Source organism: Streptomyces sp. V1I1 (assembly GCF_030817355.1).
GTDB lineage: Bacteria > Actinomycetota > Actinomycetes > Streptomycetales > Streptomycetaceae > Streptomyces.
The window spans coordinates 5645957-5703627 of sequence record NZ_JAUSZH010000001.1 but is presented as its reverse complement, the minus strand read 5'-3'; the positions used below and the strand labels follow the sequence as shown (position 1 = coordinate 5703627).

Genomic DNA, 57671 nt, shown 5'->3' with positions numbered 1-57671 from the left:
CGACCTTGCGCAGGCCGAGCACGGCAGCCGCCTCGTACACCTCGCGGAATTTCGACGGCGGGTGCCCGACTTCCGCCGAGTCCAGGCCGACCCCGGCAATCCGGTGCAGATACGGCTTCGCGGCCTGGAGCGTCTCCATCGCCGACTCGGCGGACTCGTCCCGCAGGAAGCACATGATCAGCCGGGTCGAGATGCCGTGGCGCTCCTCGCTGCGGTCGAGCGCGCGGGCCAGGCCCTCGATCACCGTGGCGAGCGGGACGCCGCGGGAGGTGTGCGCCTGCGGGTCGAAGAAGATCTCCGCGTGGCGTACGCCCTGAGCCGCGGCGCGCGCCAGATAGGCGTCGGTGAGCTCGGCGAAGTCGTCCTCGGAGCGCAGGACGGCCATCAGGCTGTAGTAGACGTCGAGGAAGGACTGCAGATCCTCGAAGAGGTAGGCGCGGCGCAGCTCTTCGGTGTCCTTGTACGGCAGATCGACGCTGTTGCGCGCGGCCAGCGCGAAGGCGAGCTCGGGTTCGAGGGTGCCTTCGATGTGGAGGTGCAGTTCGGCCTTGGGGAGGGGCACGGCGGTCTCGTCTCGGTTACGGGTGACGTTTGGGGAAGGGGACACGCAACAGGTCGTGAGCGACGGTCAGTTCCCCCTCGAAACCGGCCGCCCGCGCCTGCCGCTCGAATTCCCCGGGTTCGTTGTACCGCTGCGAGAAGTGCGTCAGGACCAGATGCCGTACGCCCGCGTCACGAGCCGCCCGGGCCGCCTGCCCGGCGGTCAAGTGGCCGTGGTCCTCGGCGAGATGCTCGTCCCCGTCAAGGAAGGTCGACTCGATGACGAGCATGTCGCAGCCGTCCGCGAGCGCGTGCACGCCGTCGCAGAGCCGGGTGTCCATGACGAATGCGAAGCGCTGCCCTCGCCGGAACTCGCTGACCGCGTTCAACGGGACGCCGCCCACCTCGCCCTCGCGCTGGAGCCGGCCGACGTCCGGGCCCTTGATGCCGTACGCGGCGAGCTTCTCGGGCAGCATCCGGCGGCCGACCGGCTCGACGATGCGGTAGCCGTACGACTCGACGGGGTGCGAGAGTCTGCGGGCCTCGACGGTGTACGACGCGGACTCGGCCAGGACGCCGTCGGCGGCGACCGGGGACGCGATCAGCTCGACCGTCTCGCGGTAGGCAGTCGCGTACCGCAGCCGGTCGAAGAAGCGCTGGCCGCTGGCCGGATAGTGCGCGGACACCTCGTGCGGGACCCGGTCGAGGTTGATCCGCTGGATCACCCCGGCGAGGCCGAGTGAGTGGTCGCCGTGGAAGTGCGTGACGCAGATCCGGTTGATGTCGTGCGCGGCGACCCCGGCACGCAGCATCTGGCGCTGGGTGCCCTCACCGGGGTCGAAGAGGATGCCCTCGCCGTCCCAGCGCAGGAGGTAGCCGTTGTGGTTGCGGTGCCGCGTCGGGACCTGGCTGGCGGTCCCGAGCACGACGAGTTCACGTACGGACAAGGTGAGTCGGCTCCGTTATCCGGGGGGCCACTCGAGGCCTCGGCCGCCCAGCAGGTGGGCGTGGGCGTGGAAGACGGTCTGCCCCGCGCCGGTACCGGTGTTGAAGACGATCCGGTACCCGGCGCCGTCGACCTTCTCCTCCGCCGCGACCTCACCGGCCTCCCGCAGCAGGTCGGCGACGAGCTGCGGCTCGGCGGCGGCGAGGGTGGCGGCGTCCCGGTAGTGCGCCCTGGGGATGACCAGGACGTGGGTGGGGGCCTGGGGGTTGATGTCGCGGAAGGCGACGACGGTCTCGGTCTCCCGGACGACTGTGGCCGGCACCTCCCCCGCGACGATCTTGCAGAACAGGCAGTCAGCCTGCGGTTCTCCCGCCATGCCGGGGTCCTCCTCGAGTGAGTCCACTACGACCCGCATCGTATCGAGTGATCGGGTTCGTGATGCTGTGGGACGGCGACCCGCACTCCCCTACGGCAGCTCCGGAGGCGACTTCGCCGGGTTCTCCGTCAGCACCGCCAGCGCCATCCGGACCGCCTCGTCCAGTTGCGGATCACGGCCCGACGCGTGGTCCTGGGGAGACATCACCACCTCCACGTCCGGGTCCACGCCATGGTTCTCCACGCCCCAGCCGTACCCCTCGAGCCAGAACGCGTACTTGGGCTGCGTCACCAGCGTCCCGTCCACCAGCGAGTACCGGCTGTCGATGCCCACCACGCCGCCCCAGGTCCGCGTGCCCACCACCGGGCCGATGCCCAGCGCCTTGATCGCCGCGTTGACGATGTCACCGTCCGAGCCGGAGAACTCGTTCGCCACCGCGACGACCGGGCCCCGCGGCGCGTCCTGGGGGTAGCTGAAGGGCTGCATCCCGCGCGGCAGGTCCCAGCCCACGATCCGGCGCGCCAGCTTCTCCACGACGAGCTGGGACGTATGCCCGCCGCGGTTCTCCCGTACGTCCACGACCAGCCCCTCGCGCGCCACCTCGACCCGCAGGTCCCGGTGGATCTGTGCCCAGCCCGGCGCCTGCATGTCGGGGACGTGCAGATAGCCCAGCCGGCCGCCGGACTTCTCATGGACGTACGCACGCCGGCCTGACACCCACGCGTGGTAGCGCAGCGGCTCCTCGTCGGCGAGGGGGACGACGACCGCGTGCCGCGGATCGCCGCCGCCCGCCGGGGAGATGGTCAGTTCGACGGGCTTGCCCGCCGCGCCGACCAACAGCGGCCCCGGCCCGGCGACGGGGTCCACCGGGCGGCCGTCCACCGCGAGGATCGCGTCGCCCGCGCGCACCGCGACGCCCGGTGCGGCGAGGGGCGAGTGGGCCTTCGGGTCGGACGTCTCGGACGGCAGGATGCGGTCGATGCGCCACGCGCCGTCCGCCGCCCGGGAGATGTCCGCGCCCAGCAGCCCCTGCCGCGTCGAGCTGTTCCCGTACCCGCCGCGCGGCGTGACGTACGCGTGCGAAGTGCCGAGCTCGCCCTGTACCTCCCACAGAAGGTCCATCAGATCGTCGTGGGTGGCCACGCGCTTCAGCACCGGGCGGTAGCGGTCGAGTACGCCGTCCCAGTCGACGCCGCCGAGGTCCGCGCGCCAGAAGTTGTCGCGCATCAGCCGGCCGGCCTCGTCGTACATCTGCCGCCATTCGGCGGCCGGGTCGACACTGCCGCGTACGCGCGAGAGGTCGACGGTGATGTTGGTGTCGCTGTCCTCGTCGCGCGAGGCCCTGCGGTCGCTCGGCACCACCTTGAGCTTGCCGTCGGTGTACAGCAGCACCCGCTTTCCGTCGCCGCTGACCTGGAAGCCCGCAGCGTCCGAGGAGAGTTCCTCGATCTGCTGCTGGACCAGGTCGTACCGCTCCAGCGCGGTCTTGGGCCCCGGGTCGTCGGGCGTGGCGCGGGTCGTGCCGAGGACGCCGCGCAGCGGGTGGTGCAGCCACAGCAGCCCGTCCTTGGCGGCGCGCAGCGTGGAGTAGCGGGCGGCCTCGACGGGGAACGGCACTATCCGGTCGGCGAGTCCCTCGAGGTCGATACGGGTCACCGGGACGCCGCTCTCCTCGCCGTCCTGCTGCCGCTGGTCCTTGTCCGCCTCGAAGGCCCGCCCGTGGCGCTGCGGTCCGAACGGCGACGGCGTCGTGGCCGCGAGCGTGATCAGGTGCGGGCGGCAGCCGCCGACGAACGCGAGGTCGAAGACATGCGTGTCGTAGACCGGGTCGAAGGCGCGCTCGGAGAGGAACGCGAGGTGCTTGCCGTCGAGCGTGAATGCGGGCTGGAAGTCGCAGAAGCGCAGCGGGGTCGCCTCGGACACCGACAGATCGGCGGTGTTGGCGAGCTTGAGCTGGCGCAGCGGATCGTGCCCCGGGTGCGACCAGGCGAGCCAGCCGGAGTCCGGCGAGAAGGCCAGGCCGGTGGCCTCGCCGTGCTCGCTGCGGTCGACCTCGCGGACCTCGCCCGACTCGCGTTCGACGAGCAGTACGCGGCCGTCGTGCGAGGCGACGGCGGCGCGGCTGCCGTCGGGGGCGACGGCCAGGCTCAGGACCCGGCCGAGCCGTCCCGCGCCGAGCCTGCGCGGCGTCGCGCCGGGCGCCTTGCCGGTGGCCGGCGCGAATTCGAGGGCGTCGTCACCCTCGGCGTCGGTGACCCAGACGACGTGCTCCTCACCGTCGACCCGGAAGGTGCGAGGCAGCCTCGCCCGCACGCCGGGCTCCACGGCGAGCGCCCGCGCGGGTCCTTCCCGGTGGGTGACCCAGTGGACGCCGCCGCGGATCTCCACCGCGCTGCCGCGGCCCGTGTGGTCGGGCGTGGCGGTGCCCAGGTTGTAGTCGGCCTTGACGGGGCGGGGCCGCAGATCGGTGCGCTGGCCGCCGAGCCGGATGTCGAGCCGGCGGGGCTCGGCGCCGTCGAGGTCGTCGAGGAGCCACAGCTGACCGGCCGAGGCGTAGGCGACCCGGGTGCCGTCGGTGGCGGCGTGGCGGGCGTAAAAGCCGTCAACTCCGGTGTGCCGCCGCAGATCGGACCCGTCGGCCAGGGACGAGTACACCGCCCCCACGCCTTCGTGGTCGGAGAGGAAGGCGATCCGGTCCCCCGCCCACAGCGGGTACTCGATGTTCCCGTCGAGCTCCTCATGCAGGCGTACGAACTCCCCGTCGCCCGCCCGGTCGATCCACAACTTGCCCGCCGTACCGCCCCGGTAGCGCTTCCAGGCGGCGGCCTCGCGCCCCATGGTGGCGGAGAGCAGCACTGTGTGCGGACCGTACGCCACATCGCCCACGGGCCCGTACGGCAGGACGGTCGCGGGCCCGCCGTCGAGCGGCACCGCCCGCGCCCAGCTGCGGCGCAGCGAGGCCTGGCCGTACGTACTGATCGCGAGGACCTCGCCGTCCGGGGTCCAGCCGCGGACGGACGTCCTTCCGCTGCCCCAGTACGTAAGCCGGTCCGCGGGCCCGCCGTCGATGGGCGCAAGGTGCACCTCGGGCGCGCCGGCCAGCTGCGACGACCATGCGATGTGCGTGCCGTCGGGCGAGATCCTGGGGTGGTTCACCGGAACGTTGTCGGCGCTGACGCGCCAGGCCCGGCCGCCGTCGAGCGGGGCGACCCAGACGTCGTCCTCTGCGGTGAAGGCGATCAACTCGCCGTGGACATGCGGATACCGGAGGTAGGCAGGGTGCGTCACACCGTCACCCTAGGCAGGCAGTCGCCGCCTGGTCACGGCTTTCGGATCACTTGCGCGGCGGATCGGGCGTCGCGGTGACGGTCACGGTCACGGTCACGGTGGCACCCGGGGCCCCGCTCGGCGAGTGGCTGGGCGGACGGTTGGGGGAACGGGTGGGCGAACGGGTCGGCGCGCCGGAGCAGTTGCCGAGCACGGTGGCCTGGAAGACGACCTTGCGGTCGACCTTCGCGATCAGATCGCCGCGTACACACCTCCCCGAACGCTCCTCCGTCACCTTGCCCTTGAGCGTGATGTCCTGTTCCGAGTTGGTCTCGCCCTGGCAGTCGACGGTGGCGCCGCGCGACGGGGAGGGCGACTTGGTCGCTCCGGTACCGGCTTTGCCGCCATTGATCGTCGCCGTACAGCTGAGCCAGCGCACATCGAAGCCGAGGCGTTCGAGTGTGCTGGTCCCCGTCTTGTCGGTGGTGATCGCGACGGCGACGGAACTCAGTCCGCCGGTCGTCGGCTCACAGGCCGCGACACCCACAACTGCCGCGCCGGCAGTGCCGATTGCGGCGAGGGTTCGCGGGTAGCGTATTCGTCTCATGGCCCTCATGAGGGGCAGGCTCCCACTGCGGCCCCGGCTGCGGTAGACCGCTTGCCGCCATGCACCGACACGGTTCGGGCGGGCCCGAACCCGGGGCTCCGCCCCAGATCCCGCGCCTCAAGCGCCGGCGAGGCTGATTTCCGGGGCTCCGCCACGGACCCCGCTCCTCAATCGCCGGAGAGGCTTGATTTCGCGTCCGGGACCGCGCCTCAAATCCCCCAGACTTCGTCCGGGGGGACCCCCACGAGGCTTGAATTTCGCCCGGCGGACTTGAAGTTCCGCCGGTCGACCATCGTCAGGCCGACCGGCGGAAATCAAGCCCGTCCGGCGATTGAGGACAACGCCCGAAGGGCGTACCGGGGGTCTGGGGGCTTGCCCCCAGTTCGGGAAGGGGAGGGTAGGGGCTGTATCCGATTTTGCGGCTCCGCCGCGTGGCCCCGCCGCAGACGCAGCGTCAGGACCAGCGGCCCGTACGGCCCAGCAGCAGCGCCGTCGCCGCCGTACCCGCCGTCGACGTGCGCAGCACACTGCGGCCCAGCCGGTACGGCTTCGCACCCGCGTCCGCGAACGCCGTCAACTCCTCCGGCGACACGCCCCCTTCGGGCCCCACCACCAGCACGATCGACCCCTCCGTCGGCAGCGCCGCGGTGGCCAGCGGTTCGGCCCCCTCCTCGTGCAACACCGCCGCGAAATCGGCTTTGGCGAGAAGTGCCGCAACCTGCTTGGTCGTTGCGGCGTCCGCGACCTCCGGGAAGCGGAGCCTGCGTGACTGCTTGCCCGCCTCGCGAGCCGTCGCCCGCCACTTGGCGAGCGCCTTGGCGCCCCGCTCGCCCTTCCACTGTGTGATGCAGCGCGCGGCCGCCCACGGCACGACCCCGTCGACGCCGGTCTCCGTCATGGTCTCGACGGCGAGTTCGCCGCGGTCGCCCTTGGGGAGGGCCTGGACGACGGTGATACGGGGCGTCGGCTCGGGCTCCGTAGGGAATTCGAACGGCTCGACGATCAGCCGGTCCTTGCCCTCGGTCCGCAGGACGACGCCCGCCGCACCGCGTCCGCGGCCGTCCGTGAGCACGATGTCCTCGCCGGACTGCAGTCTGCGTACGGAGACGGCGTGCCGCCCCTCGGGCCCGTCCAGGGTCAGGACCGCACCCGGCCCCACGCCCTCCAGGGAGTCGACGACGAATACGGGCGCGGTCATCAGGAACGGCCCAGGGCCAGCGCCGCGCGCGCGGAGTCCAGTTCGGCGACGAGGACGTCGACAAGCCGGCCTGCGGGCAGGTCGCGCGCCATCTTGTGGCCCTGCCCGGCCCAGAGCGCCATGCCCTGGGGGTCGCCCGCCTTGGCGGCGGCCTTGCGCAGAGGGCTCGTCAGATGGTGCACCTGGGGGTAGGCGGCGGGGGCGTACGGGCCGTGCTCGCGCATGAAGCGGTTGACGAGACCGCGGGCGGGCCGCCCGGAGAAGGCGCGGGTGAGTTCGGTGCGTACGAACAGCGGGTTGGTCATGGCCTGCTTGTGCAGCGCGTTCGCGCCGGACTCGGGGCAGACCAGGAACGCCGTCCCGAGCTGCGCCGCGCCCGCGCCGGCCGCGAGCACGCCGGCGATCTGACCGCCGCGCATCAGGCCGCCCGCGGCGATGACAGGCAGCTGCACGGACTCGCGGACCAGCGCGACGAGCGAGAGCAGCCCGATGCCGGAGCCGTCGGTCGCCGGGTCGTCCCGGTGGGTGCCCTGGTGTCCGCCGGCCTCGACGCCCTGCACACACACGGCATCCGCCCCGGCCCACTGCGCGGCCTGCGCCTCTTCGGGCGTGGTGACGGTGACGACGGTGAAGGTCCCGGCCTTGGCGAAGGAGTCGAGCACATCGCGGGTCGGACAGCCGAAGGTGAAGGAGACAACGGGAACCGGATCGTCGAGGAGGATGGCGAGCTTGGCCTCGTACCCGTCGTCCCGCCCCGAGTCGGGGTCGCCGAGCGGTGTCTCGTACCAGGCGGCCTCACCGGCGAGCTGATGCCGGTAGACCTCGACGGCGGCGGGGTCGGCGGTGTTGGGCTGCGGCATGAAGAGATTGACGCCGAAGGGCTGCCCGGTGAGCCCGCGGACCTGTTTGACCTCCTGGTACATGCCGTCCGCGGTCTTGTACCCGGCAGCCAGGAACCCGAGCCCACCGGCTTCGGACACGGCGGCGGCGAGCTGCGGACAGGATGCGCCGCCCGCCATGGGGGCCTGCACGATCGGATAACGGCAAAGATCGGCCAGTGCGGAGGACATGCAGGCATGGTGCCATGTCACTCCCGCACCACCGAATCCGGCGTTCTGTTCGTTAACCGGGGGCTGGCCCCCAGGCACCCGTACGCCCTTCGAGGACAGCTTGGGGCCCGCCCGCGAAACCCACCACCGACAGCAACCACCAACGCCCCCTGGCCCACGGCGACCGCGAACCCGGTTGACTCCCACCAACCCCCCTGGCCAACGGCAACCGCGAACCCGGTGACTCCGCTTACCGGCCGTTGAACGCGTCCTTCAGGCGGGAGAACAGGCCCTGCTGGCCCGGCTGGAACTGGCCCGTCGGCCGCTCCTCCCCGCGCAGCTTCGCCAGGTCCCGCAGCAGCCGCTCCTGATCCGCGTCCAGCTTCGACGGGGTCATCACCTCGACGTGCACGATCAGGTCGCCGCGGCCCCCGCCCCGCAGGTGTGTGATGCCGCGCCCGTGCAACGGGATCGACTGCCCCGACTGCGTACCCGGGCGGATGTCGACGTCCTCCACGCCGTCCAGCGTCTCCAGCGGGCACTTCGTGCCCAGCGCCGCCGCCGTCATCGGGATGGTCACCGTGCAGTGCAGATCGTCGCCGCGCCGCTGGAAGACCGCGTGCGGCAGCTCGTGGATCTCGACGTACAGATCACCCGCGGGGCCGCCGCCGGGGCCGACCTCGCCCTCACCGGCGAGCTGGATGCGCGTGCCGTTGTCGACGCCGGCCGGGATCTTCACGGTCAGCGTGCGACGGGACCGGATACGGCCGTCGCCGGCGCACTCCGGGCACGGCGTCGGCACGACCGTGCCGAAGCCCTGGCACTGCGGGCACGGCCGCGACGTCATGACCTGGCCCAGGAAGGACCGCGTCACCTGCGAGACCTCACCGCGGCCGCGGCACATGTCGCAGGTCTGCGCCGAGGTGCCCGGCGCCGCGCCCTCACCCGAGCACGTCGTGCAGACGACCGCCGTGTCGACCTGGATGTCCTTGGTCGTACCGAAGGCCGCCTCGTTGAGGTCGATCTCCAGCCGGATCATCGCGTCCTGGCCGCGCCGCGTACGCGACCTCGGCCCGCGCTGCGACGCCGTACCGAAGAACGCGTCCATGATGTCCGAGAAGTTCCCGAAGCCACCGGCTCCGAAGCCGCCCGCGCCTCCGCCGCCCGCCTGCGAAAGCGGGTCTCCGCCGAGGTCGTAGACCTGCTTCTTCTGCGGGTCCGACAGCACCTCGTAGGCGGCGTTGATCTCCTTGAAGCGCTCCTGCGTCTTCGGGTCCGGATTCACATCCGGGTGGAGTTCGCGCGCAAGGCGGCGGAAGGCCTTCTTGATCTCGTCCTGTGATGCGTCGCGGCGCACGCCGAGTACGGCGTAGTAGTCCGTGGCCACTTACGACTCCGCCAGGATCTGTCCGACGTAACGTGCCACTGCGCGTACCGCTCCCATCGTTCCGGGGTAGTCCATGCGGGTCGGTCCGACCACGCCGAGTTTGGCAACTGCCTCGTCGCCCGAACCGTAGCCGACCGCGACCACGGACGTGGAGTTGAGGCCCTCATGGGCGTTCTCATGACCGATCCGTACGGTCATGCCCATACCGCCCGATTCCTTGGCCTCGCCGAGCAGCTTGAGGAGCACCACATGCTCCTCGAGCGCCTCCAGCACCGGCCTGATCGTCAGCGGGAAATCGTGCCCGAAGCGCGTCAGATTGGCGGTGCCGCCGATCACCAGACGCTCCTCGGTCTCCTCGACCAGGGTTTCGAGCAGGGTCGAGAGCACCGTGGAGACGGTCCCGCGGTCCTCCGCCTCGAAGGAATCGGGAAGATCCTGCACCAGCTGCGGCACATCCGCGAAGCGGCGCCCGACGACCCGGCTGTTGAGCCGGGCCCGCAGGTCCGCGAGCGAGGTGTCACCGAACGGCGCGGGGCAGTCGATCATGCGCTGCTCGACCCGTCCGGTGTCCGTGATCAGCACCAGCATCAGCCGGGCGGGCGCGAGGGAGAGGAGCTCCACGTGCCGGACGGTGGACCGGGTCAGCGAGGGGTACTGGACGACGGCGACCTGCCGGGTCAGCTGCGCCAGCAGCCGTACCGTACGGCCCACTACGTCGTCGAGGTCGACGGCTCCGTCCAGGAAGTTCTGGATGGCGCGGCGCTCGGGCGACGACAGCGGCTTGACGCCCGCCAGCTTGTCGACGAAGAGCCGGTAGCCCTTGTCCGTCGGGATGCGTCCGGCGCTGGTGTGCGGCTGGGCGATGAACCCTTCCTCCTCCAGCACCGCCATGTCGTTGCGGACAGTGGCCGGCGAGACGCCGAGCTTATGACGCTCGGTGAGCGCCTTGGAGCCGACGGGCTCCTCGGTGCCGACATAGTCCTGGACGATGGCGCGCAGCACCTCGAGTCTGCGTTCACTGAGCACCGCGCACACCTCCAGCTGTGGTCCCTGGCGACTGCTTGGCACTCGATGCATACGAGTGCCAGCCTTTCACCGTGCCAGTGTACGGCCGTGGGGTACGCCCCTAGCAAGGGCGGCCGACCACGCTACCGTGCGACATCCCTGGTCGTTGCCGATAGCGTCCCGGTATGGACGTCAGTTGGGAAGAGTTCGGCTGGGAGCGGCTGGCCGACGGGGTGGGCCGCCGACGGATGCCGGTCTGGGACGCGACTGTGGGTCTGATCGCCGGTGACAGCGGTGTCCTCATGTACGACACGGGCTCCACGCTCCGCGAGGGCGCCGAGCTCCGCACCCAGGCGCAGGCGCTGCTGGGCGGCCGCCGGGTGACGCATATCGCACTGAGCCACCCCCACTTCGACCATGTGCTGGGGACGGCGGCGTTCGCGGGGGCGCAGGTGTACGGCGCGGTCGGTGTGGCCGATCTGATGAAGCGGGAGCGCGACGAGATCCTGGGCTCGGCGGTACGCCACGGGGTAGCCGTCGACGACGCGGCCCAGGCGGTCGACGTGCTGGTGGTGCCGCACCACATGGTGAGCGGGGAGTGGACGCTGGAGCTGGGCGGCCGCCAGGTGCTGCTGGCGAATGTGGGCCCAGGACATTCGGGCCACGATCTGGCCGTCCTGGTGCCGGGCAGCCCGGAGGTGGTGTTCTGCGGCGACCTGGTGGAGGAGTCGGGCGAACCCCAGGCGGGCCCGGACGCGATCCCGTCCCGCTGGCCGGCTGCACTGGACCGGCTGCTGTCCCTGGGCGGCGAGGACGCGGTGTACGTGCCGGGGCACGGGGCAGTGGTCGACGCGGCGTTCGTACGCGTCCAACGCGACGTGCTGGCGGCGCGGTTCGGGGTGTCGTAGCGTCTGGCGAATGCGCAGCTACAGCCCCGATCTGACGCCACCTTGGAAGAAGCAGCAGCCGGCTCCCGAGGTCCCCGCCGACCCGGACCTGGTCGTGGAGGAGGTCGGCACGGGCTTCTGCGGCGCGGTGATCCGCTGCGAGGCGGGGACTGTGACCCTGGAGGACCGCTTCGGCAAACACCGGGTGTTCCCGCTGGCCCCGCGGGGCTTCCTGCTGGAAGGCCGCGTCGTCACCCTGGTCCGCCCGACGTCGCCGTCCGCGGCCCGCCCGGTCCGTACGGCCTCGGGCTCCCTCGCGGTCCCCGGCGCCCGCGCGCGGGTCGCGCGCGCCGGGCGCATCTACGTGGAGGGCCGCCACGACGCCGAGCTCGTCGAGAAGGTGTGGGGTGACGATCTGCGGATCGAGGGGGTGGTGGTGGAGTACCTGGAGGGCATCGACGACCTCCCCGCGATCGTCACGGCCTTCGCCCCGGGCCCGGACGCGCGCCTCGGGGTACTGGTGGACCACCTGGTCCCGGGCTCGAAGGAGTCCCGCATCGCGTCCGAGATCTCCAGCGACCACGCCCTGGTGGTGGGCCACCCGTACATCGACGTGTGGGAGGCGGTGAAGCCGTCCTCGGTGGGCATCCGCGCCTGGCCGACGGTCCCGCGCGGCGAGGACTGGAAGACGGGCGTCTGCCGCGCTCTGGGCTGGCCGGAGAACACGGGGGCCGCGTGGCAGCGGATCCTGTCGGGGGTGAGGTCGTACAAGGACCTGGAGCCGGAGCTGCTGGGGCGGGTGGAGGAGCTGATCGACTTCGTGACGGCGCCGGGGGTGTGAGCGGGGGTCTCTCCCCACCCCGCCGCTTCCCGCAACCGGGGCTCCGCCCCAGACCCCGCGCCTCAAACGCCGGCGAGGCTTGTTTCGGGGCTCCGCCCCGGACCCCGCTCCTCAAACGCCGGCGAGGCTGGAAAACCAGCCCGTCCGGCGTTTGAGGACACTCCCCCTACGCCCGGAGGGCGTGGAGGGACCCCCAGAAGGGCGTACGGGGGTCTGGGGGCTCCCCAGTTACGGGAAGGGGCGGGTAGGGGAACAGCCCCGCAGGCGCACAGCCCCCGTCAGTCCACCAGGTCCCGCACCACCGCGTCCGCCAGCAGCCGCCCCCGCAGTGTGAGCACCGCACGCCCCTCGGCGTACGGCCCCGGCTCCAGCAGGCCGTCCGACAGCGCCCGGGCCGCCGCCGCCAGGCCGTCCGCGTGCAGCAGGTCCAGCGGGCAGCCCTCGCTCAGGCGGAGTTCCAGCAGGACGCGCTCCACCCGGCGGTCCTCCGGGGAGAGCAGTTCGCGCCCGGCACCCGGCGAGCGGGAGTCGGCAAGCGCCGCCGCGTACGCGCCCGGGTGCTTCACGTTCCACCAGCGCACCCCGCCCACGTGGCTGTGCGCGCCGGGGCCGGCGCCCCACCAGTCCGCGCCGCGCCAGTACAGCTCGTTGTGCAGGCACCGGCCGGCCTCGGAGGTCGCCCAGTTGGAGACCTCGTACCAGTCGAAGCCCGCCTCCCGCAGCACCGAGTCCGCGATCAGATACCGGTCCGCGTGGACGTCGTCGTCGGTCATGGGCACCTCGCCCCGGCGGATGCGGCGCGCCAGCTGCGTGCCCTCCTCCACGATCAGCGCGTACGCCGAGACGTGGTCGGGCCCGGCCGCCACCGCCGCCGCCAGGGACGCGCGCCAGTCGTCGTCGCTCTCCCCCGGCGTGCCGTAGATCAGGTCGAGGTTCACATGGTCGAAGCCCGCCTCCCGCGCCTCCGCGACGCACGCCTCCGGGCGGCCCGGCGTATGCGTACGGTCCAGCACCTTCAGTACGTGCTGCCGCGCGCTCTGCATCCCGAAGGAGATCCGGTTGAAGCCCCCGGCGCGCAGCTGGGCGAGATACTCCGGATCCACCGACTCCGGGTTCGCCTCGGTGGTGATCTCCGCGTCGTCCGCGAGCCCGAACTCGTCCCGTACGGCATCCAGCATCCGTACGAGATCTCCCGCGGCCAGCAGCGTCGGCGTACCGCCCCCGACGAACACCGTCCGCACCTGCCGCGGGTCGTCGCCCAGCACCTTGCGGGCCAGCCTGATCTCCTCCGCCACCATCTCGGCGTAGTTGTCGCGGGAGGCCAGCACGCCGCCCGAGCCGCGCAGCTCGGTCGCCGTGTAGGTGTTGAAGTCGCAGTAGCCGCAGCGCGTGGCGCAGTACGGCACATGCAGGTAAAAGGCGAGCGGCCGGTCCGCGGCGCCCTGGAGCGCGGACGCGGGCAGCGCCCCGTCCTCGGGCATGGGCTCACCATCGGGCAGTACGGAAGGCATGCCCCCCATTGTCCGTCACCGTGACCGTGACCCCGAACGGCTACTGCGCCTGGAGCACCAGAAGCGCCAGATCGTCCCCCGGCGGCGTCTCCGCGAACTCGTACACCGCCTGTCTGATCCGCTCCGCGACCCCCTGCGCGGTGAGCCCCGCGCACCCGGCGAGCACCCGCTCGAGCCCGTCGCCGTCGTCGAACATCCGCGGCCCGGAACGCCGCTCGGTCACCCCGTCCGTGACGCACAGCAGCGTGTCGCCGGGCTCCAGGTCGAAGGTCTGGCTCCGGTACGCCACGTCGTCGACGACCCCGAGCAGCACCTGCGGCTCCGCCGCCGTACGCACCCGGCCGTCGGGACGCAGCAGCAGCGGCAGCGGATGACCCGCGCTCGCGAGGGTGCACCGCACGCCGCCCTGCGGCGAGCGCACCAGCTCGCCGTAGAGCATGGACAGGAAGCGCGCCTGCGGCCCATCGGGCACGCCCTGCCCGCCCGCCGCCGCGACCATCAGGGCGGCCGCCTCCGCCGCCTCCATCGCGTCGTCGAGCAGCAGCCCGTTCAGCCGGTCGAGCACCTCGCCCACCTGGTATCCCTCGCGGGCGAGCAGCCGCAGCCACGGCCGGGCGAGGCCGGTGACGACGGCGGCCTCGGGACCGCTGCCCTGGACGTCGCCGAGCATGAAGCACCAGCGGCCGCCGGAGCCGACCGGAAAGATGTCGTAGAAGTCGCCGCCCGCGACGCCGTCGTCACTCGGCTCGTAGACAAGGAACCGGTCGACGCCCGGGATCTCGCCGACCTTGCCGGGCAGCAGCCCGCGCTGGAGGACCTTGCTGATGGTGGCCTGCCGGGTGTACTGCCGGGCCGCGCTGATCGCCAGGGCGACCCGCCGCGCGAAGTCCTCGATCAGTGCGGTCACTTCGTCGGGTACGCGCGCCAGGCCCTGGCGTGCCACGAGCAGCGTGCCCAGGCCGCGTCCGCCCGCGACGAGGCGGTAGGCGACGGCTGTGCCCTCGCCCGCGCCCGGCTCGCCGTCGCGGGGCCAGGGGATCGGCACAGGACCGTTCCTTTGGGTCTCGGGCAGCAGCGGCGGCTCCTTTTCCAGGGCCTCGCGCAGCATCTCCATACGGGACTCGTCGCTGTGCCAGACCCGGGCGAGCCGCGGCGCCGCCCCCGCCGGGCCGCCCGTCCCCCAGCCCGAGCGCCCGGCTTCGCCGTCCAGCCAGATCGCGCACCAGTCGGCCAGCCGCGGCACCAGCAGCTGCCCGGCGAGCGCCGCGACCATGTCCTCGTCGAGCTGCCCGGCGAGCAGGTCGGAGGCTTCGGCGAGGAAGGAGAGCGCCCCGCGGCTCACCCAGTCCTGGTCCTCGCGGACGGTGCGCCGCGGGGCTGGGGCGAGGATCTCGGCGGCGCGCAGCCCGCGCTGCAGGGCGGGTTCGGCGCCGGGCAGCGGGCAGGTGTCCCAGCCGTCGACGGGGAGCCGGGCCCAGACGGTCTTGAGGGCGGCGAGGTAGGTGATGCCCCAGCGCTCGGCGAGCGCGCCGACGAGGTGGAGGCCGCGGCCGTACTCGGGGGTGCCTGTGTGGTCCGCGTCGTGCGTTTCGTTCTGTACGGCCCTTGCGGGGTGGTGGTCGGAGACCTCGATCACCAGCGCGGCGGGTTCGCTTTCGGCCGACTCCTCGAGGCGGCAGAGGAGTTCGACGGTGGTGCCCGCGTGTACGACGGCGTTGGTGACGAGTTCGTTGACGATCAGCACGGCGTCGTCCGCGAGCCGGTCCGTACTGTGCTTTCCCGGTGGGCAGCCCGCGGGCCCTGCGCTGCCCCGGCAGAAGGCGCAGGTGGCGAGCAGCCCGAGGTTGGTCCAGTCGGCGAGGGCGGCGCGCACGAAACGGCGCGCGGCGGACGGCGCGAGCGGGTTGCCGGGCAGGCTGGTGCGGGAAATCGACCGTGCGTCGTCCCGGAGTGGGTACAACGCGGTTGAGCGCTGGCCGGTGTCGCGCTGCATCGGAATGGGCCCCACAGTGCGGCTCCTGGTCGGTTCTGGCAATGCGCCGCTTATGACACCGACAGAGTGACAGACTGAGCCTGCCCATAAGCGTCGAGTCACCGAAGTGGGCGGATATGAACAAAGATATTGCGTTGTCTCCCGCCCAGCCGGGCTCCCGGCCGCCTGCCCAGCCGCCCGCGGACGGCGCCTGGATCCGTGTCTCGGAGCTCCGCCCGCTGCTGGCCGCGATGACGGCATTACGGGACGGCGACTTCCGGATACGGGTGGCGGAAACCCATGAAGGCATGTCCGCGGAACTGGCCGCGATGTTCAACCAGATCGCCGTGCGTAACAAGCACTTCGCGGACGAACTGACACGCGTAGGCCGAGAGGTGGTTCGGCACGGCAGACTGGACGACCGGCTGGCGGCCAGCCCCGGCCAGGGCGCCTGGACCACCGATGTGAACAGTACGAACGCACTGCTCGACGCCTTGGTCGTGCCCGCGGCGAACGCCGCCCGGGTGCTGGACGCGGTTGCGGGCGGCGATCTGACCCAGCGGGTCGATCTGCACGACGGCAACCGTCAGTTACGCGGCGATCTGCGCCGGCTGGGCCGCGCCGTCAACAAAATGGTCGACCAGCTCTCGCTCTTCACGAGTGAGGTGACGCGAGTCGCGCGCGAGGCGGGCACCCAGGGGCGGCTCGGTGGCCGGGCCAAGGTGCAGGGTCTGTCCGGGAGTTGGCGGGATGTGACAGAAGCCGTCAATACGATGGCGTCCAGGCTGACGGCCCAGGTGCGGGACATCGCGGCGGTGACCACGGCCGTCGCGCGCGGCGATCTGACCCGCACGGTCACGGTCGAGGCGACCGGCGAGCTCCTTGAGCTGAAGCTCACCGTGAACACGATGGTGGACCAGCTCTCGGCCTTCGCCGACGAGGTGACAAGGGTCGCCCGCGAAGTCGGCACGGAAGGCCAGTTGGGCGGCCGCGCTCAGGTCCGCGGCGTGTCCGGCGTCTGGAAGGACCTCACGGACAACGTCAACTTCATGGCGTCCAACCTGACGTCCCAAGTCCGCAATATCGCGCAGGTCACCACGGCCGTGGCCAACGGCGACCTGTCGCAGAAGATCACGGTCGACGCGCAGGGTGAGATCCTCGAACTCAAGTCGACCATCAACACCATGGTCGACCAGCTCTCCGCCTTCGCCGACGAGGTGACAAGGGTCGCCCGCGAAGTCGGCACGGAAGGCAACCTCGGCGGCCGCGCCCAGGTCCGCGGCGTGTCCGGCGTCTGGAAGGACCTGACCGAGAACGTCAACTTCATGGCCGACAACCTGACCTCGCAGGTCCGGAACATCGCGCTCGTGTCGACGGCAGTCGCCCAGGGCGACCTCGGCAAGAAGATCACGGTCGAGGCGAAGGGCGAGATCCTCGAACTCAAGTCGACCATCAACACCATGGTCGACCAGCTCTCCGCCTTCGCCGACGAGGTGACAAGGGTCGCCCGCGAAGTCGGCACGGAAGGCAACCTCGGCGGCCAGGCCCAGGTCCGCGGCGTGTCCGGCGTCTGGAAGGACCTCACGGACAACGTCAACTTCATGGCGTCCAACCTGACGTCCCAGGTGCGGAACATCGCCCAGGTCACCACCGCCGTCGCCAACGGCGATCTCTCCAAGAAGATCACCGTCGACGCCCGCGGCGAGATCCTGGAGCTGAAGGACACCGTCAACACGATGGTGGAGCAGCTGAGCGCCTTCGCCGACGAGGTGACAAGGGTCGCCCGCGAGGTCGGCACGGACGGCCGGCTCGGCGGCCGCGCCCAGGTCCTCGGCGTCACGGGCCTGTGGAAGGACCTCACCGACAACGTCAACTACATGGCCGACAACCTCACTTCCCAGGTGCGGAACATCGCCCAGGTGGCGACGGCCGTGGCCCAGGGCGACCTCTCCAAGAAGATCGACGTTGACGCCCGAGGCGAGATCCTGGAGCTCAAGACCACCATCAACACCATGGTGGACACGCTCTCCTCCTTCTCCTCCGAGGTCACCCGGGTGGCCCGCGAGGTGGGCTCGGAGGGGCAGCTGGGCGGCCAGGCACGCGTCGAGGGCGTGTACGGCACCTGGAAGCGGCTCACCACCAATGTGAACGAGCTCGCGCTCAACCTCACCACCCAGGTCCGCGCCATCGCCGAGGTCGCGTCCGCCGTCGCTCAGGGCGACATGTCCCGCTCCATCACCGTGGAGACGCGCGGTGAGGTCTCCGAGCTCAAGGACAACATCAATCTGATGGTGTCCAACCTCCGTGAGACCACCCGCGCGAAGGACTGGCTGGAGTCCAACCTGGCGCGTCTGGCCGGTCTGATGCAGGGTCACCGCGATCTGATGGAAGTCGCCGACCTGATCCTTCGCGAGCTGACCCCGCTGGTGAACGCGCAGTACGGTGCCTTCTTCCTGGCCGACCCCGACCAGAACGGCACTCCGTCCCGTACGACGTCCACCACCAAAGGACTGGCCTTCATCGCCGGTTACGGCTCGGCGCAGTCCTCCACCGTCGACACCACCGGCATGCCGGGCCACGGCCTGGTCCGGCAGGCCGCCCTGGAGAAGAAGCGGATCCTCCTCGAGGAGGCCCCGCCCGACTACATCAAGATCAACTCAGGGCTCGGTGAGGCGTCCCCCGCCAGCGTCGTCATCATCCCGATCCTCTTCGAGGACCAGCTGCTGGGCGTCATCGAGCTGGCGTCCTTCTCCCGCTTCTCCGACGTCCACCTGGCCTTCTTCGACCAGTTCGTCAACACCATCGGCGTCGCGATCAACACCATCATCGCCAACTCCCGTACGGAGTCGCTGCTCGGCGAGTCCCAGCGGCTCGCGGTCCAGCTCCAGGAGCGCTCCGACGAGCTCCAGCGCCAGCAGGCGGAACTCCAGCGCTCGAACGCGGAGCTGGAGGAGAAGGCGGCTCTGCTCGCGACCTCCTCGCAGTACAAGTCGGAGTTCCTGGCGAACATGTCGCACGAGCTGCGCACTCCGCTGAACTCCCTGCTCATCCTGGCCCGGCTGCTCTCCGACAACCCGGACGGCCATCTGTCCGACCAGGAAGTGCAGTTCGCCACCACGATCCACCGCTCGGGCTCCGATCTTCTCCAGCTGATCAACGACATCCTGGACCTGTCGAAGATCGAAGCCGGCCGGATGGACGTACGCCCGAAGAAGCTGCCGCTGATGAAGGTGCTCGACTACGTGCACGCCACCTTCCGCCCGATCACACTGGACCGGGGGCTGGCCTTCGAGGTCGGCGTCGGCGAGGGCGTGCCGCGCGAGATGTACTCCGACGAGCAGCGGCTCCAGCAGATCCTGCGCAATCTGCTGTCCAACGCAATAAAGTTCACCTCCTCCGGCCGCGTCGAACTGAGCGTGAACAGGGTCAAGGACCCTGACAACAAGCTGCTCAAAGGCACGGACGACCTGGTCGCGTTCGCCGTCACCGACACCGGCATCGGCATCGCCCCGGAGAAACTCCCGGTGATCTTCGAAGCATTCCAGCAGGCCGACGGCACCACCAACCGCAAGTACGGCGGCACGGGCCTCGGCCTGTCCATCAGCCGGGAGATCGCCGGGCTCCTCGGCGGCCGCATCATCGCGGAGAGCGAGCCGGGCCGCGGCTCCACATTCACGCTGTACGTGCCCGTCCTCTACCCCGGCCAGGTGGGCGGCGACAACGACGGCTCGTACGACGGCCATGTTCTGCACGGCGTCCATGACATCCACGGCATCCACGACGTGCCGCTGACCTCGCCGGAGCGGCACCACGCCGAACACCTTCCCCGCCAGGACGTGGACGACGGCTGGCCGACGACCACCAAGCTGGAGGAGTGGAAGTGGGGCCGTGCGGGCCGCATCCTGTCGGGCCGTCGCGTCCTCATCGTCGACGACGACATCCGCAATGTCTTCGCGCTCACCCATGTGCTGGGCAGGGTGGGCATGCCCGTGCTCTATGCGGAGAACGGCCGTGAGGGCATCGAGACGCTGGAGCGCAACCCCGACGTCGAACTGGTCCTGATGGACATCATGATGCCCGAGATGGACGGGTACGAGACGATCGAGGCGATCCGGCGCAGCCCGCTCTGGACGGCCCTGCCGATTGTCGCCCTCACGGCCAAGGCGATGCCCGGGGACCGCGAGAAGTCGATCGCGCAGGGCGCCAATGAGTATGTGCCGAAACCCGTCGACGTGGACCGTCTGCTGACGGTCGTCTGCGCCCTCCTCGACCCCGAGGGCGGGCCGGCCGAACCGGGCGGCCAGGCGTCGGCAGATCCACCCGCAATACCGGGACAGCCAAACGGCGATGCGGAGCCGGCTGTCCCGCCGACCATCACGTGAGGCAGACACGATGACCACAGAGGCGACCACCACCGACCGCGCGAGCATCCTCCTCGTCGACGACATGGAGGACAACCTCGTCGCCCTGGAGGCAGTGCTGGGGTCCCTCAACGAACCGTTGGTCCGGGCGCGTTCCGGGGAGGAAGCGATGAAGGCACTGCTGCGGCAGAAGTTCGCGGTGGTCCTGCTGGATGTGCGGATGCCGGGCATGGACGGCTTCGAGACGGCGTCCAACATCAAGCGTCTCGACCAGACGAAGGACGTCCCGATCATCTTCCTGACCGGGACGGAGGCGGACAGCGGCTATGCGTTCCGGGGGTACGCGACGGGGGCGGCGGACTATCTGACCAAACCCTTCGACCCTTGGGTGCTGCGGGCGAAGGTGAATGTGTTCCTCGATCTGCACCGCAAGAACCGTCAGTTGGAGCGGCTGCTGGCGAGTGAGCAGGAGCAGCTGGGGCAGATCGCGAAGCGGCTGACGGCGATAGAGACGGAGCTGGGGCGGAGCGGCCCGAGCGATGTGCCGGAGCTGCGGGTGCAGTTGAACCGGATAGAGGAGACGATGAGGGAACTCCTCAATCGCCGGAGGGGCTAGAAATCAGCCCCTCCGGCCATTGAGGTGGGGTCCCGGGCGCGGAGCCCCGGCGGCGCGGACTACGCCTCGCGGGAGCCCGCGTACATGTCCTCGATCAGGTCCTTGTACTCACGCTCGACGACCGGCCTCTTCAGCTTGAGGCTGGGCGTGAGTTCGCCGTGCTCGATGTCCAGGTCACGCGGGAGCAGCCGGAACTTCTTGATCGTCTGCCAGCGCTGCAGCCCCTCGTTGAGCCGCTCCACATAGCCCTCGATGAGCGCCACGGCCTGCTTGGTGGCCACCACCTCGGCGTACGACTTGCCGTCCAGGCCGTTCTCCTTGGCCCAGCCGAGGATGGTCGGCTCGTCCAGGGCGATCAGCGCGGTGCAGAAGTTACGGTCCGCGCCGTGCACCAGGATGTTGGAGACGAACGGGCACACCGCCTTGAACTGGCCCTCGACCTCCGCCGGCGCGATGTACTTGCCGCCCGACGTCTTGATCAGGTCCTTCTTGCGGTCCGTGATCCGCAGATACCCGTCCGCGGACAGCTCGCCGATGTCCCCGGTGTGGAACCACCCGTCGGGCTCCAGGACTTCCGCGGTCTTCTCCGGCAGCCGGTGGTAGCCCTCCATGATGCCGGGGCCGCGCAGCAGGATCTCGCCGTCGTCAGCGATGCGCACCTCGGTGCCGGGCACCGGCTTGCCGACCGTGCCCGTGCGGTACGCCTCGCCCGGGTTGACGAACGACGCCGCGCTCGACTCCGTAAGCCCGTAACCCTCCAGGATGTGGATCCCGGCGCCGGCGAAGAAGTAGCCGATGTCGGGCGCGAGCGCGGCGGACCCGGAGACCGCGGCGCGCAGCCGCCCGCCGAAGGCCTCGCGGAGCTTGGAGTAGACGAGCGCGTCGGCGACCTTGTGCTTGGCGGTCAGCCCGAAGGGCGCGGAAGCCGTGCCCGTACGGCGGAAGTTGTCCTGCGCGGCCTTCGCGTACTCGCGCGAGATACCGGCCGCCCACTGGAAGATCTTGTACTTCGCGCCGCCGCCGGCCCGCGCCTTGGCCGCGACACCGTTGTAGACCTTCTCGAAGATGCGCGGCACTGCGGCCATATAGGTCGGCTGCACCACCGGCAGATTTTCGATGATCTTGTCGACACGGCCGTCGACGGCGGTGACATGGCCGACCTCGATCTGCCCCGAAGTCAGCACCTTGCCGAAGACGTGGGCGAGCGGCAGCCAGAGGTACTGCACGTCGTCCTTGCTGATCAGCCCAGTCGCGGCGGTGGCCTTGGCCATGTACGACCAGTTGTCGTGCGGCAGCCGTACACCCTTGGGCCGTCCCGTGGTGCCCGAGGTGTAGATGAGCGTCGCCAGCTGGTCGGCGGTGATCGCCTCGATCCGCTCTTTGACGGCTTCGGGGTGCTTGTCGAGGTACTTCGCGCCGCGGGCCTCCAGATCGGCGAGCGAGAGCACCCATCCCTCGGGGTCGTTCTTGTCCGGCTCCACGCCCGCCGAGTCGATGACGACGACGTGCCTGAGCTCCGGCAGCTCGGCGCGCCGCTCGCGCGCCTTGGCCAGCTGGGTCGCGTCCTCCGCGATCAGCACCCTGCTGTCGGAGTCGGCGAGGATGTACGCCGATTCCTCGGCGTTGGTAGACGGATAGACGGTCGTGGTCGCGCCGCCCGCGCACATCACGCCGAGGTCGGCGAGGATCCACTCGACCCGGGTGGCGGACGCGAGCGCGACCCGCTCCTCGGGCCGCACGCCGAGATCGATCAGACCGGCGGCGATGGCGTAGACGCGCTCGGCGGCCTGTCCCCAGCTCAGCGACTTCCAGTCGTCGGGTCCGTGACCGGCGGCGGGGGCCACGGGATAGCGGTAGGCCTCGGCGTCCGGCGTAGCCGCCACGCGCTCGGCGAACAGGTTCGCCACCGAGGGCGGTCGATTTTCGATCTGGGTCTGTGTGTCGCTCACGACGTCCTCCGGGCCTGCGGCAGCACTGCAACTGGCTGGTTGTTTAACTGGCGAGTAACCATCGAGCCGTGATCAGGGTAGAGCGCACAATGCCGGTGCGTAAGAGGCTGCGGGCTGCCGCTTGATAACGAACGGGTCTTCGCCTCATTGGCCGGAAGCCATGGTCGGTGTATCCCTCACCTATCGGGCGCTGTCTCCGCAGACACGCCAAAAGCGCCCGTCCGGACCCCCGGGCGGGCGCTTTTGCGTTACCTGCGGTGCATGCGGGACGCGATGCGACGCGACGTGCGGCTACCTCATAGCCGCGTCTGCGCTACTTCTTCGCTTTGCCGCCGCTCTCGTCGCTGGAGAGCACCGCGATGAAGGCCTCCTGCGGAACCTCCACGCTGCCCACCATCTTCATGCGCTTCTTGCCTTCCTTCTGCTTCTCCAGCAGCTTCCGCTTACGGGAGATGTCACCGCCGTAGCACTTGGCGAGGACGTCCTTGCGGATGGCGCGGATGGTCTCGCGGGCGATGACCCGCGAGCCGATGGCGGCCTGAATGGGCACCTCGAAGGCCTGCCGCGGGATGAGCTCCCTGAGCTTGGCGACGAGCCGCACGCCGTACGCGTACGCCGCGTCCTTGTGCGTGACGGCCGAGAAGGCGTCGACCTTGTCCCCGTGCAGCAGGATGTCGACCTTGACCAGGCTGGCGGACTGCTCGCCGGTGGGCTCGTAGTCGAGAGAGGCGTAGCCACGGGTCTTGGACTTCAGCTGGTCGAAGAAGTCGAAGACGATCTCGGCGAGGGGGAGGGTGTAGCGGATCTCGACCCGGTCCTCGGAGAGGTAGTCCATACCGAGCAGCGTGCCGCGGCGGGCCTGGCACAGTTCCATGATCGAGCCGATGAACTCGCTCGGCGCGAGGATCGTGGCCCGCACGACCGGCTCGTGCACCTCGGAGATCTTGCCCTCGGGGAACTCGCTCGGATTGGTGACGGTGTGCTCGGCGCCGTCCTCCATGGTCACGCGGTAGACCACGTTTGGGGCGGTGGCGATCAGGTCAAGACCGAACTCGCGCTCCAGGCGCTCGCGGATGACGTCCAGGTGCAGCAGACCGAGGAAGCCCACGCGGAAGCCGAAGCCGAGGGCCGCGGAGGTCTCCGGCTCGTAGACCAGCGCGGCATCGTTGAGCTGCAACTTGTCGAGGGCCTCGCGGAGGTCCGGGTACTCCGAGCCGTCCAGCGGATAGAGACCCGAGAACACCATCGGCTTGGGGTCCTTGTAGCCGCCCAGCGCCACGGTCGCGCCCTTGGTGAACGAGGTGATCGTGTCACCGACCTTGGACTGCCGGACGTCCTTCACACCTGTGATGATGTAGCCCACCTCGCCGACGCCGATGCCGTCGGCCGGGGTCATCTCCGGGGACGAGACGCCGATCTCCAGCAGCTCGTGGGTGGCGCCGGTGGACATCATGCGGATGCGCTCGCGCTTGTTGAGCTGACCGTCGACGACACGGACGTACGTGACGACACCGCGGTACGAGTCGTAGACCGAGTCGAAGATCATCGCGCGGGCGGGCGCGTCGGCGACACCTACCGGGGCGGGCACGTCGCGGACCACACGGTCCAGCAGCGCCTCCACGCCGATGCCGGTCTTGGCCGAGACCTTGAGGACGTCCTCCGGCTGGCAGCCGATGAGGTTGGCGAGCTCCTCGGAGAACTTCTCCGGCTGGGCGGCCGGCAGGTCGATCTTGTTGAGGACCGGGACGATCGTGAGGTCGTTCTCCATCGCCAGATAGAGGTTGGCGAGGGTCTGCGCCTCGATGCCCTGGGCGGCGTCGACCAGCAGGACGGTGCCCTCACAGGCCGCGAGCGAGCGGGAGACCTCGTAGGTGAAGTCCACGTGCCCGGGGGTGTCGATCATGTTCAGGATATGAGTCCTGGACTGGTCGGGGCCCTCGATAGGAGCCCAGGGCAGCCGTACCGCCTGGGACTTGATCGTGATGCCGCGCTCGCGCTCGATGTCCATGCGGTCGAGGTACTGAGCGCGCATCTGCCGCTGCTCGACCACACCGGTCAGCTGGAGCATCCGGTCGGCAAGGGTCGACTTGCCGTGGTCGATGTGCGCGATGATGCAGAAATTGCGGATCAGCGCCGGGTCGGTACGGCTCGGCTCGGGCACGTTGGTAGGAGTCGCGGGCACGCAGGGTCCTGATTCTTGAGACGCCGGGCGTCTCGTCTCGGGCGATGTCGGATCGGGATCGATACGTAGAGCTTCTATGGTCCCACGGCTGCGGGGCAGCGGTCGGTTTGGGCCGCTCGACGGGCGGCTGGTAGCCTGGGCAGCTGTGTCTCGTGCCCTCTCATGTACGAGACACACACTCAAAGATCATCGAACCTGAAAAGGCTCTTTCGTGGCGAACATCAAGTCCCAGATCAAGCGGAACAAGACGAACGAGAAGGCGCGCCTGCGCAACAAGGCCGTCAAGTCGTCGCTCAAGACCGCGATCCGCAAGGCCCGTGAGGCTGTCGCCTCGGGCGACGTCGAGAAGGCCAATGTGGCCGTCCGTGAGGCGTCGCAGAAGCTCGACAAGGCCGTCTCCAAGGGTGTCATCCACAAGAACGCCGCCGCCAACAAGAAGTCGGCGCTGGCCTCCAAGGTTGGCTCCCTCAAGGGCTGAACCTCTTGATTGTCGCCGGTAGGGACTCAGCGGGCCCTCTCTTCCGCTCCTGACCCGGCACCTCAGCGCTGCACGCGGCCTGCGTTCGCCACGCGGGTGCGGCGCACACTGTTTGACCTGTGAGCCCCGGTGGCTGTCCTTCCCCAGGACGGCAACCGGGGCTTTCGGCGTTGGGGGGTGCGGGGATCGGGGGGGCGGGGGTCCGCGGCCGGGCAGGCTCGGCTCGGCTGGGCGTCGGGAGCGTGCCGCGTGGACGGGGGCTCCGCCGCGAAGCTGGCGCCACGGGGCATGGGGTACCCCGCGTACCCACATCTTCCCGGGGGGTCCGGGGGCTTGCCCCCCAGTTCGGCAAGGGGCGGGGTGGGGAAGGCCCCGCAGGGCTCGGCCTGGCTCGGCTCCGCTCGGCTCAGCGTCGGGAGCGCGCGGCGCGGGCGATCGCCACGACCGCCTTCTCCAGCGCGTACTCCGGGTCGTCGCCCCCGCCCTTCACCCCCGCGTCCGCCTCCGCCACCGCGCGCAGCGCGACCGCCACCCCGTCCGGCGTCCAGCCCCGCATCTGCTGCCGCACCCGGTCGATCTTCCACGGCGGCATGCCCAGCTCACGCGCGAGATCGGCGGGCCGCCCGCCTCGCGCCGACGAGAGCTTGCCGATCGCCCGCACCCCCTGCGCCAGAGCGCTGGTGATCAGGACCGGCGCGACCCCCGTCGACAGCGACCAGCGCAGCGCCTCCAGCGCCTCCGCCGCCCGCCCCTCCACCGCACGGTCCGCGACCGTGAAGCTGGAGGCCTCGGCCCGGCCGGTGTAGTACCGCCCGACGACCGCCTCGTCGATCGTGCCCTCGACGTCGGACGCGAGCTGCGAGACCGCGGCGGCCAGCTCCCGCAGATCGCTGCCGATCGAGTCGACCAGGGCCTGGCACGCCTCAGGCGTCGCCGACCTCCCCAGCGCCCGGAACTCGGCCCGTACGAACGTGAGCCGCTCCGCGGGCTTCGTCGTCTTGGGACAGGCGACCTCGCGTGCCCCCGCCTTGCGGGCAGCGTCCAGCAGCCCCTTGCCCTTCGCACCGCCGGGGTGCAGCAGCACAAGGGTGATCTCCTCCGCGGGCGCATCGAGATACGCCTTGATGTCCTTGATCGTGTCCGCGGACAGGTCCTGCGCGTTCCGCACGACGACGACCTTGCGCTCGGCGAAGAGCGACGGGCTGGTCAGCTCGGCCAGCGTGCCCGGCTGAAGCTGGTCGGCGGTGAGGTCTCGTACGTCCGTGTCCGCGTCGGCGGCCCGGGCGGCCGCCACCACCTGCTGCACGGCACGGTCGAGGAGCAGGTCCTCCTGGCCCACGGCGAGCGTGACGGGGGCGAGGGGATCGTCGGTCGAATTCTTCCTGGTGGCCATCGCGGTCCAGCATCCCACGGGCCACTGACACCGCCCTCTCCGCTCACGGCTCTTCGCGCCAGCCGTCCCACTCCCCCGCGAACTCGCCCAGCTTCACCGGGTCCAGCCGCCTGTCCGGGTCCTCGACGACGAGCAGCCACTGGGCGTCCTCGGCGTCGTCCTCGCCGGCCAGCGCGTCTCGCAGAAGCAGCGGCTCCTCGGTGACGCCGAAGCGGTCGCCGAGCGCCTCGGCCGCCTCCTCCGCGGCGTCGCGGTCGGGCAACACCAGTACATGTCTCACAGCACTCACAAGGACATTGTTCAGGTCGCCCTGCCCGGGGCTTTCGGCAGGCGGTCGAGCAGCAGCCCGAAGTGATCGCGATAGGCCGCGAGCACCGCGGCGTCGTCGGCCAGCGGCTGCTCATGCCGCTCACCGTGCACGGTGGTGAGCAGTTTGCGGCCGCTGAGCGTGATCCGTCCCTCGGCGGTGAGCCGGGAGCAGACGACGGACTGAGTGAAGTGCGAGTCGGGCGAAGTGCGGTGCCACCAGGCCCCGGCCCTGAAGTCGTCGAGGACGCGGGGTCGCGTGTCGAGGCGGAACTGCGGCTTGCCGTCGCGGTAGACGTCGAGATCCCCGTACTGAGAGGCCTCGACGATCCGGAACGTACCGGCCGGGTCCTTCTGATCGCCCCGCTCTTCGAACGCGAGCGGATGGTGGCTGTGATCGCCAAAGCCGACGTCGGCCAGCCAGGGGCCGGTGGAGTCCACCGTCTCGACGAGCAGGGCGAGATGGTCGTACGGGATACCGAGCCGGCCCTCGTCACCGAACACACGGCCCTGGAGGAGGGTGACGGTGAAACCGAGGTCCCGCAGCAACGCGGCGAAGGCGCCGTTGAGTTCGTAACAGAATCCGCCCCGGCGCACGTCCACGATCTTGGCGAGGAGAGCCTTCTCCTCCAGCACGATGTCCTCGCCGAGGTGGATGGAGAGGTTCTCAAAGGGCACTGTCCGCAAGTGCCGCAGCTGCAGATCGCGCAGCGCGTCGGCGTCGGCGCGCTCGGGGCGGCTCGCACCCATACGGCGGAGATAGGCATCCATGGGACGAGTGTGTCCCGAGGGGCGCCCGCGCACCATGGCTCCCTGGTCCTAAGCCTCTCGACCGAGGCGCGTGGGGGCGGGTACGGCGGGTGCGGCGGGTACGGCGGGTACGGCGGGTACGGCGGGTACGGCGGTGGGTCCGGGCCCCGCGGGACCGCCCGCAGGCCTCGTCCGCCGCCTCCGGTCACCGCGATCGCCCCGTCCGTGTCGGTACGCAGCACCACCGCTCCCCCTGCGTTCAGCGCCGCGACCGTACGGGGCGCAGGATGGCCGTACATGTTGTCGCGGCCCGCGGAGATCAGCGCCAGCCGCGGGCGCACGGCGCGCAGCAGGCCGGGGTGCTGGTGGGCGGAGCCATGGTGGGCGACCTTGAGGACGTCAACCGGTGGGAGCGCCGGATGGGCCCGCAACAGCCCTCGCTGGGCCGGTGGTTCAAGGTCGCCGAGAAGAAGCAGGCTGGGGCCGCCCTCGATCCGTACGAACAGCGTGACGCTGGCGTCGTTGGGTCCCTCCGGGACGGGACCGGAGCGGGGACTGGGGCCGGAGCCGGGACCGGGACCGGGACCGGGACCGGGCCCAAGGGCTGCCTGGGGCCACAGGACCTGCCAGGCGAGCGGCCCGACCCGGCGCCGCTCCCCTGGTCCCGCGCGGATCACGCGTACCCCGGCCGCGGTCGTGGTCATCCGTACGAACTCGCTCTGGTCCCGTGGCTCGTCGAACGTCGTCGTCTGCACCGCGCCGACGGCCCTGCCCCGCAACACGCCAGGCAGCCCCCGGACATGGTCGGCGTGGAAGTGCGTCAGAAGGATCAGCGGAATCCGGGTGACGCCCAGTTCCCGCAGACAGCGGTCGGCCAGCTCCGGGTCGGGGCCCGCGTCCACGACCACGGCCGCGCCGGCGCCCGCCGCGAGCACTGTGGCGTCGCCCTGCCCGACATCGCACATCGCGAACGTCCAGCCCGGCGGCGGCCAGCCGGTGATCACCCTCGTGAGCGGGGCGGGGCGCAGGACCGCGAGCAGGAGCAGCAACGCGCAGAGAGCGGCCGCCCAGGGGTGCCGCGGCAGCCGACGGGCGAGGAGCACGACGAGGGCTGTGACGGCGGCCAGCAGCAGCCCGCCGCGCCAGCCGCCCGGCCAGTCCGCCTCCGCCCCCGGCAGCGCCGCCCCGCTGCGAGCCACGGAGGCGATCCACCCGGCGGGCCACCCCGCGCAGCGCGCCAGCAGCTCGGCAACCGGCATCGCCACCGGGGCCGCGGCGAGAGTGGCGAAACCGAGAACCGTGGCCGGGGCGACCGCGAGCTCGGCGACCAGATTGCAGGGGATCGCCACCAGGCTGACCCTGGCCGCGAAGACCGCCACCACGGGAGCGCACACGGCCTGCGCCGCGGCGGCCGCGGCCAGCGCCTCGGCGAGCCGGGGCGGCACCCGTCTCCGTTGCAGCGCCGCGCTCCAGCGAGGGCCGATCGTGAGCAGCGCGCCGGTGGCCAGCACGGAGAGCAGAAAGCCGTAACTCCGGGCGAGCCACGGGTCGTACAGGACGAGCAGTAGTACGGCCGTGGCCAGCGCCGGGATCAGCGACCGGCGGCGACCGGTGCCGATGGCGAGCAAGGTGACGGCACCGCAGGCCGCGGCCCGCAGGACGCTCGGCTCTGGCCGGCACACAACCACGAACGCGAGCGTGAGCGCGCCACCGAGAAGGGCCGTACCTCGCAGCGTGATGCCCAACCGGGGTGCGAGACCCCGCCGTTCGGCCAGCAGGGCCGTGCCCGGCGGCCCGATCAGCAGGACGAGCACGACGGTCAGGTTGCTTCCTGATACGGCGAGCAGGTGCGTAAGGTCGGTCGCCTCGAAGGCGACCTGCAGCTCGGGCGTGATCCGTGAGGTATCGCCGACGACCAGCCCCGGCAGCAGGGCCCGGGCGTCCGGGGCGAGCCCGTCCGTGGCCTCGCGCAGTCCGGCCCGTAGTCCTCCGGCCGTGCGCTGGAGGGCGGTTGGCGGGCCGGTGATCCGCGGCGGACCGTCCCCCTCCGGCCTCAGTACGGCGGCGAACCTGTCGTCATCGTGCAGGGGCGGCGCGAGCCGTCCGGTCAGCCGCAGCCGGGTCGAGGGCAACAGCCGCAGCCAAGGCGCGTTGGACGCGGACGATTCGCCCGAAGGCACGATCACCAGGACGGACGTCCGGGTCTCGGTGACCGCACCACCCGGTGCCGTCACGCGGGTCACCTCGGCGTCCAGCATGATGGATCCGCGCGCCGTCCCGTCGCCGCGGACGCGGGGCCGGGTCGCTCGCGGATCAGCAGTGACCTGCAACTCGACGGTGACGTATGCGTATTGGCCTGCCAGATCCGGCAGCGGCCCGCGCCGCAGATCCGCGCTGTGCAGTCCGGCCGAGGCCGCGCCCGCCGCGGCGCACAGCAGCATCGCGGCGAGGGCGGTGGCGTTGAGCTGACGCCTGCGCCTGCGCCTGCGCCTGCTGATCTGTGTGCCATCGCCGGCCGGCGCCGGACCCGTGCCCGCTCCAGCCCGCACCGCCCGCACCGCCCGCATCGCCCGGGCCGTCGCCGGAGCCAGTAACAGCCCCGCGGCGACGACACAGGCCGTCACGACCAGCACTGTCCACCACCCCCGCGCGCCGACCGCCACAGCCGCCGCGGCCCACGCCGCCACGGCCGGGGGCACCAGCCGCAGGTCTGCCGGTCCCTCATGCCGCGGGTCGGAAGCCCCCAGCCGGTGGCCCGAAGCGGCGTGCACCGCCGGGCGCGTCGTAGCCGTCGTCATAGCCGCACCAGAGGCTGGAGGTCCGCGAACCGGCGGTCGCCGATCCCGTTGACCTCGCGGAGTTCGTCGACCGACCGGAAACCCCCGTGCTGGGTGCGGTAGTCGACGATGTGCTGGGCCAGTACGGGACCGACCCCCGGCAAGGTGTCGAGCTGCTCCACCGTCGCCGAGTTGAGGCTCACCGGCCCGGCGGTCTGCCCACCCCCGCCCGCGCCCGATCCGCCCGTGCCCGCTCCTGTCATCGGCGATCCCGGCGGCACGAGCACGCCCACCACCACCTGCTCGCCGTCCATGAGCACCCGCGCCCGGTTGAGCCCCGTCAGGTCCGTACCGGCCCGGACGCCTCCGGCCGCCCGCAGCGCGTCGGCGACCCGGGACCCGGTCGGCAGCCGGTGCACCCCCGGCCGCCGTACCTTGCCGCTCACATCGACGACGATCCGCCCTCCGGGCCCCGCGTCGGACGGCGGCAGACCCGGCGACGGGTGCGGCGCCGGCTCCCGCGTGGCCGCGCCCTGCTGGACCAGCTCCGGGGCGCGCACGGTCTGTGGCCGCCCCGCCCAGAAGTGCTGCGCCGCGAAGACCGCTGCCACTACGAGTACGACGGCCAGGGCGGCTAGAGCCCTGGGCTCGAGCCCGCATCTGAGCTGCACCCACAGCGGCAGCCGCTCCCGCACCGCAAGCCCCACCCGCTGCCGAGTGCCGGCGTCCGTACTCGTATCGATGTCCGCGGCAGCGCGGCCACCGCCACCCCCTTCGGAGCGGGAGCGCCCAACAGCCGCGTCGAGACTCGTGCCCGTACTGCTTTGCGGGCCCTCGAACAGGGCGTCCGCCCGGCGGCGCAGGGCGGTCGTGCTCGGTGTGGCGGCCACTCGCCTGCCACGGAGGCGAACCGGACGCCGCGAGCCACGGCCGGGACCGCTGCCCGAGCCTGACCCCGGGCGCGAGCCCGACCCTGAACCGGGAAAGCCCGAGCCGGGGCCGGCCCCTGAACGGGGAGGGCCCAGGCCTGAGCCGCGGCCGTCACGGGCGCGGCTGTCCGAGGCCGGGGCGCGGCCCGGGCCACTGGTTGCGGAACGTGATCGGAGAGCCATGACACAAGACGCTAGGCACATCCGTCAAAACCCGCTGAGCAGGCCCAATTCCCGTGGAAAACCGCCCCGTTGTGGAAAACTCGGTCACTCACCAGGGTGACAGCGACCGCTCGGCGCGCCCACACCAGCACCTCAGCGGGGCGAGACCACAGCCCCCAACAGCCCCGGTCCCGTATGCGCCCCGATCACCGCGCCCACCTCGCTGACATGCAGATCGACCAGCCCGGGAACCCGTTCCCGCAGCCGCTCCGCCAACGTCGCGGCCCGCTCGGGCGCGGCCAGATGGTGCACCGCGATGTCCACACTGCTCGTGCCCGCCCGGTCGATGACGATCTCCTCCAGCCGGGCGATCGCCTTCGATGCCGTACGTACCTTCTCCAGCATCTCGATCCGGCCACCGTCCAACTGCAACAGAGGCTTCACCGCGAGCGCCGAACCCAGCAGCGCCTGCGCGGCCCCTATCCGGCCGCCGCGGCGCAAGTAGTCCAACGTGTCGACGTAGAAGTACGCGGACGTGCCCGCGGCCCGCTTCTCCGCGGCGGCTACCGCCTCGTCGAGCGTGCCGCCGCCCTCAGCCGTCTCCGCGGCCGCGAGCGCGCAGAACCCCAGGGCCATCGCGACCATCCCGGTGTCCACCACCCGCACAGGCACCGGCGCGTCCTTGGCGGCCAGCACCGCGGCGTCGTACGTCCCCGAGAACTCGCTCGACAGATGAAGTGAGACGATGCCGGTCGCACCGGCCTCCGCTCTCGCGCGGTACGCCTCTGCGAACACCTCGGGGCTCGGCCTGGACGTGGTCACCGGGCGTCGCTTCTGCAATGCCAGCGCCAGCGAGCGGGCCGAGATCTCGGTTCCCTCTTCGAGCGCCTGATCGCCAAGTACGACGGTCAGCGGCACCGCGATGATGCCGTGGCGCTCCATCGTCGGTGGCGGCAGGTAGGCCGTTGAATCAGTGACGATCGCGACATGGCGGGACATGAGCGGGAGGTTACCCGCAGGAGCCGCCGCACGGCAGCCCGGCCCCTCGACAACGATCGCGTCGCCCCGGCCGGCGGATCACCCAGGGATCACCCAGGCACCGCCGAGGAACCGCCGAGGAACCGCCGAGGAACCGCCGAGGAACCGCCGAGGAACCGCCGAGGAACCGCCGATGGATCACCAATGGACCTTCGACGGACCGCCGGTGGGTCAATTCGTGGTCTCGGGACGGGCGGTCTTCTGCCAGGGGTACGTCGTCTGCTGCCGAGGATCGCGCGCCGTGATCGCCTGCGGCTCAGCCCCGGCCCCCGCCACAGGCCCAGCCCCGGCCTCAGGCCCACCTTCAACCCCCGCCCCCGCAACCGCCTCCGGCCACGTCTGCTCGCGCACCGCTCCGTCACCGGCCCCGGCCTCCGGCCACGATGCCGGCGCAGCCTGAGCCGCCTGAGACCCCGCAGCCCCGTCCGGCGTCTCCTCGTCCGACCAGTGCCGCAACGCCCCCGCCTCGACGTCGATCTGCGTGCTCAGCGCGTCCAGATCATCTTCCGCAAACTTCCGCGCCCGGTCCCGCGCCGCCCACCTCAGAGACTCGGCAGAGTGCGTGATCCGCTCCGTACGCTCGCGCAGCCCGGGAAGCAGCGAGGCCACCGTCGCCCGGTCCGGCTCGCGCTCCAGCCGCTTCAGTTCGTCGTCGAGCTCGTGGCCGTGCACGCTCAGCCGCTGGAACAGTCCGAGCGACTCGGACAGCGAGGCGTCCTCCGCGACGCCCGCGTGCAGCGCGTCCTGCGTCGCCCTCATCGACGTACGCAGCGACAGCCGCAGCTGCGCCAGCTCGCCGGCCACACCGCCCTGCCCATAGCTCTTCGCCCGCAGTGTCGTCTCCTCGACGGTGCGGCGCGCCTGCGTGACCGTGCGCTCCACTCCGCGCTTGGCCGCGCCGATGACCTTCACGCTGACATACACCCCCAACGCCACGAAGGCGACGAAAAGCAGCGTCAGTATCAGAATCGCGGCTTCCATGAGCGCCCCTCCGGCGTCGGCTGTTGTCCCTCCACCGTAAACGGAACGGGCAGGCCGAGGGTTCCATCGGAACCCCCAACCTGCCCGTAGGGGAAACCCCTGCCCTCCCGTGGGCGCTACGCGGGGACGATGTTCACCAGCTTCGGCGCCCGCACGATCACCTTGCGGATGCCGGCGCCGCCCAGCGCCGCTACCACCGCCGCGTCACCCAGTGCCAGCGCCTCCAGCTCCTCGTCCGAGATCGACGGGGAGACCTCCAGCCGCGCCTTGACCTTGCCCTTGATCTGCACGACGCAGGTCACGGACTCGTCCACGACATACGCCGGGTCGGCGACCGGGAAGTCCTGGTGCACGACCGAGCCGGTGTGGCCCAGCTTGTGCCACAGCTCCTCGGCGATGTGCGGGGCCAGCGGGGCGATCAGCAGCACCAGCCGCTCCGCCACGCTGCGCGACAGCGGGCCGCCCGCCTTCGTCAGATGGTTGTTCAGCTCGGTGATCTTGGCGATGGCGGTGTTGAAGCGCAGGGCCGCCAGGTCCTGTCCGGCGCCGTCGATCGCCTTGTGCAGCGCACGCAGCGTCGCCTCGTCGGGCTCGGTGTCGACGACCGTGACCTCACCGGTCGCCTCGTCGACGACATTGCGCCACAGCCGCTGCAGCAGGCGGTACTGGCCGACGACAGCCCGGGTGTCCCACGGCCGCGACACGTCCAGGGGCCCCATGGCCATCTCGTACAGCCGCAGCGTGTCCGCGCCGTACTCGGCGCAGATCTCGTCCGGAGTGACGGCGTTCTTCAGGGACTTGCCCATCTTGCCCAGCTCGCGCTTGACGGGCTCGCCCTCGAAGTAGAACTTTCCGTCCCGCTCCTCGACATCGGCGGCCGACACCGGGAAGCCGCGGCTGTCCCGGTAGACGTACGCCTGGATCATGCCCTGGTTGTACAGCTTGTGGAACGGCTCGACCGAGGAGATGTGCCCCAGGTCGAACAGCACCTTGGACCAGAACCGCGCATACAGCAGGTGCAGTACGGCGTGCTCCGCACCACCGACGTACAGGTCGACGCCGCCGTGCGGCTGCCCCTCGCGCGGACCCATCCAGTACTGCTCGATCTCCGGGTCGACCAGCTTCTCGCTGTTGTGCGGGTCCAGGTAGCGCAGCTCGTACCAGCACGAACCCGCCCAGTTGGGCATGGTGTTGGTCTCCCGGCGGTAGCGCTTGACGCCGTCGCCCAGGTCCAGCTCGACATTGACCCAGTCCTCGTTGCGCGACAGAGGCGTCTCGGGCTGGGTGTCCGCGTCGTCCGGGTCAAACGTACGTGGCGAGTAGTCGTCGACCTCCGGCAGTTCCAGCGGCAGCATCGACTCGGGCAGCGCGTGCGCGATGCCGTCCTCGTCGTAGACGATCGGGAAGGGCTCGCCCCAGTAGCGCTGCCGGCTGAACAGCCAGTCGCGCAGCCGGAAGTTGACCGTCCCCTCGCCGATTCCGCGGGCGGTCAGCCACTCGGTGATCTTCGACTTGGCCTCGGCGACGTCCAGGCCGTCCAGCGAGATCTCGTCGTTCGACGAGTTGATCGCCGGGCCCTGTCCGGTGAAGGCCTCGCCCTCCCAGCCGTCCGGCGGCTGGACGGTACGGATGATGGGCAGGCCGAAGGCCTCGGCGAACTCCCAGTCGCGCTCGTCCTGGCCGGGTACGGCCATGATGGCGCCGGTGCCGTAGCCCATCAGTACGTAGTCGGCGACGAAGACCGGGATCCGTTCGCCGGTGACCGGGTTCAGGGCGTAGGCGCCGGTGAACACACCGGTCTTGTCCTTGTGTTCGGTCTGCCGCTCGACATCGCTCTTCGTCTGGGCCTGCTTGCGGTACTCGGAGACCGCCTCGGCCGGAGTGGCGGCGCCGCCGGTCCATGCCGCCTTGGTGCCCTGCGGCCACTCGGCCGGGACGATGGAGTCGATCAGGCCGTGTTCGGGTGCCAGCACCATGTAGGTGGAGCCGAACAGCGTGTCGGGGCGGGTGGTGAAGACCGTGATCTGTGCGTCGTCGTGGCCGTCGACCGAGAAGTGGACGCGTGCGCCCTCGCTGCGGCCGATCCAGTTGCGCTGCTGCAGCTTGATCGCCTCGGGCCAGTCCAGCGCGTCCAGGTCGTCCAGCAGCCGGTCGGCGTAGGCGGTGATGCGCATGTTCCACTGGCGCAGCTTGGCCTTGAAGACGGGGAAGTTGCCGCGCTCGGAGCGTCCGTCAGCGGTGACTTCCTCATTGGCCAGTACGGTGCCCAGGCCCGGGCACCAGTTGACGGGCGCGTCGGAGGCGTACGCCAGCCGGTACTCGCCCAGCACATTGGCGCGCTCCGAGGCGCTCAGCTCGCTCCACGCGCGCGTGGAGCCCGGCACCGCACGCTCGCCGCTCTCGAACTGAGCCACCAGCTCGTCGATCGGACGGGCCTTCTTCGCGTCCTCGTCGTACCAGGAGTTGAAGATCTGCAGGAAGATCCACTGGGTCCACTTGTAGTAGTCCGGGTCGATCGTCGCGAAGGACCGGCGCTTGTCGTGGCCCAGGCCCAGCCGGCGCAGCTGGGACTTCATGTTGTTCATGGCCGCCTCGGTGGTGACCCGAGGGTGCTCGCCGGTCTGTACGGCGTGCTGCTCGGCAGGCAGGCCGAAGGCGTCGAAGCCCAGGGTGTGCAGGACGTTGTGTCCGGTCATGCGCTGGTGGCGGGCGAAGACGTCGGTGGCGATATAGCCCAGGGGGTGCCCGACGTGCAGACCCGAACCCGAGGGGTAGGGGAACATGTCCATGACGAACTTCTTGGGCTTGGCGACCTGTGCGGGATCCCCGGCCAGGTCACCTCCCCCACTCTCGGCTTCGCTCGAGCGAGGGGACCCCGACGGGTTCGGCGCCTCGTACGTACCCTCGGCGTCCCAGAAGTCCTGCCAGCGTGCCTCGATGTCGGCGGCCATGGCAGCCGTGTAGCGGTGCGCTGCAGTTACCTCAGCAGCAGCGGGATTGGTCTCGCTCATGATCCTTGAAGCTCCATCGATTCGTCTCTGCCAGCGGATTCCAAAACGAAAAAACCCCTCGCACAGGAGGGGACGCCGCGCCGATTCCAACCGGATCTTTCATCCGTCGGGACTGATCAGCGCGGCTCGCTAAGCAGAAGGCGTACGGCACGCATGGCGTCAGGGTACCGCAGCGAGGGAACCGGGTGCATGAGACCAATCTCGAAGGGCCCCCGAAGGACTCTTGTGAGGTCTGGGCAGCCACCCCCAGCGCCCCCGGCCGCCGCCACGCGTCCGCTTCGAAACGCGCGCGCCGCTCCTCGGCACGCCCCCCGAGCGCCCGCCGCACGCCTCCGCGCGCCCCCCGAATCGCGCTTCCGGATGCCTCCGGCCGCCGGGGTTACCCCGCGTATCGACCCTATCCAGGGCAACCCCAGAGTCAGTTGGCTGTGGTTCCGCTCTCTAAACGCTCAAACCTCGTACTGCCCGGTATGGGTGGACCTAGCATGCGTCAACGGGACCGCCTTTCCCGCACCATTCGGAGTCGCCCCATGAACCCTCATCGCAAGAGCCGTTCGTCGCCAGCGCCGAGTACCGGGCTAAGCCGCCCGGTGCAAGGCGGCTTGTCCGTCGCGGCGTTCGTGCTCCTACCCCTGCTCGCCGTCGGCGGGAGCGACAACTTTCGCACCGCGCTCGACTTCACCACCGGGGTGCTGTCCCTGGTGTCCCTCACCGCCTCCGTGGCGTGGGGCCTGATCGCCACCGACCGGCTGCTTCTCTCCACGCGCCACCGCCTCCTTGCCCAGGGCATCCACCGGGCCACCGCGGTCGCCTCGCTCGGCTTCCTGCTGCTGCACGCCACCGTGAAGGTGTCGCTGGGCCACGTGGAAGCGATCGGCGCCCTGGTCCCGTTCGGACTCGGCGTCACCGGTACGTCCGGCCTGATCGGCTTCGGTTCGCTGGCCGGCTTCCTCATGGTGATCGCCGCCACGACCGGCGCGCTGCGCAGCGCCCTGGCCGGCAACATCCGGGTAGCGGGCCGCTGGCGGCAGCTGCACATGCTGGCCTACCCGGCCTGGTGCTCCGCGCTGGTGCACGGCCTGTTCACCGGCCGGCCCGCCGCGACCTGGGTCGTGACGATGTACTGCCTGGCACTCACAGGCGTCGCCGCCGCCGTGTCGCTGCGGTTGATGCCGCGGCCGGTGCAGCGGCGAATCGCCGCCAAGATCATGTCGCTGACCGGCTCGGGCGACGACCGGTCTGCGGCGGACGAGCAGCTACTGCGCGATCCGACCACGTCCCCGCTCCCCGGCGCGGCCGGAGTGACGGGACCGGCCGGCCTCAACGGCATGAACGGCATTCCCTCCCAGCGCCCGTACGAGCAGGACTTCCAGCGCCAGTCTTCCCTCGGCCGGCCGCGCTCGCAGCCCCGGCGGCTCGCGCCGCCCTCGCCCAATCTCTACGAGGTCCCGCCGCTCCCGGAGGCCGAGCCGACCGTCGGCAGTGGCGTCGGGCCCGGCACCGGGATCTCCGCCGCGTACCGCGCGGTCTCCCTGGCCGGCGACCAGACGGCCCCGCTGGCCGAGCGCATACCGATGACCGAGGAGATCCCCGTCGTCTCGGAGTCGGGTCCCCGGCAGGGCCTGTGGCCGACCCCGTCACCGCCGCCGCCCGCGCAGGCCTTCCGGCCCGAGCCGCTCGAAACGCCCGCTCCTCCCGCGTATGAGCCCCCTCCCGCGTACGAGCCCCCTCCCGCATACGAGGCCCCTGCGGACTACGAGGCCCCTCTGGCGTACGAGCCCCCTCCGGCGGCCTACGAGCCGCCTCCCGCTCCCGCCTCCTACGACCCCGCTCCCCCGTACGAAGCACCTTCCTCCCCGTACACCACCGGCACCGCCGACACGTACGACGACACGGCGACCATGCCCGGACCCCTCTTTCCGCCCCCGGCCGGAGAGCCCTGGCACACGCCCGCAGGAGACCGACCGTGAACACCCCCCTCCCTGATGTCCCCGAGGTTCGTGTCGTCGGCCTTCCCCAGCTGACGCAGGGGTTCGACCTTGTCGAGCGCCTGGACCTCCCGATGCATCTCAAGGTGCACGGCCCTCTCCAGCCCGTGACAGGCGAGCTGCTCGCCCAGCTCGCCGACGACATATCCCTGCGCGGCCGCGGCGGCGCAGGCTTCCCCTTCGGGCAGAAACTGCGCGCCGTAGCGAAGTCCGCGATACGACGCGGGGTGCGGCCCGTCGTCGTGGTCAACGGCAGTGAGGGCGAGCCCGCCTGCCGCAAGGACACCGTGCTGCTCAACCGCTCCCCCCATCTGATCCTGGACGGCGCCCTGCTCGCCGCGGAGGCGCTCGGTGCGCGCACCCTGGTGGTCGCGGTCACCCGCAACTCCACGGAGATCTCCATGCGCGCCGCGCTGGCCGAGCGCGGCCTGTCGGACCGGCGCGGGCAGCAGCTGCGCGCGCGGGTGATCCGTACGCCGGAGCGCATGGTCTCCGGCGAGGCCTCCGCTGTCATCCGTGCCGTGAACGGCGGCCCCGCGCTGCCGCCCGGCCGCCGCGAGCGCGCTTCCGACACCGGCGTCGGCGGCGCCCCGACCCTGCTGTCCAACGCCGAGACGTACGCACAGCTCGCCATCGGCGCCCGTATCGGCGCGCGCCGCTACGGCAACACCGGCCTGGACACCGAGCCGGGCACGGTCATGCTGACGATCTCCGGGGCGGTCGCGCGCCCCATGGTCGTCGAGGTCCCCACAGGCGTCCCGCTGCGGTACGTACTGCAACTGGCGGGCGCCCCGCCGCTCCCCCAGGGCGTGCTCACCGGCGGCTACCACGGCAACTGGATCGACTCGGTCGCAGTCCACGAGGCCAACGTCTCGCGCGAATCGCTGGCAGCCGTGGGCGGCTCCCTCGGCGCGGGCGCGATCCTCCCGATCGGCCCCGAGACCTGCCCGCTGGGCGAGGCGCTGCGGGTGGCCAACTGGCTCGCCGCCGAGACCGCCGGCCAGTGCGGCCCCTGCAAGCTGGGCCTGCCCGCCGCGGCCGGCGGCCTGTCCGACGTCATGAACGGCGGCGGCCCCGCCGCCCTGGAGGCGCTGCGCGAGGTGACGCAGGCCGTCAAGGGCCGCGGCGCGTGCAAGCACCCCGACGGCTCGGCGCGCTTCTTCGCCTCGACCCTGTCCGCCTTCACGGACGACCTCGCCGCCCATGTGCTCGACGGCGGCTGCGGGCGCGAGACGACCGGCGTGCTGCCGCTTCCCGGACCCGGCTACCAGGATGCCGAGGAGTCGATTCCGAGCGGCGAGAAGCTGGCCGTGGACTGGACGCTCTGCCAGGGCCACGGGCTCTGCGCGGACATCGTCCCCGAGCTCATCCGGCTCGGTCCCGACGGCTATCCGGCACTCGCTGACGCCTCGGTTCCGATGCATCTGCGGGGGCGCGCACAGCGGGCCGTACGCCGGTGTCCTGCACTGGCGCTCCGTATCGAGCAGGGACCTGCCCCGTCGCCGACCACCCGCCCCGCCCTGCCGTCGAGCAACCGCAAGGCGCTTGGCAGCGGCCGCAGTTGACGGCCCCCTGGGACACACCCCAGGGGCACACAAGGAAGCGGGCCATCCGATCCGGATGGCCCGCTTCCTTGTGTCTGGTGCTTCTGTGGAGCTAAGGAGAATTGAACTCCTGACCTCCTGCATGCCATGCAGGCGCTCTACCAACTGAGCTATAGCCCCTTGCGATGTGCCGCCTTGATCGAAGGTCTCCCTCGCGGCGACGTCGACAACATTAACGCTCCCTCCGGTGCATCACCAAATCGTTTCCGGTCTGTACGGACTGGGCCGGTAACGTCCATCTTCGTGACCGTGATCGCACTGTCCAGTGCCCGACGTCCCACCCTTGCCGCCGCCTCGGTCTGTGTGCTCTCCTTCACGGCCTTCTGGATGGCGCAGCGCGCCGCCGACGTCTCCATGATCGACCTGATGGTCTACCGGGCGGAGGGTGAGACCGTACGCGCCGGAGCGGACCTCTACGCGATGCGCACCACCAAGGCGAACCTCCTGACGACGTACCCGCCGTTCGCCGCCCTGCTGTTCACGCCGCTCACCCTGCTCGGCGTCCCCGAGATGCGTGCTCTGGCCACTGCCGGGAACCTGCTCCTGCTCGTCGCCTTCGTCGATATGTCGCTGCGGCTGACGCACCCGCACATGGACAGGCGCTCGGCGACGCTCTGGGTGGCCGCGGCCGCCGTGTGGTGCGAACCGGTGTGGACGACGCTCCGCTACGGCCAGATCAATCTGCTGCTCGCGGTCGCCGTGCTGTGGGACATCACCCGCCGCGAGGGGCACAGGTGGGCGGGCGCGGGCATCGGGTGCGCGGCCGCCGTGAAGCTGACGCCCGCGCTCTTCGCGCTCTTCTTGCTGATCGCCGGCCTTGTACGGGCCCGGCGCGAGGGCTGGAACCCGTGGCTGCGGCAGGCGGCGACAGCAGCCGCGGTCTTCCTCGGCACGACGTTCGCGGCCGCCGCTGTCCTGCCGTACGACTCCCAGCGTTACTGGACCCGGATGGTCTTCGCGGCCGGCCGGGTCGGCCACGCCGAGGACACCGCAAACCAGTCGCTGCGCGGGGTCCTCGCCCGGCTGCTCCACACTCCCGATCCGGGGCCGTGGTGGGTCGTGGCGGCCGCTCTCGTGGCTGTGGCCGGTCTCGCCGTGTCCGTGGGTGCGGCGCTGCGCGGCGACCGGGCCTGCGCGGTCGTGGCCTGCGCGGCGACGGCACTGCTGATCAGCCCGGTCTCCTGGTCGCACCACTGGGTGTGGTGCGTGCCCATGGTGCTGCTCTTGGCGGCGCGCGGCAGCAGGGGGCGGGCGGCAGCGGCGGGGCTGGTGTTCTGTTCGTACGCCCTGTGGTGGGTGCCGCACGGGCCGGGACGGCTCGAACTCGCCCAGAACAGCGGCCAGATGGTCCTTTCGGCCCTCTATTCGCTGACGGCCGCGACCGTCCTGGTCACGCTGTGGCGAATGAATAGAACCGTTTCAGAGTGCAGTGCTCGTCCAGGAGCCGCCCGTAGATCGGCTCCCCTTCGAGCTCTCTGTACGTCTCGATGGGGTCGCCCTTTATGATCAGCGCCCGCGCGCACTCCTCGCACCAGTACTGGTACTCGGGATTGATCGGGTCCATGTCCCGAACGATGGGCGTACCACCGCCGCACCAGTCGCATTTACGCCTGTGTGCACCCATCATTCAGCTCCAGCTATGGCCGCAGGCCGTGCACACGTAGGAAACTCCACCATTGTCGCCGAGGACTTGGGCGACATGCCCCGATCCGCAGGACGGGCAACTGAGACGAGCGCGTGCCTCCGCAGTGGCAAGCAGGTCATCGGCCTCCTCGCTGCTGCTGGCGGACATCGTGCTCTCCCTCCCGTTCTGGCCGGTGTCCCCTCCGGCCGTCCGATTCTGCCATGGCCACGCAAGAGGGTCAGCGGCGTTTACGTGTGGCCATCGCCATTCCTTCGTTGAGGAGACCGGCCATCGCACCCAAGATCGACGCGGCTGCCAGCGCGAGGGCGCACACCCACAGCGCGTCGGCGGACTCCAGTACCCCGGGTACTGTCTGCCGATTCAGGAAGAGTGTGCCGAATGCGGCGACGCCCATCAGCTGTCCGAGCTGAGTGACGGTCACCAGCAGGCCACTCGCGTCCGCCGCGTCCTCCTGCCGTACGGTCGCGAGCGCTCCCGTGAGGGTGGGGCTGAAGGCGAGCGCCAGACCGGCGCCGACGCCCATAAAGGCGAGATACAGCCACAGCCCGCCGTCGCCGCCGTCTCGCAGCACCGCGCCGACCGCGACGCACGAGAGCGCCGTCAGCGTGAACCCGCCCGGGACCAGGGCCTTATGCAGGCTCGCGGGCCAGCGCCGCCAGGTCAGCCCGACCGCTCCGAAGATCAGCGCGGTCGGCGCGAACATCAGCCCCGCGCGGAGCGCGCTGTGGCCGAGACCACCCTGGACATGCAGGGTGAGCGCGAAGAGGAAGCCCGCGTTCACCGCCATCACCAGGATGATCCGCAGCACGGCCCGGCCCATGCCCGCGATGCGCAGCACGCGCGGCGCGATGAGCGGGGCGCCCCCGCGCCCGGCCAGCTTCGACTCGTACGCCAGGAAGCAGCCGAAGAGCACCGCGGAGGCCCCGAGCGAGAGCCAGGACCAGGCCGGCCAGTCCTTTTCCTGCCCGAGCACCAGCGGCACGGTGAACAGCGACACGGCGGCGGCGAGCAGCACCAGACCGGGCAGGTCGAGGCCTCGGGCGCGCTCGGGCTCACCGCGACGGTCCTTGGGGAGCACCCGCGCGCCCAGCACCAGCAGCGCGAGGCCGATCGGCACGTTCACCAGGAAGACCGGCCGCCAGCTCGCGCCGAAGAGGTCCGCGCTGACCAGGACACCGCCGACGACCTGCCCGGCGGCGGCTCCGGTCGCGAGGACCGCGGAGTACGCACCGAGCGCGCGCACCCGCCCCTCGCCGGTGAAGTTCCGCTGGATCAGGCTGAGCACCTGGGGGATCATCAGTGCCGCACCCGCGCCCTGGACCAGCCGGAACGCGATCAACTGGCCGGTGCCAGCGGCGAGTCCGCAGGCGAGCGATGCGGCGGTGAAGAGCAACAGCCCGCCCAGATAGGCCCGTCGGTGCCCCACCAGATCGCCGAGCCTGGCGCCGGTGACCAGCAGGACGGCGTACGAGATCGTGTAACCGGCGATGACCAGCTGCAAACCCGCGCCGGACGCGTCGAGTTCGGTACGGATGGTGGGGGCGGCGACATTGACGATGAAGGTGTCGAGGAGCGCCATGAACTGCGCGGCGAGCACGATCGCGAGCAACAGGCGTGGCCGGTTGTCAGTGCCCGGGTCTTTACTGAGAAGTGGACTTTCCGGAGAGGTCGTCGTCATGGTGGCGAGCCTGACGCCGTTCCGGTACGGGTAACGAGAGCCCGCTGATGCTGGTACTGACAGCACCTGGCAAGGACGGGCCGGTGCCTCGACCATGGGGGATGTGACCACGATGACGGCGACGACGAACACCGCGGGCGCTGCGAGCCACCGCCGCAGACCCGAGCTGGCCGCCTCCTTGCGCAGCCGGCGGGCGAGGGTGACGCCCGCCGATGTGGGCATGCCGCCGGGGCTCCGGCGGCGTACACCCGGGCTGCGCCGAGAGGAGGTCGCCCAGCTCTCCGGCGTCGGCGTGACCTGGTACACCTGGCTGGAGCAGGGCCGCCCGATCAACGCGTCGGCGCAGGTCCTGGACGCCGTGGCACGCACGCTCCGGCTCGACCGGCCGGAGCGCGAGCATCTCTACCACCTGGCGGGGGTGCCGTACGCACCGGACCGGCAGGAGGACGCGCAGAGCGTGGGCCCGGATATCCAGGGCCTCATCGACGCGCTCGACCCGCGCCCCGCCGCGGTCTACAACGCGCGGTACGACATCCTGGCGACCAACGCCGCATACCGCGACCTGTTCGCGCCCCGCCCGGAGCACCTCGGTATACGCAATGCGCTGTGGACGCTGTTCACCGTTGCCGAGCCGGACTGCCCGCTGGTTTTCCGGGAGTCGGAGCTGCCGCTGATGGTGGCGCAGCTACGCGGTGCGTACGGACGGCATGTGGGCGAGCCGGCCTGGGAGTCGTTCATCCACCGGCTGACGGCCGCCAGCGGCTACTTCACCGAACTGTGGGAAAGCGGGAACGTCCTCCCGCCGGGCCCGAGAGTGAAGACGTTCCGGCACAAGGCCATCGGCGAGGTGCGGATGACGTCCGTATCGCTGTCGATCAACGGAATGCCGGAGTGCCGGATCGTCGCCTATACCCCGAACGACGAGGAGAGCCTCATACGGATCGAGAAGCTGCGCGAACTGCGCGACTGAAACGCGAAATCCCGCCCTCTGATCGAGGACGGGACCCGGATTGTGGAACTTGTGGAGCTAAGGAGAATTGAACTCCTGACCTCCTGCATGCCATGCAGGCGCTCTACCAACTGAGCTATAGCCCCGCGTGTTCTTCGCGCTCGGTGCTGCGAACAAGAAGAACTTTAGCCTGCGACCTGCCGGAAAGTGAAATCCGGGGGTGCGAGGCCGAGGGCCGGGCCCGGGCGGGGTCAGTCGTCGTCGCCGAGGACCGGTTCCGGAAGGGTGCCGGCGTTGTGCTCGAGCAGACGCCAGCCGCGCGCGCCCTCGCCGAGCACCGACCAGCAGCAGTTGGAGAGCCCGCCGAGGCTCTCCCAGTGGTGGGCCTCCAGGCCGAGCAGCCGGCCGATGGTGGTACGGATCGTGCCGCCGTGGCTGACCACGACCAGCGTGCCGTCGTCGGGCAGTTTCTCGGCGTGGTGCAGCACGACGGGAGCGGCCCGGTCGGCGACCTCGGTCTCCAGCTCGCCGCCGCCGCGACGCACGGGCTCGCCGCGCTTCCATGCGGCGTACTGCTCGCCGTACCGAGCGACGATCTCGTCGTGGGTCAGGCCCTGCCAGGCGCCCGCATACGTCTCGCGCAGGGCGGCGTCGTAGGAGATGTCGAGCCCGGTGACCCCGGCCAGCTCGCCCGCCGTGGCCGCCGCTCGCTTGAGGTCGGAGGCGACGATCGCGTCGGGCCTGAGGGAGGCGAGCAGCCGGGCGGACCGGCGCGCCTGGGAGGCGCCGGTCTCGGTCAGCTCTATGTCCGTGGAGCCCTGGAAGCGGCGCTCCAGGTTCCACGACGTCTGGCCGTGCCGCCACAGGACGACGCGGCGCCCTCTGCCGGTGCCACTGCGCTTGCTGTTGTCGCCGCCGTTCAGCTCAGCTCACCGTCCGGGTCGCCGGCGAGCCGTGCGTGCTCCTCGGCCCTGCCGCGGGTCTTCAGAGCGTCCTCGGGGAGAGGCAGCTCCGGGCAGTCCTTCCACAGCCGCTCCAGGGCGTAGAAGACACGCTCCTCGCTGTGCTGGACGTGCACGACGATGTCGACGTAGTCGAGCAGGATCCAGCGGGCGTCGCGGTCGCCCTCGCGGCGCACCGGCTTGGCGCCGAGCTCCTTGTTCAACCGCTCCTCGATCTCGTCGACGATCGACTTGACCTGGCGGTCGTTGGGCGCGGAGGCGAGCAGGAAGGCGTCGGTGATCGACAGCACGTCGCTGACGTCGTAGGCGATGATGTCGTGCGCGAGCCGGTCGGCTGCCGCCTGGGCGGCGGCATTGACGAGCTCGATGGAGCGATCCGTGGCGGTCACAAGCAGGCTTTCGTCGTCGGTCAGGTACCCCTCAAGGGTCTCACGGACCACCGACAGCCCTTGCCGTGTTTATTCGCCCCTGATCAGGGCCCCGATCATGAAGTCTTGATCACTCAGTCTTGTAGTCCTTGCCGAGGACGACGGAGACGTCTGCGTTGGCGGCAGGATCGCCCTTCTTGACCGCGCTTGCCGGCAGGCCCAGGGTCTTGGCGACCTCCGCCGCCTTCGCCTTCTGCGCCTCGTCCGCGTAGGTGACCCGCGAGGTCGACGCGGTGTCCGCCTTGCCGCCGTCGAGCACCGAGTAGCCGCCGTTGACCAGGTCGATCCGGGCCTCCTCCGTGGCACTGGCCTTCCCGGTGGCGTTCTTGATCCCGACACGGACGGCCGCGTCCTTGTCCGGCGCGGTGACCTTGCCGCCCAGGACGTCCTTGACGACGCTGTCGGCGGCCTGCGCGGTGAGCGTGCCGTCCTGCTGGACCGGCAGCAGTGCCGTCTTGTAGTCGCCGCCCTTGGCGTGCTCGGCAAGCTTGGCGAGCGAGGCGCCCAGATCGCTCTCGCGCAGCGACGGGTCGAGGATCTGCGCCAGTGTCTCCACGGTGACGGTCGCAGTCTTCGGGTCGTCCGGGAACTTCTTCAGGACGCCCTGCATGACCTGCCCGAAGCGCTGCAGCTGCTTCGCCTCGGCCTCGCCGGGGCCGAGGTAGGTGGCGTACGCGACGGCGGCGCGGCCGTTCAGCGTCTGGTTCTCGCCCTTCTTCACCAGCGGCGCCTCGCCCTTCTTGGCGCCGGGCACGTCGGTGTCGGTGGTCAGGTCGATGGTTCCGACCAGCTCGACGAGGTTCTCCAGATACGGGGTGTCGAGCCGCCAGGTGCCGGTGATCTCGGCGCCGAGGAGGGTGCCGACGGCCTCCCGGGTGCCCGTCGAGCCGTCGTCCTCGACCGACTTGCCGAGGGTGGTGGCGGTGCCGTCGTCGTTGGCGACGGAGAGGGAGTTGGGGAGCAGGACGGTGGTGCCCTGCTTGGTGGTTACGTTGTCCACGAGGAGGGCCGTGGAGGTGCCCTTCTTCTTGGTGTTGTGCAGATGCACCACGATCACGTCCCGCTTCTGCGGTCCGGCCGCCGTGCTGTTCTTCCTTCCGGTGTCCGACAGGCCGGGCAGCTTGCCCGCGTACCAGAGGTAGCCGACGCCGCCCACGAGGGCCAGCGCGAGGACGACGACGAGCGCGACGATGCGGTTGCGGCCGCGGCGCTTGGCCTCCTCGCGCCGCTCGGAGCGGCTCTCGGTGAACTTCAGCCAGTCGATGACGTCTTCGGAGTCCTCGTCGGGCTCCTCTATGAAGGAGAACTGCTCGGTGCGGTAGTCACGGTCGGGCGCGGGCCGGCGCTGCCCGGGCACGGCGGCCTGCCCCTGCTCGGGTGCCCGCGCGGCCTCGGGCGCCTGCGCGGGCGGCTCGGCCGGGGCCGGGTGCTGCTGCGGGATGCTCCACTGCTGGGTGGTGTCGACGGCGGCGGGCTGCTGGCCGGTGTCGTAGCCGTAGCCCTCGTAGCCGTAACCCTGGCCCTGCGGCTGCTGGGCCTGCTGCTGGCCATACGGGTCGTACTGCTGAGGCTGGGCGTACGGGTCGTATCCGTAGCCCTGATCCTGACCCTGCGGCTGCTGGGGCTGCCGTGACTGCTGCGGTTGCTGAGAGTGCTGCGGCTGCTGCTGCGCGTAGGGGTCGTACGGCTGGGCCTTCTGATAGACCGGCTGCCCGTACTCGTCGTAGCCGATGATCTGCGGCTGCTGGTAGTACGGGTCGTACGGGTTCTGCTGGTCGTTCACCGGTGCCCCTCTCCGTGGCTCACTCGCCGCGGTACAACTGGCGCTTGTCGATGTAGCGCACCACACCATCCGGCACCAGGTACCAGACCGGATCACCTTCCGCGACCCTCGCCCGGCAGTCGGTCGACGAGATCGCCAGCGCCGGAACCTCCACCAGGGAGACCCCGCCCTCCGGCAACCCGTCGTCCGTCAGGTCGTGACCCGGCCGGGTCACACCGATGAAGTGTGCGAGCGAGAACAGCTCTTCGGCGTCGCGCCAGCCGAGGATCTGGGAGAGCGCGTCGGCTCCGGTGATGAAGAAAAGATCCGCGTTCTTGTTGAGGGAGCGCAAGTCCCGCAGCGTATCGATCGTGTAGGTCGGCCCGCCGCGGTCGATGTCGATGCGACTCACCGAGAACTGCGGATTGGACGCCGTGGCGATGACCGTCATCAGATAGCGGTCCTCGGCCGGAGACACCGCTTTGTGGCTCTTCTGCCACGGCTGCCCGGTCGGTACGAACACCACCTCGTCGAGGTGGAACAGGGCGGCCACCTCGCTGGCGGCCACCAGGTGTCCGTGGTGGATCGGGTCGAACGTCCCGCCCATCACGCCGATTCGGCGCTTGCCGGCACCGGAACCCGAACCGGTAGGCACTTCCTGCTCTCCCATGCGTGCAGAGCCTACTGGCACGGCGGCACAGCCCCGACTCAGCGGTCGCGGTTGAAGCGGGTGGTGATCCACAGCATCAGAAGCAGCACGAACAGCGCGCCGCCGCCGGTGAGGTAGGGGTTGAGGCTTTCGTGGTTGCCACCGTGCTCGGCGCCTTCGGCGAGAGTGACCAGGTTGGCGGCGGTGCTGGCGAGGCTCATCTTCAGCAGGACCTATCGATCGGGAGTCGGAACTCGGGAATCGGACGGGCGGAGAGACTTCGCGGACATCGTATGCGGGAGGTCCGGGCACGCTCACGCCGACTCAGTCGTTGTCCTGGTCGTCGGCGCCGTTTCCGCGGTAGCCGCGCAGCAGGAACCAGGCGAGCAGGGCCGCTCCGGCGATCGACGCGATCAGCAGGATGCGCAGCGTATTGCCCAGTCCCTGCTGCTCGGATGCGGCGGCGAACAGTGCGGCGGTGTCCGGCATGTCGGGTGTACTCCTGAGTTATCCACAGCCCCCGCCACACCGTAGCTCCAGCACCTACGCTGGGGTCCGTCAGGGGGACGAGCCGTTATTCGCACCAACAGGGGCCAACAGGGGGCTTGAATGACCGAAAGCAGTCACGAGAGCGTGCCGAGCAGGCAGCGCAAGCGCTTCCCGGGCATCTCTTCACGGGCGTACGAACATCCCGCTGACCGCTCGGCGCTGGTCGCCCTGCGCAAGCTCAGCGGCTTCGACACCGTTTTCAAGGCGCTGAGCGGACTGCTGCCGGAGCGCAGCCTGCGGCTGCTCTTCCTCTCCGATTCGGTGCGGGTGAGCGACGCCCAGTTCGCGCATCTGAACAGCATGCTGCGGGACGCCTGCTACATCCTGGACCTGGAGAAGGTCCCGTCGATGTACGTCACGCAGGACCCGCGGCCCAACGCCATGTGCATCGGCCTGGACGAGCCGATCATCGTGGTCACCACCGGGCTGGTGGAGCTGCTCGACGAGGAGGAGATGCGGGCGGTCGTCGGGCACGAGGTGGGCCATGCGCTCTCCGGCCACTCCGTCTACCGCACGATCCTGCTCTTCCTCACCAATCTCGCGCTGAAGATCGCGTGGATCCCGCTCGGCAATGTCGCGATCATGGCGATCGTCACGGCGCTGCGCGAGTGGTTCCGCAAGTCGGAACTCTCGGCGGACCGCGCCGGGCTGCTGGTCGGCCAGGACCTGCAGGCCTCGATGCGCGGCCTGATGAAGATCGCCGGTGGCAACCACCTCCACGAGATGAACGTCGACGCGTTCCTGAAGCAGGCCGAGGAGTATGAGGCGGGCGGCGATCTGCGCGACTCCGTGCTGAAGATCCTCAATGTGCTGCCCCGCTCGCACCCGTTCACCACGGTGCGCGCCGCCGAGCTGAAGAAGTGGGCCGAGAGCCGCGACCACCAGCGGATCATGGACGGTCACTACCCGCGGCGCACGGAGGACAAGGACACCTCGGTGTCCGACTCCTTCCGCGAGTCTGCCGCGCACTACGCCGACACGGTGCGCACCAGCAAGGATCCGCTGATGAAGCTGGTCGGCGACATAGCCGGCGGCGCGGGCGACCTGGGCGGCAAGCTCCGGGACAAGTTCACCGGCGCGGGCGGCAGCGGAAGCGGCGGAAGCTCCGGCGGGAGCAAGGGCAACAGCAACGGCAACGGCAACGGCAGCGGTCCGGCGAGCGAGAACGGCAGCGGGAGCGGCGGCGGCCAGGGAGAGAGCTGAGAGGCGGCGACCGCGGTCAGGGCGAGGGCTGAGCTCCGGGCGCAAGCGAGCCGCAGAGCGCCGCTGTGGCCTGGCCCGTCGCATACGGGTCGGTGCCCGCCGGGCCGCCCGCGGTCGCCCGCTCGCCGGCGAGCAGCGGACGCAGTGTGCCGGACGCGTCCGCGGAGCAGGCCTGCGGGCCGGCCTGGACATAGCTGACCAGCAACTCCGCGCGGTGCTGGTTCAGATCGTCCCGGTCGAAGCGGAAGTGCAGCTCACGGCGGACGGTGAACAGCGAGGCCGGCCCGCTCGCGCCGACCGGCCGCAGTGCATAGGCGAAGGTGTGGTCCGACGTCACCTCCAGGGCGTCGGGCCCCGCCTCGGCTACGCGCAGCGTTCCCTGCACCCGCACCTGAGGGTCAGCCAGCGCCACTTTCGCCGCGTCGTAGCGCACCAGCCAGCCGGTGGCGGCATGGCGGCCGTCGGCGGCCGGGGTGGCCATGCTCCGGTCGAACTGCTCCAGTTGGTCGGGGTCGAGCAGCACCCGCACCGGCCGCACCGCACCGCCCGTGAGGACATCGGGGTTGAGGGAGGACTGCACGAGGTAGTCCTTCGCGGTGGTCAGGGCCGTCATCACCTGGCCCTCGGAGAAGTTCTTGGTGCGCTGGGCGGCGGGCAGATTGATTCCCGAGGCTCCGATACGGAATTGCGCGGCGGGGCTGTGCGCATACAGGTCGGCGGGTGTGCCGCCCGGGACCGGGCCCTGCGGAGCCAGCGGGATCACCGTGATCCGCAGCGGCTCGGCGTGCTTGACGGCCGGTGCCTGGTACGGATGCCGGATGCCCAGGTATATGGCCGTTCCGAAGGCCATCGCGACCAGCAGGATGAGCACCAGGAACTGTTTGGAACCCCTTCTGCCACCCCAGGCGGGGAGGCTGCGCACGGCTCGCGCGTGCTCGCCCATCCGCTCCTGCGCCGAGAACTCCTGAAGCCGGGCAGCCCGCACGAACGATTCGTCGAAGACGACGGATCGGTACTCGTCCTCACCACCGCCGGGGAGTCCCTCGGGTGTCCCCTCAGGCGGGTCTCCGCGCCCAGCCATACTTTCAGGGTAGGTCTGGCGGGGCTGCGGTAAACGCGCTGGTGCGCGACAAACTCCGACGAGTTCTTACGTGGCCATCCAAGGGCCCGTGGAGCAGTCGTCCAAGGGCCCGTGGAGCGGTCGTCCAAGGGCCCGTGGAGCGGTCGCTCAAAGCTCCGTGGAGCAGTCGCGCCAGGGCCCTGGAGCGGTCGTCCGATGGGATTGCAGACCCGGCGTACAGGGGGGCGCACAAGGGGGCGTACAGAGCCTGCTCAGGGGGTGCGGGGGTCCGCCGAAACCGGCGGCGCGGAGTACTCCGCGGAGGCCGAGGGCCCGCCCACCCGGGCCGTGGCAGAGCCGGCTGTGGGTGTGGCGTCGACGCCGGTGGTGGCGGGCGGCGGGACCCGGTCCTGGCGGTTGCCCGCGGCCCCGCGGTAGACGGCCGTGAAGGCGAGGGCGACCATCCCGATGCCCATCAGCAGGGCGAGGATCCAGGCCACCGGCCGGTGCCAGCGGGCGCTGCCGCGGTAGGGGCGCAGGGCGCCGCCGTGCCGGCCGTAGGGCCCGGAGTACTCGTCGTCGGGATCCGTGCCGTCGTCATCGTCGTCGTACGACCGTTCCCGGCCGTATCCCCCGCCGGGGCCGTATCCCTCGTCGTAGAGCTCCCCGTCGGGCACCCCGCCGCGGCGTCTGCCACGTGCGGCCTCGGCCTCGGCGCGGGCCTGGGCGGCAGCCAGCAGCCGCTCGACGGCGGTCGGCTCATGGATCTCGGCGGCCCGTACGAAGTCCTCGTCGAACACCACGGAGGCGAAGTCCTCGTCCGCGCCCCCGCGGTCGTCGTCGGGCTCCCAGCCGTCCGGAAACGGCTTGCCCCCCACGTCGTCCGGCACGCCTTCAGAGTAGACCGGGCCAGTCGGTTTGGGCAGAGAGAGCGTGAACTCTCCCTGCCCGAGTGACGCCCCGCACAGCCCCCTTGACGATCACCGAGTGTGACCGTCCCCTGTCACGATGTACTTCGTCGAGGTCAGCTCCGGCAGACCCATCGGGCCGCGCGCGTGCAGCTTCTGCGTGGAGATTCCGATCTCGGCGCCGAATCCGAACTGGCCGCCGTCCGTGAAACGCGTGGACGCGTTCACGGCGACCGTCGTGGAATCGACCAACTGGGTGAACCGGCGGGCCGCCGCCTGCGAGGTGGTGACGATCGCCTCTGTGTGCCCGGAGGACCAGAGCCGGATGTGCGCGACGGCCGCGTCCAGGGAGTCGACGACCGCGGCGGCGATGTCGTACGAGAGGTACTCCGTCTCCCAGTCCTCGGCCGTGGCTGCCACGATCGCGGCCTTGGTGGCGTCGGCGTACTCCAGCACCCGCTCGTCGCCGTGCACCTTCACCCCGGCCTCGGCCAGCGCGTCCAGCGCGCGCGGCAGGAATTCGGCCGCGATGTCCTGGTGGACCAGGAGCGTCTCGGCTGCGTTGCAGACGCTCGGCCGCTGCGCCTTGGAGTTGATCAGGATGTCGACGGCCATGTCGAGATCGGTCTGGGCGTCCACGTAGACATGGCAGTTGCCGGTGCCGGTCTCGATGACCGGGACGATGGACTCCTCGACGACCGTACGGATCAGGGACGCGCCGCCGCGCGGGATCAGGACGTCCACCAGGCCGCGGGCGCGCATCAACTCCCGTACGGAATCGCGGCTTTCACCGGGTACGAGCTGCACCGCGTCGGCGGGCAGGCCGGAGCCGCCGACCGCGTCCCGCAGGACCTTCACCAGCGCGGAGTTGGAGGAGTACGCAGAGGAGGAGCCGCGCAGCAGCACCGCGTTGCCGGACTTCAGACAGAGCGCGGCGGCGTCCACGGTGACGTTCGGCCGGGCTTCGTAGATGATCCCGACGACTCCGAGGGGGACGCGGACCTGGCGCAGGTCGATGCCGTTGGGCAGGGTCGAGCCGCGCACCACCTCACCGACCGGATCGGGCAGCGCGGCCACGTCCCGGACGTCGGCGGCGATGGCCCGCACCCGCTCCGGGGTCAACGTGAGCCGGTCGATGATCGACTCGCTGGTGCCGGCCTCCCGGGCGCGCGCAATGTCCTCGGCGTTGGCCGCGACGATCTCGCTCGTACGGACCTCGAGCGCGTCCGCGATCGCCAGCAGCGCGTCGTCCTTCGCCGACCGCGGCAGCGGCGCGAGGTCGGCGGCGGCGCCACGGGCCCGGTAGGCGGCCTTGGCGACCGGGGAGAGGTTGTCGTACGGCGAGAGCGAGGTCATACCCGCAGGGTAATGGCCTCCCTGCGGGCGTCCATCACGTATCCCGCACTACGAGACGGAAGTGAGACGGAAGGGGCGGGAGGAGTTCAGACGGAAGGGGCGGGAGCGGTCCAGCACAAGGGCTCAGAAGGGGTGTACGCCCACCGGGGCGGCCGGCGGCGGGCCGTAGCCCTCCGCGATGCGCTGGTGGTACGTCTGGCGGTCGATGACCTCCAAGCCCACGATCTCCCACGGCGGCAGCTGGGCGCTGGAGCGGTGCTCGCCCCACAGCCGCAGCGCGACCGCAGCGGCGTCGTGCAGGTCCCGCGCCTCCTCCCAGTAGCGGATCTCCGCGTGGTCGTTGGCGTACCGGCTGGTCAGCAGGAAGGGGTGGTCGTGCGCGAGCTGCTCCAGACCGCGCCGGACCTCCTTCAGCGGGGCTTCGGCGCCGGAGACGCTGAGAGTGATGTGCCACAGCTTCGACTGCACACGCTCTTCGCCGCGGGTATCCGTCTCCCTGGCCGTGTCCGTGCCGTGACCCGCCTGGCCGTCGTCGAAGTCCACTCCCGCTCCGACGCTGGTCAGAGCTCGTTCCTCGCCCACGGCCCTGCGGCCGTGGGAGATGCCCCCCGTCCCGCGGGGCACATCCCCTGGGCGCGCTCGTCGCACCGGCGGCCTCCTGTTGCGTGTGTCGTGTTGCTGTACCCCGCCATTCCTCCGCAACAAAGTTGACCAGTCCCGGACGTAGCGTGGGGCGCTTTTGGTGAAGGTCTCTGCGAGAAGACTGGACTTTCAGCCGTTTCAGGGGTGCAAGACGACCAGATCGTCCCTGTGTACGACCTCCCGCTCGTACTCCGGGCCTAGTTCCTGGGCGAGTTCCCGGGTGGAGCGGCCGAGGAGCTGCGGGATCTCCTTGGCGTCGAAGTTGACGAGCCCGCGGGCCACGGCGTGGCCCTCGGTGTCGCGCAGTTCGACCGGGTCCCCCGCGCTGAATTCGCCCTCGACCCCGGCGATCCCGGCTGGCAGGAGCGACTTCCTGCCGTGCACCACGGCCCGTACCGCGCCGTCGTCCAGGGTCAGAGAGCCTTGCGGGGTGGAGGCGTGGGCGAGCCAGAGGAGCCGGTCGGCGGAGCGGCGCCCTGTGCTGTGGAAGTACGTGCCGGTGGCGCGGCCCGCGAGGGCGTCGGCGGCCCGGACGGCGGAGGTGAGGACGACGGGGACGCCGGCGGCGGCCGCGATCCTGGCCGCCTCGACCTTGGTGACCATGCCGCCGGTGCCGACGCCGGCCTTGCCCGCGCTGCCGATCTGTACGTGGGCGATGTCGGCTGGGCCGCGTACCTCGTCGATCCGGGAGGCGCCGGGCTTGGCAGGGTCCCCGTCGTAGAGGCCGTCGACGTCGGAGAGGAGAACCAGCAGATCGGCCCGTACGAGATGGGCGACGAGGGCGGCGAGACGGTCGTTGTCGCCGAACCGGATCTCGTCCGTGGCCACCGTGTCGTTCTCGTTGACGACGGGGACGGCGCCCATGTCGAGCAGCTGGTCCAGCGTCCGGTAGGCGTTGCGGTAGTGGGCGCGGCGGCTGGTGTCGTCGGTGGTGAGGAGCACCTGGCCGACACGTACGCCGTAGCGCGCGAAGGAGGCGGTGTAGCGGGCGACGAGGAGGCCCTGGCCGACGCTGGCTGCGGCCTGCTGGCGGGCCAGGTCCTTGGGGCGGCGGGCCAGGCCCAGTGGCGCGAGGCCCGCGGCGATGGCCCCGGAGGAGACCAGCACTATCTCCTTCTCGCCGCCGCTGCGGACCTTGGCGAGCACGTCGACGAGGGCGTCGACGCGGTCGGCGTCGAGTCCGCCGGCCGCGGTGGTCAGGGAGGACGAGCCGACCTTGACGACGATCCTGCGGGCTTGCGTTACCTGCTGTCTTGCGACTGTCACAGAGCCGAATCTATGTCAGGGCGCGCGGTGGGCGCTCGGCCATTTCACTCGCTGGACAGCGGGCCGCCGGCTGTCGCGGCCGGGTCGCCGCACCCCGCGAATCGGAGCGAACGGCCTCCCTAGGGGCCCGCCTTGGCGGCGCCGCCGACGGGACACCGGCCCCGCAGGGCCCGTGCGGCGCTACACCGCCGTACGGGCCCTGAGCAGCAGGCGCCGTACGTACCTGCGCAGCCGGCGCAGCACCCGCCTGCCGAAGGGCACCTTCCGCTTCACCACGGGTGCGAGCAGCGCCTCCTTCAGCAGATCCGGCCGTCCCCAGGCGACACAGGTGAGCCGCCGCCGCTCCCTGCCACCCAGCCGCCGCGCCACAGTCGGCGTCCAGTACGCGTCCATCAAGGGCGCTGCCAGCTCCAGCTTGTGGAGCAGGATCTCTTCCTTCTGCTTCAGCACGACGGGACCGAACTGCGGCAGCAGCGTCACCAGGAACGGCCTGACCATCAGCTGGTCCCGCTTCGGGCCCGGTGGTTCGTGCTCGGCTATCAGCTCCATCAGCACCCGCGCCGAGTGGAAGCGCAGCGTGTAACTGCCGCTCTTGGTCACCTGTTTGCCGTCGTCGCGGCCGACCAGGTAGTAGCAGGTGTAGTCGGCGACCACGGAGACGCCGTTGCCCCGCAGATACGCCTCCATGGTGAACAGCGCGTCCTCGCCGGTGTGCATGGTCTCGTCGAAGCGCATGCCCAGCCGTACGAGAAGTTCGCGCCGGAAGAGCTTCTGCGCGCTCAGCGTGAACTTGACGTTGGAGGCGTAGATGTCGGCGCGCTCGACGTTCTTCGCCCACATCGACTTGGCGGCGTTGCGGTTGACACCCTTGATCTTGCCGAGCACCACATCCGTACCGGCGCGGTCGGCCATCGCGACCATCCGCTCCAGCGCCTCTTCACCGAGATAGTCGTCGGCGTCGAGAAAGAACACATACCGGCCACGCGCCAGCGACAGCCCGACATTACGCGGACCACCGGGACCACCGGAGTTGGCCTGCCTGACCACCCGCATCGGGACCTTGCTCCCCGCCGCGAACTCCTCCAGATACTCCCCCGTGCCATCGGTCGAGCCGTCGTCCACAGCCACAATCTCGATCCGGTCGGCACCAATGCTCTGCGCCTCGACCGACTCCAGACACCGCACCAGATACGGCATGGCCTCATAAGCCCCGATGATCACGCTGACATCGCACATGGACACTCCGGCAGTTTTGCGCGAGGAAGATCGCGCCATGCTGCCCTGTCCGTGTATCCCCCGTGTGTCGGACGCGACACGGCACTGAAACCCGGCGTGGAGTCCCGGCATGGTGCAGGCGCGCGGCACGCGCGGGCGTGTCAGGCCCCGCGCCGTGGTGCAGGCGCGCGGCGCGGCGTGGGGGGCGTCAGGCCCCGCGCCCCAGCCCGCGCAGCGCCCGCCGGGCCCGCCGCACCGCGCGCCTGGCGAACGACGCACCGTCCTGGCGGCCGGGCGCGACAGGCGACGGCAGAGGTGTGACGCGTTCCCCGCCGACCTGTTCGACCACGCGCACCTCGTAAACCGCGTCGGGCAGCCCCTCCGTCCCGTCCCCGAAGTGCGGATACGCGAGATACCTGCGCCCGTCGCGCTCCACGACCTCGGCTGCGGTCCCGGCCCGCTCGAATACCAGCACGTCCCTCAGGAGATCGAAGTGTCCCAGCGCGGCGCTGGTGAGCCGCAGTCGCTCGCCGACCTTGAGGCGCTTCGCCAGACCCTCGGTCCAGTACGTCTCCATCAGCGGTGCCACGAGCGCGAGTTTCTCCCGGCCCCTCTCCTCCGGCTGCTTCAGGACGATGGGGCCCAGCTGGGGCAGCAGCGAGGTCGCGAAGGGCCTGACCATCAGCAGGTCACGCCGGTCACCAGGCGGCACATGCGCGGCGATCAGCTTCATCAGGGCGTGCGCCGCATCGATGATCGCGGCGTGGTCGACGCCCTTGGTGACGTGTTTGCCGTCGTCGCGGCCGACCAGGTAGTAGCAGGTGTAGTCGGCGATCACGGAGACGCCGTCGCCCCGCAGATACGCCTCCATGGTGAACAGCGCGTCCTCGCCGAGGCGCATGCCTTCGTCGAAGCGCAGGTCGTGGCGTACGAGAAGCTCGCGCCGGAAGAGCTTCTGCGCGCTCAACGTGAACTTGACGTTGGAGGAGAAGACGTCCGTACGCTCGGCGCTCCGGTGGTACATCGACTTGGCCGCGCCGCGGTTGACACCTTCGATCTTGCCGAGCACCACATCCGTACCGGCGCGGTCGGCCATCGCGACCATCCGCTCCAGCGCCTCTTCACCGAGATAGTCGTCGGCGTCGAGAAAGAACACATACCGGCCACGCGCCAGCGACAGCCCGACATTACGCGGACCACCGGGACCACCGGAGTTGGCCTGCCTGACCACCCGCATCGGGACCTTGCTCCCCGCCGCGAACTCCTCCAGATACTCCCCCGTGCCATC

The 57671-nt window shown here is 70.6% G+C and carries 44 protein-coding genes, 2 tRNA genes and 2 pseudogenes (2 of these 48 running past the window's edge); 10 read left to right on the top strand and 38 right to left on the bottom strand.

Translation table 11 applies throughout. The features are described from left to right. From QFZ67_RS26675 to hrcA, 9 genes are all read right to left on the bottom strand, one after another. Nucleotides 1-562 carry the 5' portion of an adenosine deaminase gene (locus QFZ67_RS26675; protein ID WP_307665980.1) on the bottom strand. Its footprint begins 440 nt before the window's first position, so the window shows 562 of its 1002 coding nt (coding positions 1-562); its start codon is at nucleotides 560-562; the stop codon falls past the left edge of the window. Nucleotides 563-578: 16 nt separating this feature from the next. Next, nucleotides 579-1487 (bottom strand): ribonuclease Z, encoded by a 909-nt coding sequence (locus QFZ67_RS26670; protein WP_307663595.1) that lies wholly within the window; start codon nucleotides 1485-1487, stop codon nucleotides 579-581. Between the two features lie 15 nt (nucleotides 1488-1502). Further along, nucleotides 1503-1862 carry a histidine triad nucleotide-binding protein gene (locus QFZ67_RS26665; RefSeq protein WP_307665979.1) on the bottom strand — a complete coding sequence of 120 codons (360 nt, stop codon included), beginning with the start codon at nucleotides 1860-1862 and terminating at the stop codon, nucleotides 1503-1505. Nucleotides 1863-1952: 90 nt separating this feature from the next. Further along, on the bottom strand, nucleotides 1953-5150 hold the full coding sequence (locus QFZ67_RS26660; RefSeq protein ID WP_307663594.1) for a S41 family peptidase: 3198 nt from the start codon (nucleotides 5148-5150) through the stop codon (nucleotides 1953-1955). 46 nt (nucleotides 5151-5196) lie between these two features. Next, complete coding sequence (locus QFZ67_RS26655) at nucleotides 5197-5736, bottom strand: hypothetical protein (RefSeq protein WP_307663593.1); 540 nt, start codon at nucleotides 5734-5736, stop codon at nucleotides 5197-5199. Nucleotides 5737-6190: 454 nt separating this feature from the next. Next, nucleotides 6191-6934 (bottom strand): 16S rRNA (uracil(1498)-N(3))-methyltransferase, encoded by a 744-nt coding sequence (locus tag QFZ67_RS26650; protein ID WP_307663592.1) that lies wholly within the window; start codon nucleotides 6932-6934, stop codon nucleotides 6191-6193. Beyond that, nucleotides 6934-8004, bottom strand: a complete 1071-nt coding sequence (locus tag QFZ67_RS26645) for a nitronate monooxygenase (protein WP_307663591.1) — start codon at nucleotides 8002-8004, stop codon at nucleotides 6934-6936. The genes QFZ67_RS26650 and QFZ67_RS26645 overlap by 1 nt, the downstream gene beginning before the upstream one ends. Before the next feature lie 229 nt (nucleotides 8005-8233). Beyond that, the gene (gene dnaJ / locus QFZ67_RS26640) at nucleotides 8234-9370 is read right to left on the bottom strand and encodes a molecular chaperone DnaJ (protein WP_307663590.1); all 1137 of its coding nucleotides are present in this window, start codon (nucleotides 9368-9370) and stop codon (nucleotides 8234-8236) included. Continuing rightward, nucleotides 9371-10396 carry a heat-inducible transcriptional repressor HrcA gene (gene hrcA, locus QFZ67_RS26635; protein ID WP_307663589.1) on the bottom strand — a complete coding sequence of 342 codons (1026 nt, stop codon included), beginning with the start codon at nucleotides 10394-10396 and terminating at the stop codon, nucleotides 9371-9373. A gap of 164 nt (nucleotides 10397-10560) precedes the next feature. Between hrcA and QFZ67_RS26630 the strand changes: the two genes are divergently transcribed. Both QFZ67_RS26630 and QFZ67_RS26625 read left to right on the top strand, forming a co-directional pair. Continuing rightward, nucleotides 10561-11283, top strand: a complete 723-nt coding sequence (locus QFZ67_RS26630) for an MBL fold metallo-hydrolase (RefSeq protein ID WP_307663588.1) — start codon at nucleotides 10561-10563, stop codon at nucleotides 11281-11283. A 10-nt stretch (nucleotides 11284-11293) separates the two neighbouring features. Continuing rightward, entirely contained in the window at nucleotides 11294-12103 is an 810-nt protein-coding gene (locus QFZ67_RS26625) for a DUF3097 domain-containing protein (protein ID WP_307663587.1), read from the top strand. Nucleotides 12104-12381: 278 nt separating this feature from the next. Here the strand turns inward: QFZ67_RS26625 and hemW are convergent, their stop codons facing one another. Continuing rightward, the gene (hemW, locus tag QFZ67_RS26620) at nucleotides 12382-13614 is read right to left on the bottom strand and encodes a radical SAM family heme chaperone HemW (RefSeq protein ID WP_307663586.1); all 1233 of its coding nucleotides are present in this window, start codon (nucleotides 13612-13614) and stop codon (nucleotides 12382-12384) included. A 40-nt stretch (nucleotides 13615-13654) separates the two neighbouring features. Further along, on the bottom strand, nucleotides 13655-15607 hold the full coding sequence (locus QFZ67_RS26615) for an ATP-binding SpoIIE family protein phosphatase (protein WP_307665978.1): 1953 nt from the start codon (nucleotides 15605-15607) through the stop codon (nucleotides 13655-13657). Between the two features lie 230 nt (nucleotides 15608-15837). Between QFZ67_RS26615 and QFZ67_RS26610 the strand changes: the two genes are divergently transcribed. Further along, on the top strand, nucleotides 15838-19968 hold the full coding sequence (locus tag QFZ67_RS26610) for a HAMP domain-containing protein (protein WP_307665977.1): 4131 nt from the start codon (nucleotides 15838-15840) through the stop codon (nucleotides 19966-19968). A 10-nt stretch (nucleotides 19969-19978) separates the two neighbouring features. Beyond that, nucleotides 19979-20563, top strand: coding sequence for a two-component system response regulator (locus QFZ67_RS26605; RefSeq protein WP_307663585.1), 585 nt, complete (start codon nucleotides 19979-19981; stop codon nucleotides 20561-20563). Between the two features lie 59 nt (nucleotides 20564-20622). Here QFZ67_RS26605 and QFZ67_RS26600 read toward each other — a convergent pair whose 3' ends face one another. Next, nucleotides 20623-22512, bottom strand: coding sequence for a long-chain fatty acid--CoA ligase (locus tag QFZ67_RS26600; RefSeq protein ID WP_307663584.1), 1890 nt, complete (start codon nucleotides 22510-22512; stop codon nucleotides 20623-20625). A gap of 313 nt (nucleotides 22513-22825) precedes the next feature. Beyond that, nucleotides 22826-24694, bottom strand: coding sequence for a translation elongation factor 4 (gene lepA / locus QFZ67_RS26595; RefSeq protein ID WP_307663583.1), 1869 nt, complete (start codon nucleotides 24692-24694; stop codon nucleotides 22826-22828). A gap of 211 nt (nucleotides 24695-24905) precedes the next feature. Between lepA and rpsT the strand changes: the two genes are divergently transcribed. Then, a complete protein-coding gene (gene rpsT, locus QFZ67_RS26590; protein ID WP_307663582.1) occupies nucleotides 24906-25172 on the top strand; it encodes a 30S ribosomal protein S20 in 267 nt (88 codons plus the stop codon). A gap of 406 nt (nucleotides 25173-25578) precedes the next feature. Here rpsT and holA read toward each other — a convergent pair whose 3' ends face one another. The 8 genes and pseudogenes from holA to leuS form a co-directional block, all read right to left on the bottom strand. After that, a complete protein-coding gene (gene holA, locus QFZ67_RS26585) occupies nucleotides 25579-26565 on the bottom strand; it encodes a DNA polymerase III subunit delta (protein ID WP_307663581.1) in 987 nt (328 codons plus the stop codon). Nucleotides 26566-26608: 43 nt separating this feature from the next. Further along, nucleotides 26609-26854 carry a hypothetical protein gene (locus QFZ67_RS26580; RefSeq protein WP_307663580.1) on the bottom strand — a complete coding sequence of 82 codons (246 nt, stop codon included), beginning with the start codon at nucleotides 26852-26854 and terminating at the stop codon, nucleotides 26609-26611. A gap of 11 nt (nucleotides 26855-26865) precedes the next feature. Continuing rightward, nucleotides 26866-27642, bottom strand: coding sequence for an arylamine N-acetyltransferase (locus QFZ67_RS26575; protein ID WP_307663579.1), 777 nt, complete (start codon nucleotides 27640-27642; stop codon nucleotides 26866-26868). A 146-nt stretch (nucleotides 27643-27788) separates the two neighbouring features. Further along, a pseudogene (locus tag QFZ67_RS26570) lies at nucleotides 27789-30419 on the bottom strand (ComEC/Rec2 family competence protein); the annotation flags it as partial. Then, the gene (locus tag QFZ67_RS26565; RefSeq protein ID WP_373430129.1) at nucleotides 30416-31510 is read right to left on the bottom strand and encodes a helix-hairpin-helix domain-containing protein; all 1095 of its coding nucleotides are present in this window, start codon (nucleotides 31508-31510) and stop codon (nucleotides 30416-30418) included. The pseudogene QFZ67_RS26570 and the gene QFZ67_RS26565, both read right to left, overlap by 4 nt. Before the next feature lie 132 nt (nucleotides 31511-31642). Further along, nucleotides 31643-32488: a DegV family protein gene (locus QFZ67_RS26560; RefSeq protein WP_307663577.1), complete on the bottom strand. Its 846-nt coding sequence runs from the start codon at nucleotides 32486-32488 to the stop codon at nucleotides 31643-31645. A 210-nt stretch (nucleotides 32489-32698) separates the two neighbouring features. Then, the gene (locus tag QFZ67_RS26555) at nucleotides 32699-33508 is read right to left on the bottom strand and encodes a hypothetical protein (protein ID WP_307663576.1); all 810 of its coding nucleotides are present in this window, start codon (nucleotides 33506-33508) and stop codon (nucleotides 32699-32701) included. Between the two features lie 116 nt (nucleotides 33509-33624). Continuing rightward, a complete protein-coding gene (leuS, locus tag QFZ67_RS26550; RefSeq protein ID WP_307663575.1) occupies nucleotides 33625-36519 on the bottom strand; it encodes a leucine--tRNA ligase in 2895 nt (964 codons plus the stop codon). A gap of 530 nt (nucleotides 36520-37049) precedes the next feature. On the opposite strand from leuS, the gene QFZ67_RS26545 reads away from it, so the two are divergent. After that, entirely contained in the window at nucleotides 37050-38489 is a 1440-nt protein-coding gene (locus QFZ67_RS26545) for a hypothetical protein (protein ID WP_307663574.1), read from the top strand. After that, nucleotides 38486-40072, top strand: a complete 1587-nt coding sequence (locus QFZ67_RS26540) for an NADH-quinone oxidoreductase subunit NuoF family protein (RefSeq protein ID WP_307663573.1) — start codon at nucleotides 38486-38488, stop codon at nucleotides 40070-40072. Before QFZ67_RS26545 ends, QFZ67_RS26540 begins: the two co-directional genes overlap by 4 nt. An 86-nt stretch (nucleotides 40073-40158) precedes the next feature. Here QFZ67_RS26540 and QFZ67_RS26535 read toward each other — a convergent pair. Beyond that, a tRNA-Ala gene (locus QFZ67_RS26535) sits at nucleotides 40159-40231 on the bottom strand. Nucleotides 40232-40354: 123 nt separating this feature from the next. Here QFZ67_RS26535 and QFZ67_RS26530 point away from each other — a divergent pair. Then, nucleotides 40355-41578 (top strand): annotated as a pseudogene (locus QFZ67_RS26530) (glycosyltransferase 87 family protein); the annotation flags it as partial. Here the strand turns inward: QFZ67_RS26530 and QFZ67_RS26525 are convergent. Both QFZ67_RS26525 and QFZ67_RS26520 read right to left on the bottom strand, forming a co-directional pair. Further along, a complete protein-coding gene (locus tag QFZ67_RS26525; RefSeq protein ID WP_307665976.1) occupies nucleotides 41502-41735 on the bottom strand; it encodes a hypothetical protein in 234 nt (77 codons plus the stop codon). The pseudogene QFZ67_RS26530 and the gene QFZ67_RS26525 sit on opposite strands and share 77 nt — an antisense overlap. Before the next feature lie 238 nt (nucleotides 41736-41973). After that, a complete protein-coding gene (locus QFZ67_RS26520) occupies nucleotides 41974-43434 on the bottom strand; it encodes an MFS transporter (protein ID WP_307663572.1) in 1461 nt (486 codons plus the stop codon). 94 nt (nucleotides 43435-43528) lie between these two features. Between QFZ67_RS26520 and QFZ67_RS26515 the strand changes: the two genes are divergently transcribed. After that, nucleotides 43529-44404, top strand: a complete 876-nt coding sequence (locus QFZ67_RS26515; RefSeq protein ID WP_307663571.1) for a helix-turn-helix transcriptional regulator — start codon at nucleotides 43529-43531, stop codon at nucleotides 44402-44404. 52 nt (nucleotides 44405-44456) lie between these two features. On the opposite strand, the gene QFZ67_RS26510 is transcribed toward QFZ67_RS26515, so the two are convergent. The 7 genes from QFZ67_RS26510 to QFZ67_RS26480 form a co-directional block, all read right to left on the bottom strand. Continuing rightward, nucleotides 44457-44529, bottom strand: a tRNA-Ala gene (locus QFZ67_RS26510). Between the two features lie 105 nt (nucleotides 44530-44634). Then, on the bottom strand, nucleotides 44635-45306 hold the full coding sequence (locus QFZ67_RS26505; RefSeq protein WP_307665975.1) for a histidine phosphatase family protein: 672 nt from the start codon (nucleotides 45304-45306) through the stop codon (nucleotides 44635-44637). Further along, complete coding sequence (gene rsfS, locus QFZ67_RS26500) at nucleotides 45303-45734, bottom strand: ribosome silencing factor (RefSeq protein ID WP_307665974.1); 432 nt, start codon at nucleotides 45732-45734, stop codon at nucleotides 45303-45305. The genes QFZ67_RS26505 and rsfS overlap by 4 nt, the downstream gene beginning before the upstream one ends. A gap of 109 nt (nucleotides 45735-45843) precedes the next feature. Further along, nucleotides 45844-47556 carry an LCP family protein gene (locus QFZ67_RS26495; RefSeq protein ID WP_307663570.1) on the bottom strand — a complete coding sequence of 571 codons (1713 nt, stop codon included), beginning with the start codon at nucleotides 47554-47556 and terminating at the stop codon, nucleotides 45844-45846. 19 nt (nucleotides 47557-47575) lie between these two features. Then, nucleotides 47576-48205, bottom strand: a complete 630-nt coding sequence (nadD, locus tag QFZ67_RS26490) for a nicotinate-nucleotide adenylyltransferase (protein WP_307663569.1) — start codon at nucleotides 48203-48205, stop codon at nucleotides 47576-47578. 38 nt (nucleotides 48206-48243) lie between these two features. After that, the gene (locus QFZ67_RS26485; protein WP_307663568.1) at nucleotides 48244-48405 is read right to left on the bottom strand and encodes a hypothetical protein; all 162 of its coding nucleotides are present in this window, start codon (nucleotides 48403-48405) and stop codon (nucleotides 48244-48246) included. A gap of 103 nt (nucleotides 48406-48508) precedes the next feature. Next, a complete protein-coding gene (locus tag QFZ67_RS26480; protein ID WP_307663567.1) occupies nucleotides 48509-48673 on the bottom strand; it encodes a hypothetical protein in 165 nt (54 codons plus the stop codon). 120 nt (nucleotides 48674-48793) lie between these two features. Here QFZ67_RS26480 and QFZ67_RS26475 point away from each other — a divergent pair, with 120 nt between their 5' ends. Continuing rightward, complete coding sequence (locus QFZ67_RS26475) at nucleotides 48794-49936, top strand: M48 family metallopeptidase (RefSeq protein WP_307663566.1); 1143 nt, start codon at nucleotides 48794-48796, stop codon at nucleotides 49934-49936. A 16-nt stretch (nucleotides 49937-49952) separates the two neighbouring features. Here the strand turns inward: QFZ67_RS26475 and QFZ67_RS26470 are convergent, their stop codons facing one another. The 7 genes from QFZ67_RS26470 to QFZ67_RS26440 form a co-directional block, all read right to left on the bottom strand. Continuing rightward, on the bottom strand, nucleotides 49953-51017 hold the full coding sequence (locus QFZ67_RS26470; RefSeq protein WP_307663565.1) for a hypothetical protein: 1065 nt from the start codon (nucleotides 51015-51017) through the stop codon (nucleotides 49953-49955). 251 nt (nucleotides 51018-51268) lie between these two features. Then, nucleotides 51269-51886, bottom strand: a complete 618-nt coding sequence (locus tag QFZ67_RS26465; protein WP_307663564.1) for a hypothetical protein — start codon at nucleotides 51884-51886, stop codon at nucleotides 51269-51271. Nucleotides 51887-51976: 90 nt separating this feature from the next. Further along, complete coding sequence (locus tag QFZ67_RS26460) at nucleotides 51977-53260, bottom strand: glutamate-5-semialdehyde dehydrogenase (RefSeq protein ID WP_307663563.1); 1284 nt, start codon at nucleotides 53258-53260, stop codon at nucleotides 51977-51979. Nucleotides 53261-53383: 123 nt separating this feature from the next. Beyond that, nucleotides 53384-53908 carry a hypothetical protein gene (locus QFZ67_RS26455; protein ID WP_307663562.1) on the bottom strand — a complete coding sequence of 175 codons (525 nt, stop codon included), beginning with the start codon at nucleotides 53906-53908 and terminating at the stop codon, nucleotides 53384-53386. Between the two features lie 132 nt (nucleotides 53909-54040). Further along, complete coding sequence (gene proB, locus QFZ67_RS26450) at nucleotides 54041-55168, bottom strand: glutamate 5-kinase (RefSeq protein WP_307663561.1); 1128 nt, start codon at nucleotides 55166-55168, stop codon at nucleotides 54041-54043. A gap of 180 nt (nucleotides 55169-55348) precedes the next feature. Further along, a complete protein-coding gene (locus QFZ67_RS26445; RefSeq protein ID WP_307663560.1) occupies nucleotides 55349-56404 on the bottom strand; it encodes a glycosyltransferase family 2 protein in 1056 nt (351 codons plus the stop codon). Between the two features lie 187 nt (nucleotides 56405-56591). Beyond that, a protein-coding gene (locus QFZ67_RS26440) for a glycosyltransferase family 2 protein (protein WP_307663559.1) crosses the window boundary here: on the bottom strand, nucleotides 56592-57671 show its 3' portion. Its footprint extends 144 nt past the window's final position; only the last 1080 of its 1224 coding nucleotides appear in the window; the start codon falls outside the window, past its right edge — the gene reads right to left on this strand; its stop codon occupies nucleotides 56592-56594.

Coding starts and splice junctions, on each gene's coding strand:
- leuS (WP_307663575.1), bottom strand. CDS start 36,519: ATGAGCGAGACCAATCCCGCTGCTGCTGAGGTAACTGCAGCGCACCGC.
- QFZ67_RS26575 (WP_307663579.1), bottom strand. CDS start 27,642: ATGGATGCCTATCTCCGCCGTATGGGTGCGAGCCGCCCCGAGCGCGCC.
- QFZ67_RS26525 (WP_307665976.1), bottom strand. CDS start 41,735: ATGGGTGCACACAGGCGTAAATGCGACTGGTGCGGCGGTGGTACGCCC.
- QFZ67_RS26610 (WP_307665977.1), top strand. CDS start 15,838: ATGACGGCATTACGGGACGGCGACTTCCGGATACGGGTGGCGGAAACC.
- QFZ67_RS26615 (WP_307665978.1), bottom strand. CDS start 15,607: ATGCAGCGCGACACCGGCCAGCGCTCAACCGCGTTGTACCCACTCCGG.
- QFZ67_RS26480 (WP_307663567.1), bottom strand. CDS start 48,673: ATGCCGGACACCGCCGCACTGTTCGCCGCCGCATCCGAGCAGCAGGGA.
- holA (WP_307663581.1), bottom strand. CDS start 26,565: ATGGCCACCAGGAAGAATTCGACCGACGATCCCCTCGCCCCCGTCACG.
- QFZ67_RS26475 (WP_307663566.1), top strand. CDS start 48,794: ATGACCGAAAGCAGTCACGAGAGCGTGCCGAGCAGGCAGCGCAAGCGC.
- QFZ67_RS26665 (WP_307665979.1), bottom strand. CDS start 1,862: ATGGCGGGAGAACCGCAGGCTGACTGCCTGTTCTGCAAGATCGTCGCG.
- QFZ67_RS26515 (WP_307663571.1), top strand. CDS start 43,529: ATGGGGGATGTGACCACGATGACGGCGACGACGAACACCGCGGGCGCT.
- QFZ67_RS26645 (WP_307663591.1), bottom strand. CDS start 8,004: ATGTCCTCCGCACTGGCCGATCTTTGCCGTTATCCGATCGTGCAGGCC.
- QFZ67_RS26460 (WP_307663563.1), bottom strand. CDS start 53,260: ATGACCTCGCTCTCGCCGTACGACAACCTCTCCCCGGTCGCCAAGGCC.
- QFZ67_RS26545 (WP_307663574.1), top strand. CDS start 37,050: ATGAACCCTCATCGCAAGAGCCGTTCGTCGCCAGCGCCGAGTACCGGG.
- QFZ67_RS26655 (WP_307663593.1), bottom strand. CDS start 5,736: ATGAGACGAATACGCTACCCGCGAACCCTCGCCGCAATCGGCACTGCC.
- nadD (WP_307663569.1), bottom strand. CDS start 48,205: ATGGGAGAGCAGGAAGTGCCTACCGGTTCGGGTTCCGGTGCCGGCAAG.
- QFZ67_RS26555 (WP_307663576.1), bottom strand. CDS start 33,508: ATGGAAGCCGCGATTCTGATACTGACGCTGCTTTTCGTCGCCTTCGTG.
- hemW (WP_307663586.1), bottom strand. CDS start 13,614: ATGCCTTCCGTACTGCCCGATGGTGAGCCCATGCCCGAGGACGGGGCG.
- QFZ67_RS26485 (WP_307663568.1), bottom strand. CDS start 48,405: ATGAGCCTCGCCAGCACCGCCGCCAACCTGGTCACTCTCGCCGAAGGC.
- QFZ67_RS26560 (WP_307663577.1), bottom strand. CDS start 32,488: ATGTCCCGCCATGTCGCGATCGTCACTGATTCAACGGCCTACCTGCCG.
- QFZ67_RS26630 (WP_307663588.1), top strand. CDS start 10,561: ATGGACGTCAGTTGGGAAGAGTTCGGCTGGGAGCGGCTGGCCGACGGG.
- QFZ67_RS26650 (WP_307663592.1), bottom strand. CDS start 6,934: ATGACCGCGCCCGTATTCGTCGTCGACTCCCTGGAGGGCGTGGGGCCG.
- QFZ67_RS26605 (WP_307663585.1), top strand. CDS start 19,979: ATGACCACAGAGGCGACCACCACCGACCGCGCGAGCATCCTCCTCGTC.
- QFZ67_RS26625 (WP_307663587.1), top strand. CDS start 11,294: ATGCGCAGCTACAGCCCCGATCTGACGCCACCTTGGAAGAAGCAGCAG.
- QFZ67_RS26565 (WP_373430129.1), bottom strand. CDS start 31,510: ATGGCTCTCCGATCACGTTCCGCAACCAGTGGCCCGGGCCGCGCCCCG.
- QFZ67_RS26470 (WP_307663565.1), bottom strand. CDS start 51,017: ATGGCTGGGCGCGGAGACCCGCCTGAGGGGACACCCGAGGGACTCCCC.
- QFZ67_RS26520 (WP_307663572.1), bottom strand. CDS start 43,434: ATGACGACGACCTCTCCGGAAAGTCCACTTCTCAGTAAAGACCCGGGC.
- QFZ67_RS26445 (WP_307663560.1), bottom strand. CDS start 56,404: ATGTGCGATGTCAGCGTGATCATCGGGGCTTATGAGGCCATGCCGTAT.